This window comes from Acinetobacter sp. UBA6526 (assembly GCF_002434875.1).
GTDB lineage: Bacteria > Pseudomonadota > Gammaproteobacteria > Pseudomonadales > Moraxellaceae > Acinetobacter > Acinetobacter venetianus.
On sequence record NZ_DJLC01000164.1, the window covers coordinates 1 to 44655 of the forward strand.

The 44655-nt window shown below is 40.9% G+C and carries 45 protein-coding genes; 28 read left to right on the plus strand and 17 right to left on the minus strand.

Annotation, left to right across the window (positions count from 1 at the left end; genetic code table 11):
• The 6 genes from B4237_RS11365 to B4237_RS11390 all read left to right on the plus strand — a co-directional run.
• A partial coding sequence (locus tag B4237_RS11365; RefSeq protein WP_286943173.1) for a PadR family transcriptional regulator occupies positions 1-444 on the plus strand: 444 nt, incomplete at its 5' end.
• A 33-nt stretch (positions 445-477) separates the two neighbouring features.
• Entirely contained in the window at positions 478-774 is a 297-nt protein-coding gene (locus tag B4237_RS11370) for a DUF3861 domain-containing protein (protein WP_286943174.1), read from the plus strand.
• A gap of 11 nt (positions 775-785) precedes the next feature.
• Complete coding sequence (locus B4237_RS11375; protein ID WP_286943176.1) at positions 786-1064, plus strand: DUF2798 domain-containing protein; 279 nt, start codon at positions 786-788, stop codon at positions 1062-1064.
• Positions 1065-1250: 186 nt separating this feature from the next.
• Positions 1251-2198 carry a pirin family protein gene (locus B4237_RS11380; RefSeq protein WP_007478338.1) on the plus strand — a complete coding sequence of 316 codons (948 nt, stop codon included), beginning with the start codon at positions 1251-1253 and terminating at the stop codon, positions 2196-2198.
• On the plus strand, positions 2195-2593 hold the full coding sequence (locus B4237_RS11385; protein WP_019385280.1) for an OsmC family protein: 399 nt from the start codon (positions 2195-2197) through the stop codon (positions 2591-2593). Before B4237_RS11380 ends, B4237_RS11385 begins: the two co-directional genes overlap by 4 nt.
• 97 nt (positions 2594-2690) lie before the next feature.
• A complete protein-coding gene (locus B4237_RS11390; protein WP_286943179.1) occupies positions 2691-3347 on the plus strand; it encodes a glutathione S-transferase in 657 nt (218 codons plus the stop codon).
• A 62-nt stretch (positions 3348-3409) separates the two neighbouring features.
• On the opposite strand, the gene B4237_RS11395 is transcribed toward B4237_RS11390, so the two are convergent.
• Both B4237_RS11395 and argS read right to left on the minus strand, forming a co-directional pair.
• Complete coding sequence (locus B4237_RS11395) at positions 3410-4018, minus strand: SPOR domain-containing protein (RefSeq protein WP_004882018.1); 609 nt, start codon at positions 4016-4018, stop codon at positions 3410-3412.
• 327 nt (positions 4019-4345) lie between these two features.
• A complete protein-coding gene (gene argS / locus B4237_RS11400) occupies positions 4346-6145 on the minus strand; it encodes an arginine--tRNA ligase (protein WP_286943181.1) in 1800 nt (599 codons plus the stop codon).
• A 534-nt stretch (positions 6146-6679) separates the two neighbouring features.
• On the opposite strand from argS, the gene B4237_RS11405 reads away from it, so the two are divergent.
• Positions 6680-8377: an NAD-dependent malic enzyme gene (locus tag B4237_RS11405; protein ID WP_130133924.1), complete on the plus strand. Its 1698-nt coding sequence runs from the start codon at positions 6680-6682 to the stop codon at positions 8375-8377.
• A gap of 34 nt (positions 8378-8411) precedes the next feature.
• On the opposite strand, the gene B4237_RS11410 is transcribed toward B4237_RS11405, so the two are convergent.
• Positions 8412-9332 carry a Dyp-type peroxidase gene (locus tag B4237_RS11410; protein ID WP_286943183.1) on the minus strand — a complete coding sequence of 307 codons (921 nt, stop codon included), beginning with the start codon at positions 9330-9332 and terminating at the stop codon, positions 8412-8414.
• Between the two features lie 159 nt (positions 9333-9491).
• Between B4237_RS11410 and B4237_RS11415 the strand changes: the two genes are divergently transcribed.
• Positions 9492-10118 (plus strand): LysE family transporter, encoded by a 627-nt coding sequence (locus tag B4237_RS11415; protein WP_026094177.1) that lies wholly within the window; start codon positions 9492-9494, stop codon positions 10116-10118.
• Here the strand turns inward: B4237_RS11415 and znuB are convergent.
• The 3 genes from znuB to B4237_RS11430 are packed head-to-tail and all read right to left on the minus strand — an operon-like array spanning position 10115 to position 12195.
• Positions 10115-10933 (minus strand): zinc ABC transporter permease subunit ZnuB, encoded by an 819-nt coding sequence (znuB, locus tag B4237_RS11420; protein ID WP_286943185.1) that lies wholly within the window; start codon positions 10931-10933, stop codon positions 10115-10117. The two genes, B4237_RS11415 and znuB, sit on opposite strands and share 4 nt — an antisense overlap.
• A 3-nt stretch (positions 10934-10936) precedes the next feature.
• Positions 10937-11725: a zinc ABC transporter ATP-binding protein ZnuC gene (gene znuC / locus B4237_RS11425; protein WP_286943187.1), complete on the minus strand. Its 789-nt coding sequence runs from the start codon at positions 11723-11725 to the stop codon at positions 10937-10939.
• A complete protein-coding gene (locus B4237_RS11430) occupies positions 11698-12195 on the minus strand; it encodes a transcriptional repressor (protein ID WP_004882003.1) in 498 nt (165 codons plus the stop codon). Before B4237_RS11430 ends, znuC begins: the two co-directional genes overlap by 28 nt.
• A 165-nt stretch (positions 12196-12360) precedes the next feature.
• On the opposite strand from B4237_RS11430, the gene B4237_RS11435 reads away from it, so the two are divergent.
• From B4237_RS11435 to B4237_RS11485, 11 genes are all read left to right on the plus strand, one after another.
• Positions 12361-13200, plus strand: coding sequence for a metal ABC transporter substrate-binding protein (locus B4237_RS11435; protein WP_061393535.1), 840 nt, complete (start codon positions 12361-12363; stop codon positions 13198-13200).
• 170 nt (positions 13201-13370) lie between these two features.
• Positions 13371-13769, plus strand: coding sequence for an ATP synthase subunit I (locus B4237_RS11440; protein ID WP_286943190.1), 399 nt, complete (start codon positions 13371-13373; stop codon positions 13767-13769).
• Positions 13770-13867: 98 nt separating this feature from the next.
• Positions 13868-14743 (plus strand): F0F1 ATP synthase subunit A, encoded by an 876-nt coding sequence (gene atpB / locus B4237_RS11445; RefSeq protein ID WP_004674085.1) that lies wholly within the window; start codon positions 13868-13870, stop codon positions 14741-14743.
• Positions 14744-14825: 82 nt separating this feature from the next.
• On the plus strand, positions 14826-15071 hold the full coding sequence (gene atpE / locus B4237_RS11450) for a F0F1 ATP synthase subunit C (RefSeq protein WP_000424060.1): 246 nt from the start codon (positions 14826-14828) through the stop codon (positions 15069-15071).
• A 39-nt stretch (positions 15072-15110) separates the two neighbouring features.
• Positions 15111-15581: a F0F1 ATP synthase subunit B gene (locus B4237_RS11455; protein WP_004881997.1), complete on the plus strand. Its 471-nt coding sequence runs from the start codon at positions 15111-15113 to the stop codon at positions 15579-15581.
• A gap of 11 nt (positions 15582-15592) precedes the next feature.
• On the plus strand, positions 15593-16129 hold the full coding sequence (locus tag B4237_RS11460; RefSeq protein ID WP_286943193.1) for a F0F1 ATP synthase subunit delta: 537 nt from the start codon (positions 15593-15595) through the stop codon (positions 16127-16129).
• A gap of 42 nt (positions 16130-16171) precedes the next feature.
• Positions 16172-17716 (plus strand): F0F1 ATP synthase subunit alpha, encoded by a 1545-nt coding sequence (atpA, locus tag B4237_RS11465; protein WP_004881993.1) that lies wholly within the window; start codon positions 16172-16174, stop codon positions 17714-17716.
• Positions 17717-17793: 77 nt separating this feature from the next.
• Positions 17794-18663, plus strand: a complete 870-nt coding sequence (gene atpG, locus B4237_RS11470) for a F0F1 ATP synthase subunit gamma (RefSeq protein WP_007478603.1) — start codon at positions 17794-17796, stop codon at positions 18661-18663.
• Positions 18664-18693: 30 nt separating this feature from the next.
• The gene (gene atpD, locus B4237_RS11475; RefSeq protein WP_004680053.1) at positions 18694-20088 is read left to right on the plus strand and encodes a F0F1 ATP synthase subunit beta; all 1395 of its coding nucleotides are present in this window, start codon (positions 18694-18696) and stop codon (positions 20086-20088) included.
• Positions 20089-20105: 17 nt separating this feature from the next.
• Entirely contained in the window at positions 20106-20525 is a 420-nt protein-coding gene (locus B4237_RS11480) for a F0F1 ATP synthase subunit epsilon (RefSeq protein WP_004881989.1), read from the plus strand.
• A gap of 152 nt (positions 20526-20677) precedes the next feature.
• On the plus strand, positions 20678-22858 hold the full coding sequence (locus B4237_RS11485; RefSeq protein WP_286943197.1) for a hypothetical protein: 2181 nt from the start codon (positions 20678-20680) through the stop codon (positions 22856-22858).
• Between the two features lie 27 nt (positions 22859-22885).
• Here the strand turns inward: B4237_RS11485 and B4237_RS11490 are convergent, their stop codons facing one another.
• From B4237_RS11490 to B4237_RS11510, 5 genes are all read right to left on the minus strand, one after another.
• Positions 22886-23485: a hypothetical protein gene (locus B4237_RS11490; protein ID WP_278596000.1), complete on the minus strand. Its 600-nt coding sequence runs from the start codon at positions 23483-23485 to the stop codon at positions 22886-22888.
• 144 nt (positions 23486-23629) lie between these two features.
• The gene (locus B4237_RS11495) at positions 23630-23968 is read right to left on the minus strand and encodes an RcnB family protein (RefSeq protein ID WP_278596001.1); all 339 of its coding nucleotides are present in this window, start codon (positions 23966-23968) and stop codon (positions 23630-23632) included.
• Between the two features lie 168 nt (positions 23969-24136).
• Positions 24137-24682: a glutathione peroxidase gene (locus B4237_RS11500; protein WP_278596002.1), complete on the minus strand. Its 546-nt coding sequence runs from the start codon at positions 24680-24682 to the stop codon at positions 24137-24139.
• Between the two features lie 130 nt (positions 24683-24812).
• Complete coding sequence (locus B4237_RS11505; protein WP_278596003.1) at positions 24813-25586, minus strand: AraC family transcriptional regulator; 774 nt, start codon at positions 25584-25586, stop codon at positions 24813-24815.
• Between the two features lie 15 nt (positions 25587-25601).
• A complete protein-coding gene (locus B4237_RS11510; protein WP_278596004.1) occupies positions 25602-26822 on the minus strand; it encodes an MFS transporter in 1221 nt (406 codons plus the stop codon).
• Positions 26823-26969: 147 nt separating this feature from the next.
• On the opposite strand from B4237_RS11510, the gene B4237_RS11515 reads away from it, so the two are divergent.
• Together B4237_RS11515 and B4237_RS11520 are read left to right on the plus strand one after the other, a co-directional pair.
• Positions 26970-27614 carry a TetR/AcrR family transcriptional regulator gene (locus tag B4237_RS11515; protein ID WP_278596005.1) on the plus strand — a complete coding sequence of 215 codons (645 nt, stop codon included), beginning with the start codon at positions 26970-26972 and terminating at the stop codon, positions 27612-27614.
• Positions 27615-27719: 105 nt separating this feature from the next.
• Positions 27720-28640: a DMT family transporter gene (locus tag B4237_RS11520; protein ID WP_278596012.1), complete on the plus strand. Its 921-nt coding sequence runs from the start codon at positions 27720-27722 to the stop codon at positions 28638-28640.
• Between the two features lie 392 nt (positions 28641-29032).
• Here B4237_RS11520 and B4237_RS11525 read toward each other — a convergent pair whose 3' ends face one another.
• Genes B4237_RS11525 through B4237_RS11535 form a run of 3 tightly spaced genes read right to left on the minus strand, consistent with a single transcriptional unit; the run spans position 29033 to position 31937 of the window.
• Complete coding sequence (locus tag B4237_RS11525; RefSeq protein WP_004881969.1) at positions 29033-29602, minus strand: Sua5/YciO/YrdC/YwlC family protein; 570 nt, start codon at positions 29600-29602, stop codon at positions 29033-29035.
• A 36-nt stretch (positions 29603-29638) separates the two neighbouring features.
• A complete protein-coding gene (gene dprA, locus B4237_RS11530; protein WP_278596006.1) occupies positions 29639-30775 on the minus strand; it encodes a DNA-processing protein DprA in 1137 nt (378 codons plus the stop codon).
• 10 nt (positions 30776-30785) lie between these two features.
• Entirely contained in the window at positions 30786-31937 is a 1152-nt protein-coding gene (locus tag B4237_RS11535) for a LysM peptidoglycan-binding domain-containing protein (protein ID WP_004881966.1), read from the minus strand.
• Positions 31938-32057: 120 nt separating this feature from the next.
• Here B4237_RS11535 and def point away from each other — a divergent pair, with 120 nt between their 5' ends.
• The 3 genes from def to B4237_RS11550 all read left to right on the plus strand — a co-directional run bounded on the left by def (position 32058) and on the right by B4237_RS11550 (position 35208).
• Entirely contained in the window at positions 32058-32588 is a 531-nt protein-coding gene (def, locus tag B4237_RS11540; RefSeq protein ID WP_004881964.1) for a peptide deformylase, read from the plus strand.
• A gap of 21 nt (positions 32589-32609) precedes the next feature.
• Positions 32610-33047: a DUF2946 family protein gene (locus B4237_RS11545; RefSeq protein WP_278596007.1), complete on the plus strand. Its 438-nt coding sequence runs from the start codon at positions 32610-32612 to the stop codon at positions 33045-33047.
• A 73-nt stretch (positions 33048-33120) separates the two neighbouring features.
• On the plus strand, positions 33121-35208 hold the full coding sequence (locus B4237_RS11550; RefSeq protein ID WP_278596008.1) for a TonB-dependent copper receptor: 2088 nt from the start codon (positions 33121-33123) through the stop codon (positions 35206-35208).
• A 48-nt stretch (positions 35209-35256) separates the two neighbouring features.
• Here B4237_RS11550 and B4237_RS11555 read toward each other — a convergent pair whose 3' ends face one another.
• Both B4237_RS11555 and B4237_RS11560 read right to left on the minus strand, forming a co-directional pair.
• Complete coding sequence (locus B4237_RS11555) at positions 35257-36018, minus strand: hypothetical protein (protein WP_019385259.1); 762 nt, start codon at positions 36016-36018, stop codon at positions 35257-35259.
• Positions 36019-36332: 314 nt separating this feature from the next.
• Positions 36333-39827: a PAS domain-containing hybrid sensor histidine kinase/response regulator gene (locus B4237_RS11560; RefSeq protein ID WP_278596009.1), complete on the minus strand. Its 3495-nt coding sequence runs from the start codon at positions 39825-39827 to the stop codon at positions 36333-36335.
• Between the two features lie 185 nt (positions 39828-40012).
• Between B4237_RS11560 and B4237_RS11565 the strand changes: the two genes are divergently transcribed.
• Positions 40013-40345 (plus strand): DUF485 domain-containing protein, encoded by a 333-nt coding sequence (locus tag B4237_RS11565; protein ID WP_004881955.1) that lies wholly within the window; start codon positions 40013-40015, stop codon positions 40343-40345.
• A gap of 1 nt (position 40346) precedes the next feature.
• Positions 40347-42062: a cation acetate symporter gene (locus tag B4237_RS11570; RefSeq protein WP_278596013.1), complete on the plus strand. Its 1716-nt coding sequence runs from the start codon at positions 40347-40349 to the stop codon at positions 42060-42062.
• Between the two features lie 50 nt (positions 42063-42112).
• Here B4237_RS11570 and B4237_RS11575 read toward each other — a convergent pair whose 3' ends face one another.
• Positions 42113-43321, minus strand: coding sequence for an oxygenase MpaB family protein (locus B4237_RS11575; RefSeq protein WP_278596010.1), 1209 nt, complete (start codon positions 43319-43321; stop codon positions 42113-42115).
• Between the two features lie 85 nt (positions 43322-43406).
• On the opposite strand from B4237_RS11575, the gene B4237_RS11580 reads away from it, so the two are divergent.
• Together B4237_RS11580 and B4237_RS11585 are read left to right on the plus strand one after the other, a co-directional pair.
• Positions 43407-44045, plus strand: coding sequence for a TetR/AcrR family transcriptional regulator (locus tag B4237_RS11580; protein ID WP_007478636.1), 639 nt, complete (start codon positions 43407-43409; stop codon positions 44043-44045).
• Between the two features lie 15 nt (positions 44046-44060).
• The coding region (locus B4237_RS11585) for a two pore domain potassium channel family protein (RefSeq protein WP_286943203.1) at positions 44061-44655 on the plus strand (595 nt) is incomplete at its 3' end.

The following is a 44655-nucleotide window of genomic DNA, read 5'->3' on the forward strand; positions in this document are numbered from 1 at the left end:
TTTGAATCAGGTCGCATGAAACTGTTAGTGCTGCATCTCATTCAACAAAGCCCGAAACATGGCTATGAAATTATTAAAGAAATTAGTGATCTAGTGGGGGACGGATATACGCCTAGTGCGGGAACGATTTATCCAACATTAACAAACTTGGAAGAAATGAATTTTATTTCATTGCTAGATGCAGAGCGTAAGCAATACCAAGTCACTCAGCTTGGTGAGGCTTACTTGCAAGAGCAGCAAGATAAGCTTCTAGCATTGCTAGAAAAACTAAGACTTAGACGTGAAATTCATAATAACGATCAGCTCATTGAGATTCATCGAGCAATGGAAAACCTTAAAACAGCATTGCGACTCAAACTCAATATTACTGATTTACAGCAAGAACAGATTTACCAAATTGCTGAAAAGATCGACCAAGCAGCGATAGCAATTGGCCGTTTATAAATACCTTATCCAATATCAATTTAGAGAAAACTTATGAAACAACATCAATACCATGTTACCGTGCAACATTTGAAAGATGCGAAAGGACAGGCTTCAACGTACACCGAGCGCTTAGAGTTTTACACAGGCAATCATGATGATATTTTTCAAATTGTTGAACGCTTAAAAAGAGCTGAATTTTTTGATGATCAAACTACTAAATCTTTTGCTGTGGGCTTAAAGCTTTTTAGTGAAGTCATGTTGGAACATAAAGATCACCCATTATTCGAGGAGTTCTTACCGCAGTTTGGTCAGTTCATGAAAAATCTAAAACAACACGTAAAGAAATAGGCTTAATCAATATGGATGCAAATAGCGTGCAACAAACAAAGAAGTCATTGTTTTCTAAATTACCTGCAAAATACGCTGCTTGGGTTATGCCATTGATATTGTCAGGATTGATGAGTGCCACATTATCATTCATGAACTTACTGATGAATATAGGGTTGATAGATGGTTTTGCAATGAAATGGCTGTCAACTTGGCTATTCTCATGGTTGATTGCCTATCCCGTGGTCTTGATTTTCTTGCCATTCGTAAGACGTTTAACCAGCCTGATTGTAGATATGACACCGCAATAAACTAGTGTTATATAGATCAATGTATTTAAGTTTAAATGTATGAGGAATGAAATGAATTAGTGGAATTTGGATTGTCTCATGGATGGCACTCAGCGTATTACCAAAAGACTATATAGAAGCTAGATTGTGTTGTTAAGATCAATAAAACAACTCATTGCAATAGCATAGGTAAAAGAGAGCGAGATCATGAGCAATAATAATGATTACGATATTTCAGATTCAAAAGACTGCGAAACCTACATCAATCAATTTATTCAAGACTTTAAAATTCGTTCCGCAGAAATTGGCAAGGGGACAGTGATTAAGCGGGCTTTACCTAGCCGCAATAAACGTTTAGTTGGGGCATGGTGTTTCCTTGATCATGCAGGGCCCGTGAGTTTCCCTGCTGGAGATGGCTTGGATGTTGGGCCGCACCCCCATATTGGTTTGCAAACGTTTACATGGATGATTGAAGGCACCATGATGCATACCGATAGTCTTGGTTCTAAACAGTTGATTCGTCCAAAACAGGTCAATCTCATGACCGCGGGGCATGGGATCTCACATACTGAAGTTGCACCAGATACAGAAACCAAGATGCATGCAGCACAGCTTTGGATTGCTTTGCCTGATGATAAACGCAATATGGATCCGAAGTTTGAACACTATCCAGAATTGCCTGTGGTAAGTAAAGATCAAGTTGAATTTACTGTGTTGGTTGGTGATTTCTTAGAGACAGTTTCACCAGTGCAAGTCCATACACCATTGGTTGGTGTGGATCTCACGGCACAAGCTAACACCAAAACTCGTATTCCACTCAACCCAAAATTTGAATATGCCTTCATGGCATTAGAGGGGACAGCACGCGTAAATGGGCATGAATTGGATGCGGATAACATGGTGGTGTTGGAAACAGGCTTAACGGAAATAGAAGTTGAACTGACGCAAGGACATCGTGTGCTATTGATTGGTGGCGAGCCATTTGAATCACCGATCTTACTGTGGTGGAACTTCGTTGGACGCACCATGGAGGATTTGCAACAAGCTCGTGAAGATTGGATTAATCATGATGCACGTTTTGGTGAGATTCCTGATTATCAAGGTAAGCGATTGGAAGCACCTGTATTGCCTGAGCAAATGAGGGCTTCAAAATGAGTATTATCGCAAGTTCAAAAGTCCAAACATTTGCTGAACCTTGGAAAGGTGAAGTCACAAGTGGCAAACATCATTATTTGACAGATAAACCTGAATCTTTTGGTGGCCATGATACTGGGCCAGCACCTTATGATTTTCTAACAGCAAGTTTAGCATCATGTACCATGATCACCTTGCGGATGTATGCACAACATAAGGAAATCGAGTTGGGGGAGTTTGCAGTGGAGGTCGATTTCTATACTAATCGTGAACAGCAAGAGCATATTGAGCGTCGAGTAATATTTGAACAACCTATTTCACAAGACTTAAAAGAAAAACTTCTCAATGTCTGTAGCAAAACCCCTGTTACTAAAACTTTGTTACGTAGTTTAGACATTCAGACCATGATTCTTTAAGTTGATAGTGCTATTGTGCTTTGGCAAAACATAATTCTAAACGCAACTGTTAGAGGGACTAAAAACGGCAGTTGCGTAGCACAAAGCAGGCACAAAAATGATTACCTTACATTATCTACAATGTTCTCGTTCATTCCGAATATTGTGGGCGTTAGAGGAACTTGGTATCGATGATTATCAAGTTGAGCTTTATCAAAGGACCTCAAGTTACGCAGCTCCAGAAGATCTCAAGCAAATTCATCCGCTTGGGAAAGCGCCAATTTTAGTTGATGATGGTGATGTGATTGTTGAATCTGCTGTGATCTTGGATTATTTACAGCAACGATATGATCAGCAACAACAATTTAGACCGCAAGATTTGAAAGATCAGCGCCAATATTATTATTGGATGCATTATGCAGAAGGCTCTCTCATGCCTTTATTGGTCATGACCTTGGTGATGAATAATGTCAGCAAGCATGTGCCTTGGATAGTTCGACCAGTTGCAGAAAAGATTACCGATGGGGTTAAGGCTGGATTTGTCCGTCCTCGTGTCAAAGAACATGTTTTGTATCTTGAGCAATATTTATCAAAGCATGATTACTTTGCAGGTGAATTTTCATTTGCGGATATTCAGATGGCATTTCCTCTGATTGCATTACAAAAGCGTTTACATGGAAAATATCCAAATATTCAAGCCTTTGTACAGCGTATTCAACAGCGTCCAGCCTTCCAAAAAGCTGAGCAAAAAAGCCTTGATTCCGAATGCTCGTAATGTGGTGATCAAAACAAAAAAAGGAACGATTTATCGTTCCTTTTTTATGTTCTATGTTGTGATTAACGCTTAATGACGATTGAATCAATTCCGCTATGTTGTAGTGTTTGTTGTGCGGCTAAAGCAGCATCTTGGCTATCATAAGGCCCTGAAAAAACACGATACCATGTTTGACCATTTTCGACAGTTTTTACCACATCCGCAGACAAGCCATTCAAAATAATCTCCGCGCGTCGAGCATCAGCACTATCAGGATCAGGATAGCTGCGAACCTGTAAAATATAAGTTGCTGCGACGGGTGTAGTCGGCTCAGTTGGTGTTAGTGTTGCTGAATCTTCGGTTGTCGTCGTTTCAGGCTTAGGTGATTCAATAATGACCACGTTGCCTTCTTGCTTGGTTTCAGGAACAGCTTGTTCTGGAATAGGTGTAACTTGTTGCTGTGGAAGCAAATCATAGAAGCGGTAGTCTTTGTTAGTATCTTCTTCTTGATAATGTTCAGAGGTCACTTGTGTTTTTGTTGGGACGGGTTGCCAAGGTTGCCAAAGCATCAGCATGACGGCAACACATAGGATCGCTAGAATTGCCACAAGCATTCCTAGCCACTTGGGAATAAGTGGTTTCTTGGGCTTATTTGGTCGTTCAGATACACCACGTTGCGTTTTTCCAAACACCTGAAATTCCTCTTGATCCTATTATGTTATTTGTAACTTGAATCTTCTGAGAAACAAAGCACTATCTGTAAAAAATAATGCTTTGTTTGTCGTATTTTTATCAATATATCGTCTGGTGAAGCGGTTGAGAAATCAACCGCAAACGAATGACGATATCAAAATGCTGGCGAGCAACATTGTTTTGAGCATAGCTTTTGCTAATTACATCGCTACGCGGGCATAGCCCTTGTCTTGCGACGATGTACAAAGCGTTACTTTGCTGATTACATCACTACGCGAGCATAGCTCTTGTCTTGCAGTCATGTGTGAAGCCCTCGCTTCACTTTATTACATGGCTTCAGGTGCAGACACGCCTAAAAGCTCTAAACCATTGCGTAATACTTGCTGTACGTTAACTGAAAGTAGTAAACGTGCTTGAGACAACGGAATATTTGTTTCATCAACAAATTTTACGCCATCTTGAGCATACCAACCATGAAATAGTGCTGCTAAATCTTTCAAATAATTGCCAATTTGGTGCGGTTCACAAACGTTTGCTGCACGAATAACAATCTCAGGGTAAGCTGCTAATTTCGCTAGAATTTCTGTTTCTGTGTCTAAAGTTAAAAGATCAGCAACTTGGCGTGCAGTTGCGACATCAAATGCAATTTCTTTTTCTTTAGCACGGTTAAGAATACTGTTGACACGCGCATGTGCATATTGGATGTAATACACAGCATTGTCTTTACTTTGCGAAACGGCAAGGTCTAAATCAAAGTCGATGTGTTGTTCAGATTTACGCATCACGTAGTAGAAACGCGCCGCATCGTTGCCGACTTCTTTACGCAAATCACGTAAAGTCACGAACTGACCTGAACGAGATGACATTTGTACCATCTCACCGCCACGCCATAAACTGACGAATTGAACTAAAAGTACAGTCAGTTTTTTTGAGTCATAACCCATTGCGTCGATTGCAGCTTTCACACGTGAAATATAACCGTGGTGATCAGAGCCCCAAATATCAATGAGGTCTGTATAGCCACGTTGTAGTTTATTCAGGTGGTAAGCAATATCAGATGCAAAATAAGTAGTTTGACCATTACGACGTTTAACAACACGGTCTTTCTCATCGCCAAATTCTGTCGATTTGAACCAGATGTTGCCCTCTTTTTCGTAGAGGAAACCACGTTGGTCAAGTGTTGCTAATGCTTCATCAATCTTTTCTGTCAATGATGCTTCGCTAAACCATTTATCAAAGGTCACACCAAAGTCAGCAAGGTCATCTTTGATATCATCTAAGATCGCGTGTAAAGCTGCTTGATGGAAAACACGATAGCCTAAGCCTAACTGCTGTTGCGAGTTTGCGATTAAACCATCGATATGTTTCTCTTTGTCGCCTGAAAGGACAACTTTATTGCCTTCCGCATCAAGTTCTTCGGCGTATTGAACATCTTCAGGAACATCTTTATAGATATCGGCAACAGGGCGTACATGCGCATCGCCATCTTTATCAATAATGCTCTGAGCGATCTCTTTTACATAGTCGCCTTGGTATGCATTTTTAGGAAAGACCAGTGTTTGACCTGTAAGCTCTAAATAACGTAAATAGGTCGATGTTGCCAAAATATCCATTTGGCGACCAGCGTCATTGACATAGTATTCGCGATCAACTTTAGCGCCAGTTGCTTCTAATAAGTTTGCAACGGTCATACCGTATGCTGCGCCACGACCATGACCCACGTGTAGGCTAGAGGTCGGATTTGCAGAGACAAATTCAACTTGGATTTTCTTGGCTGCATTGGCTTGGCTGCGACCGTATTGATCTTTTTGTGCTTGAATTTGATCAAGCACAGCAAAACGTTGGTCTGCATTTAAAAAGAAGTTGATAAAACCAGGACCAGCAATTTCAGCTTTGGTGATATCAGCGACCTCAGGGAGTGCCGCTAAGATTTTTTCAGCAAGATCGCGAGGTTTCATACCTGCTGCTTTTGAGCCGATCATTGCAATATTTGAAGCAAAGTCACCGTGACTTCGGTCTTTGGTACGGGTTAAATGGCTCGTGTTTGTCCAATCTGAAGGAAGTACCCCTTGTTGTTGAAGGGATTGCACCGCATGATCAAGAGCTGCTTGTATTGCCGTATTCATAGTTACCGAAATAAATGTCGCGGAAAAACGCTAAATATAGCAAATTTCGCCCCATTTAGGGGAGACATTTCCGCTGTAAATGCATAAATTTGGTAATTCATTGCCCTTTAGAGTGGAGCGTGCTTTGAAAGTTTTTGTATGCTGATAATGAGAGATTTAATGATTAGATTCTGCTCATTCTCAATTGATAAATGATGAGGAAAGGAAAGAATTGGAAATACGTGAAATATAAAATGAATATTTCGAAAATGGATTTTGGTATTTTTAAATAAAATGATTTAAATACAAATTAAAGATTAAAGAAAAGTGATGGAAGGATAAGGTGTTTATATCGTATTTCTGTAAATGTTTGAAATAAAAGTATTTGCTTGGATTGTTTTTGTAGTATGTTTTTATTGAATACTCAGCAAAATGAGTATCACTTTTTAAAATACCATTTTTATGAGAAATGGCCTTAAGCTTATAGGTACAAAGCATTTTGCAAAGTATGAAAGACATACTTTTCAGATGCTAAGCAGGCAAATGAGATAGGCAATGACATCAGGAAACCCAAATAAACACTCTCTTTACATCCCTTATGCAGGTTATACACTTTTAGAGTTACCACTACTCAACAAGGGTTCTGCTTTTACCCAAGAAGAACGTAGCAATTTTAATTTACACGGTTTACTGCCTCATATTATTGAGACCATAGAAGAACAAAGCCAGCGCTCGTATCAACAGTTCTGTGCATTTAATGACGATATAAATAAACACATCTATTTGCGCAATATTCAAGATACTAACGAAACGTTGTTCTATCATCTGATCGAAAATCATTTAGAAGAAATGATGCCAGTGATTTATACGCCGACGGTGGGTGAAGCATGTCAGCGTTTCTCGGATATCTATCGCCGCCATCGTGGTATTTTCATTTCATATCCAGATCGCGATTTTATTGAAGATATTTTGCAAAATGTGAATAAAAACAATGTAAAAGTCATTGTGATTACGGATGGTGAGCGGATCTTAGGTTTGGGTGACCAAGGGATTGGTGGTATGGGTATCCCAATCGGTAAGTTGTCACTTTATACCGCTTGTGGTGGGATTAGCCCAGCTTATACGCTACCGATTACCATTGATGTTGGAACCAATAATCAACAGCTGCTAAATGACCCGATTTATATGGGATGGCGACAGCCACGTATTAGCGGTGATGAATATTATGATTTTGTCGATAAAGTCATTACTGCAATTAAGCGTCGCTGGCCTAAAGCCCTAATTCAGTTTGAAGATTTTGCGCAAAAAAATGCGATGCCGCTTTTAGAAAAGTATCGTGACAAAATCTGCTGCTTTAATGATGATATTCAAGGCACGGCTGCGGTTTCAGTCGGTAGTTTATTGGCAGCGAGTAAAGCTGCTGGCAAGCAGTTAAAAGATCAGGTTGTAACGTTCTTAGGTGCTGGCTCAGCAGGCTGTGGCATCGCAGAGCAAATTATCCTACAAATGGTGGCAGAAGGTCTGACAGATGCTGAAGCGCGTGCGCGTGTATTTATGGTGGATCGTTTTGGATTAATTACTGAAAATCAGCCAAACTTACTCGATTTCCAACGTAAGTTAGCGCAAAAGGCCGAAGTTGTAGAGCAATGGGCAAATATCGATGAAGTGATTTCATTGATGGATGTTGTACAGAATGCCAAGCCGACGGTATTAATTGGTGTTTCTGGGCAACCGGGACTCTTCACTGAACAAATTATTAAGACAATGGCACAGCATTGTGAACGTCCTATCGTGATGCCTTTGTCTAACCCAACCTCTCGTGTTGAAGCTGTTCCAGCAGATATCGTGCAATGGACGGAAGGGCGAGCCTTAATTGCAACAGGTAGTCCATTTGCTCCAGTGAACTATCACGGTAAGTTGTATCACATTGCACAATGTAATAACTCTTATATTTTCCCGGGTATCGGTTTGGGTGTTGTAGCGAGTGGTGCGACTCGAATCACTGAGAATATGTTGATGGCATCGAGTCGTGCATTGGCAGATTGCTCACCATTGCTTCAAGATCCGCAGGCTGATTTATTACCATCATTAGGTGAGATTCAAAGTGTTTCAAAAGTGATTGCGTTTGATGTTGCAAAAGCTGCAATTCAGGATGGTGTTGCTGTGATGATCAATGATGAGTTGCTGAAACAAAAAATCGAAGAGTCTTTTTGGCATCCAGAATATCGTCGCTATAAGCGAATTCCATTCTAACTAGAACGAAAAAAGGAGCTTAAAGCTCCTTTTTTTATGCCTCTAAAACTTCTTCGAGTAGCTCATCACTAGGTGCAAAATAATACGCGCCATCGATTGCCGTAGTGAAATGTAATAGGCGATCATGGATACCGTCACCGGATGTGCCAAACATGCGCTGTAACATGGCATCGATAATGGTTAAGTCATTGGTATAAGCCACGAAAAATAAACCTTGCTCACCATTACCATCGCCATAAGGCAGGCTGTGGCGTAAGATTTCCATTTCTTCACCTTGTTCATCTTCAACCACGGTTCGAGCAACATGTGCATTTTCAGGTTTTACGTCATCATCTAACTCGATTGATTCAAGTTTGGTGCGACCAAAAACATGCTCTTGTGCATCGACTTTGAGTTTTTGCCATTTCGCTAAATCATGAATATAGCGTTGAGCAAAGATAAAGCTGCCATCTGCAAAAGTATTGGCTTGTTCAGGAAGCAGCGCCGTTTCAGCACGATCATCTGGGAACTGAGGGTTTTCAGTACCATCAATAAAGCCTGTCATATCACGACCATCAAAGAATCGGAAGCAGGCACGCTCATCTAGAACTTCAACTTTATCCTGAATGCCGTGAAAGAAAGCTTGGCTAATTGCAAAACAAATATCTGCTCTTGCACTGGCAATATGAATAAATACATCCGCAGGAACGACAGGCATATTAAAAGCACCTTGCTGAGGATCAAGTTGCTTAAAGCCCTGAGGCGTTTCTGAATAAAGTTTTGCCCAAAGCTCAGGACCAAAAGCGATGGCTGTTTTAATCTGATCATTTGGATGCTGGGTAATTAAACGGTCACGAGTCGATAATAATGCTTCAATTTGTTGTTTTAATTCAGAAACAGTTAAATCTTTTAAACGTAAAACAATAAAACGTGCATGATCAGAAGGTAATGGAAGAATGACAGATTGAGCAGTCATTAATATCTCCTCAGTTATTTTTAGAAAGACGACAAAAAGAAATATTGTGCCTGATGTTGTTGCTGCTTAATAGTTTATTTATTCTTTTTTACTGTATGAAATAGCAGCGAATTGCGGTAATAAAACGGTATAATTCCACTTTTATTTGTCTGTTTAATTATGGCCTTTCAAGTGTGGTTTGCCTTCATGTTGGCGTGTTGGGTGATTAGTCTCTCTCCGGGAGCAGGTGCTATCGCATCGATGTCGAGTGGTTTGAACTATGGTTTTAGGCATGGTTATTGGAATGCTATTGGTCTTCAACTGGCTTTAATCATTCAAATTTTGATTGTTGCAGCAGGGGTGGGGGTGCTTTTTGCCACAACGCCTTGGGCATTCCAAGTCGTGAAATGGTTTGGTGTGATTTATTTGTTGTATTTGGCTTATGCGCAGTGGACTGCACCTGTTCAAACGATTGATATACAAACTGAACAGAAAAATACATCAGCTTCGGTATTGGTCTTCAAAGGCTTTATCGTCAACATGAGTAATCCTAAAGCGATCGTCTTTTTATTGGCGGTACTGCCGCAGTTTTTAGATTTAAGTCGACCACAATGGCTGCAATATCTGATCATGGCAATCACGATGGTGATGATTGATTTGATCGTGATGGCAGCTTATACAGGACTCGCATCAAAAATATTGAGGTTACTTCGCTCACCAAAACAACAAAAATATTTAAATCGTAGTTTTGCTGTAATGTTTAGCTGTGCGGCGGCGTTGCTGAGTGCCATTCAGCAAGCGAGTTAATCACTTACTGACGAAGGTGCGATTGATTTAAATTTTTGCGCTGCAAAAATTGCTGCGAAAGTAAGTGCCATACATAACACAATGCTTAAACCTGTTGCGATATTTAAGGCAGCACTCGACCATAGACCGACAGTTACGCCAAATTGTGCTAAAACAAAAGCCCAAATCACCATTTGTTTGGGGGAATGCGCGAGTAAACGGGCACTTAATGCAGGAATAACCAGTAGTGCGCCCATAAGCAATGAGCCAACGGCACGTAAAGCGAGAACCGTAAATAATGCGAGTAGCAACATAAAGATCAGGCGTTGCCAGTGAGCATTGACCCCTTCACTCATGGCAATATCTGGATCAATCGCAATTTGAATTTGTGCAGACCAAGCGCGGTAGAGTACGACAAGTGCAGCACTGATCACGATTGCAAACATGGGTAAATCAGCCCATTCGATACTTAATAGATCACCAAATAAATAGCTGAGTAATTCAGGACGTAAGCTCGGCACTTGCTGAATCAGTAGTAAACCTGAACACAGGAGTGTGGCTGAACAGAGTGCAAGCAGTGCATCATTGGGTAAGCGTGAATCATGCAAAATCCATAAAATTGCCACTAACAGCGCGGCTAAACAGCCAACCCCTAGCCAAAAGGGTAAATGTAGAATTCCTGCGATTGCCACACCGAGCAAAGTACCGTGTGCCATCGTGTCGGCAAAGAAAGACATTCTTCGCCATAGCATCAGACAGCCGAGAGGGGCGGTGAGAAAAACTAACAGACTCCCCATGATCCAAGCAGGTAAGAGCAGTTGTAACCATTCCATCATGGCTTAGACCTTTGGTTCAGGGTGAATATGTGGGCGAGGGTCATGTGAACAAGGTTCGGCATGGTCGCTATGTCCACAATGATTATGGTGATGCTGATAGAACATTCGTTGTGTACCAAAAATCGCTTGATACTCTGGATGCTGCTGGATGCTCTCAGGTAGACCGCTACAACAAATATGTTTGTTTAGACATACAACACGATGAGTACCTTGCATCACCCATTGTAGATCATGGGAAACCATCAGCACAGCACAACCATAACGTTCAGGTAGGCTACGAACATATTCATAAAGTTCAGCTTCGGACTGAATGTCTAAACCTTGCATGGGCTCATCAAGCACTAAAATGTCAGGTTGGCGGAGTAAAGCACGAGCTAAAAGGACGCGTTGACGTTCACCACCTGAAAGTTGCTGTACCTTGGATTGCTGTAGTTTTTGAATACCTGTATCGCGAACAATTTCTTGACGAAGATTACTTTCGCAAACTTCTAAATCCAGTAGATCTTGCACACGTAAAGGAAGGCTAGCAGAAGGGTTAAACTTCTGCGGTACATAAGCCATTTTTAATTTTTTAGAAAAATGAACCTTTCCTTTATTTGGCGACATAATGCCAAGCAAGATTTTAATTAATGTTGATTTGCCAGCACCATTCGGGCCGATAAGCGTCACAATCTCTTTTGCCTGTAAAGCGAAATCGACATTACGCAAAATTTCTCGTTCATCTCGACGAACAGAAATATTCTCTAATCGAATAATGGGCGGTGTTACTGGTGTGTGCTGCACTGATGACATTTTCCTGAAATCTCAATAATGCTGTGTTGAGCAGAAAATTGGTCTGAGGCAGCAAGTTGATCAAGTTGTTGAATTAAGCCTTGAGCCGAAGCTTCTTTTACAGAATGACATTCAGTACATATTAAGAATGCAGCCTGATGTCCTTCGCGCGGATGACAACATGGAATATAGGCATTAATAGAAGTCAGGCGATGAATTAAGCCTTTTTCTAATAAGAAATCCAATGTTCGATAAACTGTAGGTGGGGCAGCAGGGCGATCTGCTTGACCTTTTATTTTTGCCAATAAGTCATAAGCACCCATTGGTGCAGAGGCATTTAAAATGAGTTCAAGCACTTCTTTACGTAAAGGTGTGAGGCGTGCGCCAACCGCAGTACAAAGAATCTCTGCTTCAGCAAGTCGAGCTTTGATATCATGATGGCCGTGAACACCGTGTAAAGCATTATCATGTTCATGTGAACAAGAACTCATAAGTTGTCCTCATTGTTTTGCAGCTATCATACCATGCAAATCATTTATAACTATCTATATATAGTAGACATCACGATAGGTAGCTGGGTGTAGCAAAAAATAGACGTAGGCAATCATCTACTTTTGTTATATTATAACATGCTTCGCTTTTTGAGTAATACTGTGATGTCCCGCCTTCTCATTTTTGTTTTCGTTTCGATGTTCAGTACATGGGGGTGGACGCAAAGTTTAGTTGTGTCAACACATCCAATTTACTTGATTGCGAAAGAAGTGACCAAAGATGTAGAAGAGCCTGTGTTGCTATTGGGTGATCAAAGTGGTCATGATGTACAACTTACACCAGCACATCGTAAGGCAATTCAAGATGCTTCTTTGGTGATTTGGTTGGGCAAGGTTCATGAAGCACCCTTAGAAAAACTACTTGGGCAGAACAAAAAAGCGATTGCACTTTTAGACTCAGGCATTTTAACAATTTTACCGCTACGTAGTTTGCGTGGTAATGCTTTACCGAATACGATTGATAGTCATGTGTGGCTAGAGCCAAATAATGCCGTTCGTATTGCGTTCTTCATCGCGACTTTACGTGGGCAACAGTATCCAGAAAATAAGGCAAAATATCTTGCCAATGCCAAAGACTTTGCTCAGCAGATGTTACAAGCATCACAACAATTCGATAGTTCGAATAAAGCCAAGCCATATTGGTCTTATCACGATGCTTATCAATATCTTGAAAGAGCCTTAAATCTAAAATTTTCAGGTGCGCTTACGGATGACCCTCATATTGCGCCAACAGCTGCTCAAATAAAATACTTAAAAGATAACCGTCCGAAGACACAAATGTGTTTATTGGCTGAAATTTCAGCAACACCAAGTCAATATCAGAAACTGAACCCATTAGTTTTCGAGTCAGTCGATGAAAGTATGCGTGGAGAAGACAATTTCGTGACTGCTTGGAAAAAATTGGCTTCAAAAACCGATAAGTGCGTATTAAGTGCGCAAAAATGATGAAAAAAATAAAAATGAGTTGACTCTATCGTCAGAAAATATGGTAACGAAAAAAGCAGACTTAAGTCGAGAAAAGATTGCATGTTCAGGGGTGTAACTCTATAATGCCTGCGATTCGAAACGATCATCAACAAAACTTGTCAAGCAGTTACGCTGTAAGTGGGTAAAAAATGAGCCGAACTAGTCGCATGATTGACCGACGATTAGCAAAAGCTTTGGTCTTCTTACAAGCATGTATGATTCCTGTTGCAGCATTACTTGCATGGGCGATTAAAGATACAACTGCCGCGTTAAGTGCTGCGCTTGGAGCTTTGGTATGTTGGTTGGCACATTGTTATTTTGCTTGGCAGTCGTTTAGAACGGCAGGCGCTAGAGCATCAAAACAAGTCATGCTGAACATGTATCGAGGGATGCTTGGTAAGTTTACGATTGTGATCGTGGGTTTTATATTAATTTTGAGCAATGTTAAACCGCTGTCACCGGTTGCATTGTTTAGTGGATTTATTCTCGTACAAGCGATGTCGTGGGTCGCGCCATTTTGGGTGTCGCGACTACAAAAACGAGGGTAAAACACATTTGAGATTTTTGGGTGTAGAAGCGGGGTCATTGCAGTCCGCAAGATTCGTTTCTCTCCTTTTTAATGATTGACATTGACCAGGTGTGATTTATGGCTGCTGAAGAACATGCCCTGACTTCGACCGAGTATATCAAGCATCACTTGACCAATATGACCTATGGCAAAATGCCTGATGGTACATGGAAGTTAGCTGAGACTGCTGAAGAAGCTCAATCGATGGGGTTCACTGCAATTCACTTGGATTCAATGGGTTGGTCTATCGGACTTGGTGTGATTTTCTGTTTGTTGTTCTGGACAGTTGCGAAAGCTGCAAATGCAGGTGTTCCAACTAAATTCCAGTCTGCAATTGAAATGATTATCGAGTTTGTAGACTCAAGTGTACGTGATACTTTCCACGGCAAATCACGCTTAATTGCTCCTTTATCATTGACCATTTTCGTGTGGATTTTCCTCATGAACGCAATGGACTTGATTCCTGTTGACTGGATTCCTTATCTAGCTCAACAAATTGGTGCAAGCGTATTTGGTATGGACCCTCACCACGTTTACTTCAAGGTTGTTCCATCTACTGACCCTAACATTACTTTAGGTATGTCATTGTCAGTATTTGCGTTAATTTTGTTCTATAGTATTCGTGAAAAAGGGATCGGCGGTTTCGTCGGTGAATTGGCACTTAACCCATTTAACCCAAGTAACCCAGTTGCAAAAGCGTTATTGATTCCAGTGAACTTAATTTTGGAATTAGTAACTTTCCTTGCTCGTCCAGTTTCGTTGGCTCTACGACTGTTCGGTAACATGTATGCGGGTGAGTTGATCTTCATCTTGATCGCATTATTGCCGTTCTGGATCCAGTGGGCGTTATCTGTGCCTTGGGCTATCTTCCACATTCTTGTAATCACGCTGCAAGCATTTATTTTTATGATGCTGACCATCGTTTACTTGAGCATGGCAAGCGAAAAGCATTAATGGTATTGCCTAACTATCACCTGATGGTTGGGCTTAAATTTTAGTTTAATTTGGTAATAACCTAACCTCTGAGGAATTTTTCATGGAACTCACTTTAGGTCTAGTTGCAATTGCATCTGCTATCTTGATCGCTTTCGGTGCTTTAGGTACTGCGATTGGTTTCGGTCTTTTAGGTGGTCGCTTCTTAGAAGCTGTTGCTCGTCAACCAGAATTGGCTCCACAACTTCAAACTCGTATGTTCTTAATCGCGGGTCTTCTTGATGCTGTGCCTATGATCGGTGTTGGTATTGGCTTGTTCTTCATCTTCGCTAATCCATTTGTAGGTTAATAGCTTAATTCCTAAATCCACATATTGAGGAATAGCGAAATGAATATCAACCTCACATTGATTGGTCAAGCAATTGCATTTGCGATGTTCGTCGCATTCTGCATGAAGTTTGTTTGGCCACCACTAATCAATGCGATTAGTGAGCGTCAGCGTAAAATTGCTGATGGCTTAAATGCTGCTGAAAAAGCAAAAGCTGACCTTGCTGATGCGCAAGCACAAGTTAAGGCAGAATTAGACGCAGCAAAAGCACAAGCGGCTCAATTGATCGAACAAGCGAACCGTCGTGCAGCACAATTGGTAGAAGAAGCTCGTACCCAAGCATCAGCTGAAGGTGAGCGTATTCGTCAACAGGCGAAAGAAACTGTTGATCAAGATATCAATGCTGCTCGCGAAGAATTACGTCAACAAGTTGCTGCTTTGGCAGTTGCTGGCGCAGAAAAAATTCTGAACCAACAAGTTGACGCAGAAGCTCATAATGCCATGCTGACTCAGCTGGCTGCTAAACTTTAAGCGAGGCGAATATGGCTGAACTCTTGACGTTAGCACGCCCTTACGCCAAAGCAGCATTTGCTTATGCATCTGAGCAGAATGCAACTGACGCTTGGTCAAATGCGTTACAACTGCTCAGTGCTGCGGTGCAAGATGAAGCATTTTCCGCTTATTTAAATCGCCCTGAGCTGACTCCTGCGGAACAAGTAGGTCTTTTTGCTAAGGTTTTAGGTGAAGATCAATCTCAATCAGTGTCGAACTTTTTGACACTTCTTGCAGACAATGATCGTTTAACTTTATTGCCTGAAATCGAAGTAGAATACGAATTACTTAAATCGCAGAACAACAACACATTGGAAGTAGAAGTTGAATCTGCTTTCCCAATTGATGCGACACAAGAGCACATTTTGGCTCATGCGCTTGAAAAACGTTTCAACAGAACAGTTCATGTTACTGTTAGCGTTAATCCAGCGTTAATCGCAGGTGTTGTGATTCGTGCAGGCGACCAAGTGATAGATGACTCTGCGCTTAACAAGCTTGAAAAAATGCGGACTCGTCTTCTTGCGTAATTGCAAAAAGACTGAACTTAAAAAAGATTGAGGAATAGCGCAATGCAACAACTGAATCCATCCGAGATCAGTGCGCTCATTAAACAGCGTATCGGCGATCTGGACACCAGCGCGACCGCTAAGAACGAAGGTACCATCGTCATGGTATCTGACGGTATCGTGCGTATTCACGGTCTTGCGGATGCAATGTACGGTGAAATGATCGAATTCGACGGCGGCTTATTTGGTATGGCACTGAACCTAGAACAGGATTCAGTGGGTGCCGTTGTTTTAGGTAACTACCTAAGCCTGCAAGAAGGTCAAAAAGCTCGTTGTACAGGACGTGTATTAGAAGTTCCAGTTGGTCCTGAACTTCTTGGCCGTGTCGTAGATGCTTTGGGTAATCCAATTGATGGTAAAGGCCCTATTGATGCAAAACTTACTGATGCTGTTGAAAAAGTAGCACCAGGCGTAATTTGGCGTCAGTCTGTCGACGAACCTGTTCAAACTGGTTATAAATCAGTTGATACCATGATCCCTGTAGGTCGTGGTCAGCGTGAGTTGATTATTGGTGACCGTCAAACTGGTAAAACAGCAATGGCGATCGATGCGATCATCGCTCAGAAAAACTCTGGCATTAAATGTGTATACGTTGCGATTGGTCAAAAACAATCAACAATTGCAAACGTTGTACGTAAGCTAGAAGAAACTGGCGCTATGGCGTATACAACTGTTGTCGCAGCTGCGGCAGCTGATCCTGCAGCAATGCAGTATTTAGCTCCGTACTCTGGTTGTACAATGGGTGAATACTTCCGTGATCGTGGTGAAGATGCGTTAATCATTTATGATGATTTGTCTAAGCAAGCTGTTGCTTACCGTCAAATTTCATTATTGTTACGTCGTCCACCAGGTCGTGAAGCGTATCCAGGTGACGTATTCTATCTTCACTCTCGTCTTCTTGAACGTGCTTCTCGTGTTTCTGCTGACTATGTTGAGAAATTCACTAACGGCGAAGTTAAAGGTCAAACTGGTTCTTTAACTGCATTACCGATTATTGAAACTCAAGCTGGTGACGTATCTGCATTCGTACCTACAAACGTAATTTCGATTACTGACGGTCAGATCTTCTTAGAAACATCATTATTCAACGCAGGTATCCGTCCTGCTGTGAACGCGGGTATCTCTGTATCTCGTGTTGGTGGTTCTGCTCAAACTAAGATCATCAAAAAATTGTCTGGTGGTATCCGTACCGCTTTAGCGCAATACCGTGAATTGGCTGCGTTTGCTCAGTTTGCTTCTGATCTTGACGAAGCAACTCGTAAGCAACTTGAACATGGTCAACGCGTAACTGAGTTAATGAAGCAGAAACAATATGCTCCTTACTCTATCGCTGACCAAGCTGTTTCTGTATATGCATCTAACGAAGGCTACATGGCTGACGTTGAAGTGAAGAAAATCGTAGACTTTGATACTGCGTTAATCTCTTACTTCCGTTCTGAACATGCTGCGTTAATGCAACAGATCGATGAAACTGGTGATTACAACAAAGACATCGAAGCAGCGATCAAATCAGGTATTGAGAGCTTCAAAGCGACTCAAACTTACTAAGTTTATCTTTAGTTAAGTTTGGTTCACGGATCAACCTTCGAAGGCTCGAAAGAGCTTTCGAATACTAGGTTAAGCGTATGGCAAATTTAAAAGAAATTCGCGCCAAAGTAGCTAGTATCAAGAGCACGCAAAAGATTACTCGCGCGATGCAAATGGTAGCTGCTTCGAAAATGCGTCGTGCGCAAGAGCGCATGGCTCAGGGCCGTCCGTATGCCGATAATATGCGCCGTGTAATTGCTCACTTGGTACAAGCAAACCCTGAATATAAACACCGTTATATGGTTGACCGCCCTGTTAAGCGTGTTGGCTATATCGTCGTGTCTTCAGATCGTGGTTTGGCAGGTGGCTTGAACATTAACTTGTTCAAGAAAGTTGTGCAGCATGTCAAAGCACAACAAGAGCAGTCAATTGAAGTTGAATTTGCTTTGATTGGTCAAAAAGCGGTTTCGTTTTTTAAAAGCTACGGCGGTAAAGTGCTTGGTGCAACTACCCAACTTGGCGATGCGCCAAGCTTGGAACAGTTAACTGGCTCAGTACAAGTCATGCTTGATGCATTTGATAAGGGCGAATTAGATCGTATCTACCTCGTATCAAATGGCTTCGTTAATGCAATGACTCAGCAGCCTAAAGTAGAACAACTTGTTCCTTTAGCACCAGCAGAAGAAGGCGATGATCTCAACCGTACTTATGGTTGGGACTATATCTACGAACCAGAAGCAGAAGAATTGTTAAATGGTTTGTTGGTTCGCTATATCGAGTCTATGGTTTATCAAGGTGTGATTGAAAACGTTGCATGTGAGCAGTCAGCTCGTATGGTCGCGATGAAAGCAGCGACAGACAACGCAGGACAATTGATTAAAGACCTACAACTCATTTACAACAAGCTGCGTCAAGCCGCGATTACTCAGGAAATTTCCGAGATCGTTGGCGGTGCCGCTGCCGTTTAACATTATTAAGTTTGAATTGAGGAGACAGCAATGAGTAGCGGTCGTATCATTCAGATCATCGGCGCGGTTATCGACGTCGAGTTTGAGCGCAATAGCGTTCCTAAGATCTATGACGCTCTCCAAGTTGACGGTACTGAAACTACTTTAGAAGTTCAGCAACAGCTTGGCGATGGTGTTGTTCGTACCATCGCAATGGGTTCTACAGAAGGTCTTAAACGTGGCCTTAATGTAACTAGCACAAATGCACCGATTTCTGTTCCTGTAGGTCCTGCTACGCTTGGTCGTATCATGGACGTATTGGGTCGCCCAATCGATGAAGCAGGTCCTGTAGCGACTGAAGCGCGTTTACCGATTCACCGTCAAGCACCTTCTTATGCTGAACAAGCAGCTTCTACTGATCTTTTAGAAACTGGTATTAAAGTCATCGACTTACTTTGCCCGTTCGCGAAAGGTGGTAAAGTTGGTTTATTCGGTGGTGCGGGTGTTGGTAAAACCGTTAACATGATGGAGTTGATCAACAACATCGCTAAAGCGCACTCAGGTTTATCTGTATTCGCTGGTGTTGGTGAGCGTACTCGTGAAGGTAACGACTTCTATCACGAAATGAAAGATTCTAACGTTCTTGACAAAGTAGCAATGGTCTACGGTCAGATGAACGAGCCACCAGGTAACCGTTTACGCGTAGCGTTAACTGGTTTGACTATGGCTGAATACTTCCGTGATGAAAAAGACGAAAATGGTAAAGGTCGTGACGTATTATTATTCGTCGACAACATCTACCGTTATACACTTGCAGGTACTGAAGTATCAGCATTGTTAGGTCGTATGCCATCTGCGGTAGGTTACCAACCAACACTTGCAGAAGAAATGGGTGTTCTTCAAGAGCGTATTACGTCTACTAAATCTGGTTCGATCACATCGATCCAAGCAGTATACGTACCTGCCGATGACTTAACTGACCCATCACCTGCAACAACGTTTGCTCACTTAGATGCAACAGTAGTATTGAGCCGTGACATCGCATCTTCTGGTATTTATCCAGCGATCGATCCACTAGACTCTACTTCACGTCAGTTAGACCCATTAGTTGTTGGTCAAGAGCACTATGAAATTGCACGTTCTGTACAGAACGTATTGCAACGTTATAAAGAGCTTAAAGACATCATCGCAATCTTGGGTATGGATGAGTTAGCTGAAGAAGATAAATTGGTTGTTTACCGTGCGCGTAAAATCCAACGTTTCTTCTCTCAACCATTCCACGTAGCTGAAGTATTTACTGGTGCTCCTGGTAAATTAGTACCGCTTAAAGAAACGATTCGTGGCTTTAAAGGTCTATTAGCTGGTGAATACGATCACATCCCAGAACAAGCGTTCTATATGGTTGGTGGTATTGACGAAGTGATTGCTAAAGCTGAGAAACTCTAATTTAAGGAGATCATCTCATGGCGACTATGCAATGTGATGTCGTAAGTGTTAAAGAGTCGATTTACTCTGGACAAGTTACGATGTTAATCGCAAAAGGTGCGGGCGGTGAATTAGGTATTTTACCTGGACATGCGCCACTCGTAACTTTACTCCAACCGGGCCCGATTCGTGTTCAGTTGGAAAATGGTACAGAAGAAATCGTTTATGTATCAGGCGGTGTGTTAGAAGTTCAACCTCATGTTGTTACGGTGCTTGCAGATACTGCAATCCGTGCTGACAACTTAGATGAAGCAGCAATTTTAGAAGCTCGTAAACAAGCTGAACAATTGCTTGCAAATCAAAAGAGTGATTTGGATTCTGCCGCTGCACTTGCTTCGCTTGCAGAAACTGCAGCTCAGCTCGAAACGATTCGTAAAATCAAGAATCGCGCACTTTAATCAGTGTTGATTTAAGATTGAGAAAGCCACCGTAAGGTGGCTTTTTTATTCGCCAAAAACATAATAAGATGGTGCTTTAGAGAAATTATTAAGTTGTCGATCTCAGTTTTTATTTAATAAATAGCGCTTATAAAAATTCGATTAGGAAGTGTATGTTAGCAAGCAATGTCTTAAAGTTGCGTTTAGATCGCATTGAACAACAAGGGCATCATTTATCCGTAAAAGATCAATTGAAGCTCGTGACATTGGCTCAACCTGAATTAACAGCAAGTTTTTATACTCAAATCTTTCATCAGATATTACCGAAGCATTGGTCTTTTCAACATCATACAGCCGAAGATATTCAATGTTCGTTAAGACTCATCCGTCTTATTGATCAAGTCTTTATTCCTCATTATTCAAAACATGCGTATCGTTATGGATGGTTTGAGCAAGGATTACTGTTTAGATTGCAATATGCCAAGCAAGCATTTAGCGCCAGTGAGAGAGCTGAGATCATTACACATTTAGATCAATGTAAAGATAGCGCATTGAAGTTGAGTATCTTGAAACAGATCAAGGATGAATATGACGATATTCAGCTGACGCTTGCTTTGGCTGAGTTGTCCTATCGTTTAGCAGATTGGTCAACGGCAATAGAAAACTATCATGCGCTGTTACAACAGCAACCTGTGCAGCCTGAACAGGTTTATTACAACTTTATTCATTGTCTTTTAAGTCGAAATCATTATGTGAATGAGCAAGGGCACAGTGATGTGGTTGAGGCCTTAGAACATTTAGGAAACTTAGATCAAATTCAACAACAAGCACGCTATCAGCAGCTCACTCATTGGGCAGTGTCATTGATCTTGCCTGAAACTTTACAAGCTGAAGCAATTAATGAGGAAAATCCTTTTTCTGATATTCAACAAAAGCTAAAAGAGATTGGTTATTCACTCAATCATTGGCTATCAGCAGATGAATTTCGTATTCCATATTATAAAAACATTGTAGAAATAGCACCTAAATTGCTTAACAATCAAGAAATTGTGATGCATTTAGATCGCCACAAAGTTGCAAATCATGCGTTGCAGACCATCTTTTCAGATCGTGATTTGAAATTAGTGAGTGGTGTTAACGCTTCGAGTCATAGTCTTGGATTCATTTGGAATTATTTACAGATTAACCCATTAGTTTTAGATGCTCTAGTTACAGCCTCAAATGGTGAACCAGAAGCATTTTATAATTTAAAACAAATTCCAGCGCCAAATTTCGATCATCAAGCTGCTCTGTTACAACTTTCATCCTATCTCGCAAAACAGCAAGTGGCTTATAACTTAACGCAACAAGGGCATAGCATTGAGTTTGTAGAACATGCTCATTTAGCTGGTTTTGATCTGATTGTTGATGGAACGCCAATGCAGGTGAAATGTAGTTTGGAGCGGGAGAGCATTGAGAATTTTGCAAAAAGTCATCCACATATTGCGATCATTGTGAATATTGAGTTGGCAGATTTACAAGAACATTATCCATCCGTCTTTGCTGATTTAGCGCTGAGTTATGAGTCTGTACAACGCACGGCACAAAATAGTCTGCAAGGTTCAGGACATGTAGATGACTATCTGCCTGTTCCTTTGATGAATACTGGTTTTGCAGTTTATCGAAATTTTCATACAACTCGGCATCAAGCATCGATCAGCCCTGATTGGCAGTATAAGCAGAATCAATCTTTGGTAAAAAATAGTTTGGCTATTGGTGCTGCAATTGGTGGCATTGTTTCAGGTTCGATTGGCGCTTTTGTGGTAGGTGGTTTTGCAGTTTATCGAACATGGCGAATTCAAAAAATAGAGCAGCGTAAGCCCTTACAAGAAAAGCAGCAGTTGTTAATGCAACGTGATCATTTGATGTACTTGCTCGTCGATTTTGCAGAGTGGTTCAATCACAATTTATTGAAATACCGTGTTGATTTATATGCTTATCAACTAAGACAAATTGAAATGAAGTTAATGGGTAAAATCCCTGAACTTGTACTTTCTACGACGTTATTTGCTTATAAATTTGAAGCACATCAGCGTGCTGAAAAATTGTATCAATGGATTGAAAAACAACTGGCACACGACAATCCAAAATATAGGATTCAAGCGGGTTGGGTGGCATTGGCACAATCCAGTCAATTTATATCGATCGAACTAAAACAACGTGTTCAAGAACTTAATCTTGAGTTGGAAAAATATAAAAAAATGACTCAGTATGGCCTGACACTCTCGTCTTTAGAGCAATCGGATGCTCATAGAAGATTACATCAGCAAATGACCGCGATGGATAGGCGATTTAAAGTTCCATCGCAATCTTAGTATTCTTATTAGTTTGAAAATGAAAGTTTATGCTGCTGAGTTTTGAGTGTTATTGGTACTCTTCAAAACTAAGCTTGCTAACTTCACCGTATCCATTTGGATAGTATTCAATTGTTTCTCAATCTGCTCAAAGTTGATTTTAGCAAGATCAAATTGACCATGAAGCAACGGCATGTTGAGTAACTGTTGATTGGCAACGAGAAGATTTTGGCGAATTTGATCAATTTCATTACTTTTTAAATTAAGTGAAAGCAACGTATCGTGTAGACCATGCAATTCTTGATTTAGATCGCCTGACGTTGCTTTCAGTTGTTGCACATTTTTATTTTGAATTGCTTGTTCTAAGCTATTTTGAGATTGTTTTAGCAAAGCAATATAGTCATCAGTTTCGAGCTGTAATTTTGCAATATCACGAGCAATATTCAACATATTCCCTCTGCTTAGATTTTGCGTGTCTTGAGCAGAACTCGATTGAATAATTTCATCACTCATATTTTGTTCAGTACTCTGCTCTGATTGGATATTTGTATGATCTTCTTGTGGTGCTTGATCACAACCAGTCAAGACAAATGCTGATAGCAGTGTAATGCTTGAAAGAAGGGCTTTGATAGAGAATTTATCCATCATGGCTAAACGAACACCAGATCATAAAAAGGACGCTCACTATAATAAAAAAGTGTGGAGAGGGAATGGGTTTTTGCAAAGAGCAAACAATTTGTAAATAAAAAGGACAGTCACGATGAACTGTCCCTTGTGTACTACTTTAGATCATTAACCATTTAAAATTTTGATAATCGAATGGTTTAAGACATTAATTAAAATATAGTCACCATTCACCTTGATCCATTGCTGGTTTTTAGCAGGTTTATGCAGGTGTTTGTATTGGGCGTAGTTAATTTTATAACCATGTCCGCGATATGCACTTGGAACTTTCTGTCCTACTTTCCAGTCTTTAGACGGATGAACTTTATTCTTTTGTGCATTTGAATGTTGAGGTGCTTGAGAGTGTTTAACGACTTTTTGTGGTGTATGGTCATGTGGTGCAGCAAAAGCAGGAACAGCGATTGCTGTAGATAACGATAAGATTAGAATTTTAGCAATATTTTTCATGGTTCACCTATATGTGAAGGAAGTGCCGATGAAATGATTTAAACCTAAAGTTGCTAAAATAATGTGGATGCGGTGTTCGAAAATGATAAAACTATGCATAAATAATGGATATAAAAAAAAGCATGTTAAACATGCTTTTCTTGGGTATGGAAAATATAAGGGATTGATTTATTTTGTTAATTCAGCCTCGATTGCATTCACAATACGTTCGTCATCCGCAGTGATATCTGGTGCAAAACGAGCAATAATTTCACCCTTTTTATTCACGAGGAATTTTTCAAAGTTCCACAGTACTTCAGGTGGATTGTTTGGTGTTAAGCCGTAATCAACGAGGTCTTTCCACCAAGGACCTTCACCGATACGCTCAGGAATCGCTTGTGTTAAGGTTTGGTAAAGAGGGTGCTTGTCATCGCCAGCAACTGAGATTTTTGCGAAAAGTGGGAAATGTACATCATAGTTCAGCGAGCAGAATTGCTGAATTTCATCATTTGTACCTGGTTCTTGTTCTAAGAAGTTATTTGCAGGAAAACCGAGAATCTCTAAACCTTGATCTTTCTTTGCTTGATATAGCTTCTCTAAACCTTCGTATTGAGGCGTTAAACCGCACTTTGATGCAACGTTCACGATCAGTAGCACTTTACCTTGGTATTGATCTAGATCAACATCTTGACCTTTGATGTCCTTAACTGGAATGTGATAAACCGATTGGCTCATGAGATATGTCCTAATTTGTTGTTGTAGCAAAACATCATTGTTTTAACTGCTATTCAAGCTAAGTGCAATGCCCATATTCGGAATGTATACAAATAAAGAATAGTGTTTGTGATTTCAAATTGAAGGTGATTTAAATGGATGCATTTTTTAGTTGAATTGGCGTTTGCCCTGTATAGCGTTTAAAGAATTCGATAAAACTGGAACTATGGTGATAACCCAAAGCAAATGCGAGTTGTTTAATGGTCATACCTTGACGGATTTGATTGATCGCAAAGATGATTTTTGCTCGATTACGCCACTCAGAGAGAGACAGTTGTAATTCTTGCTGGCTAAGACGAAGGATATGCCGTTCACTGACTGAAAACTGCTGCAACACTTGTTGGAGACTTTGAGGAAAGGAGTCTGGTGCAGATAGTTTTTCTAAAATTGGCGCGAGAATGGGATGTGTACTTTGCGGTAAATAATGTGAATAGGCTGGCGCTTGTTTCAACTGATCAAATAAAACTTGTAATAGGTGTTCGAGATATTCAGGTGAAGTTTGTTGTTTTTGTTGTTCCAAAATTTGTACCACTAAAGCGCGAAAAAAAGGCTCAATGCTAAAACAGCGGCAACTCAACCCCAACGCTTGACCATATCTAGGATGTAGCCGAATACAGATATAGTGAATTTCATGTTCTACAGGCAGTGACTGATGCTCTGTACGAGGTGGTAACCAAAGTCCATAGCTCGGTGGGGATAGGTAGTATTGTCCTTCGATATCAAATTCTAAAGTGCCATTTAAACTAAAATTGAAATCACCCCAAATTGAAGAATGTGGACTGACAACATCATCCTTTTGGTAGAGAAATTCATGCACTTCTATACCATTCAAAAAGGGAAATTGTTCAGTCTCAGCACGCTTCATTTGAGGTCTCAACGTTTAATTTTCACAGGTAATTTTTGGGTTATTTAAACCTTTGGCTAAGGTGAAAATACTGAGTAATGCTAATGCGACAAAGCTAATCACACCATAAATTAAGATATTTTCATTGAAATGATCAACGACATAACCACCTAGAAGTGAACCTGTTGCGATCATGACTTGGAACAATCCCACAAATAAAGGCATACCTTTTTCTACGGCATTTGGTGCGTGTACAAACATCCAGATATTGGCTGAGGTTGGGAATGCACCGAATGCAAAGCCCCATAATGCTGTTAAAACAATAGCACCAAACTCATGTATTGCAAAAACTGGGAAACCAAAGAATACGATGGTAAAACAAATGCCGACAAAGGCGAGGGTATAGCGCACATTTAAATTACCACTATAACCTGCAAAAGCATTACCAAAAATACCTGCAATCCCGTACAGCAATAACAGTGAACTGATCGTCGTACCATCAAATCCTGCAATATTTTTAAAGAAGGGTGCGAGATAACTATAGGCACAGAAATGGGCTAAACCAATTAGCAGCACGATCAGCATCCCGCTACGTGCTTTAGGTTCGCGGAGCAATGCAGGTAAATCACGGAGATGAATGGCTGAATCTGGTTTAAGTTTTGGTAAGAAAATCAGTTGTAACACTAGGACCACTAAGCCAATCGCCGCCGTGATACCAAATGCACTTCGCCAACCATAAAATTCACTTAACCATGTTCCAATCGGCACACCAAGTACTGTAGCGAAGGTTACACCAGCCATCACGATCGCTGTTGCTTTGGCAATTGGTAAATGTGCGGGTGCGAGTTTTCCACTTAAAGCAATCGCCGTTGCCCAAAAGCCACCAATTGAAATACCAAGAACCAGTCGACTCAAGAGTAAGACGTGGAAGCTATCTGCAAAAGCAGTAATGGTGTTGGCAATGACCATGATCGCCGTGAGTAAAATGAGTACATAACGACGATCAAGTTGTTTGACGGCGATCGGGAGTAATGGTGCTGCAAGCGCTGCCATAACTCCAGGTAAGGTAATAATCAAACCTGCCGTACCGACTGAAATGTTGAGATCAGTTGCAACACTGTTTAATACACCAACGGGCAGAAATTCACTGGTCACAAGAGCAAAAACTGCGATTGCGACAGCCAAGATCGCGAACCAACTACCTTGAGTTTGAGTTACCGTTGTGGGGTGAGCTTCGGGAGAGGGAGTATGTTCCATAAAAGTTTCCTTTATTATCAGTGTTTTGATAATAAAATTAGGCAATAGGGATATTTTTATAACAATTGTTATAAAATAAAATAGTTGATAAAAATTGATGCGTCAATTAATTTAATAATGATCGTTATAAAATAATGTGTAACCCTTATGACAAATAACAATGTATCTGAACAAGAACCTTGTGATCATCCAGCAAAAAAGAAGCGTGGACGTCCAAAGTGCTTTGATGAGCAACAGGCCTTAGAAAAAGCGATGTTGTTATTTTGGGAGCATGGCTATGAAGCAACGTCGATTAGTGATCTCACACAAACTTTGGCACTGACTGCGCCGAGTTTATATAGTAGTTTTGGAGATAAAACGACGCTGTTTTATAAATGTATCGATTATTATCTTGCACACGAAGCCTGTCCAATTGAAGCCATTTTTTTAGAAGCTAAAACTGCCAAAGTTGCTTTTGAGTTGTTTCTTTACGATAACGTGCAACGTTTGGCACAGCCAGATAAACCTTCGGGCTGTATGTTAGTTGTGGCGACGATGAACTGTTCGGATCATGCTCAAGAGGTGCAACACAATATTTTAGAAAAAAGGCTCAAGACCAAACAAAAATTACTTGAGCGTTTACAACAAGCCGTCGCAGAGGGCGATGTTGCAGAAACCGCACCATTACAAGAAATAGCAGATTTCTATGCCACTGTTTTACAGGGACTCACCATACAAGCAAGAGATGGCGCAAATGTAGAGCAACTGCATAAAGTGGTTGAGCATGCGATGCGAACATGGGATCTGTTCTAAAATTCACATGTCGTAACTGCGATATAAATGTCTGAAATACGATATTTCAATTAAATTAGACATCTTTCACAATACACACATCACGTAAATGTGCTGAGATTGATGATGGTTCAGTTGAGTAAATATCAAAAGTGGGCATTTGTTTTGCCACTCATTGCAGTGTTAATTTGGTCGCTTAATATCGCTGTAACGCGTTATGTTGCTGATTATATTTCGCCTGTGAGTATCAGCTTCTATCGTTGGTTTGTCGCTTTTCTGATTTTAACGCCTTTCATGCTGCCAAAAGTGTGGAAGCAACGCGCGGTGATTGGAAAAGATTTAGGTAAACTGGCCGTGTTGAGTGCGTTTGGGATGGTGTTATATCAAGGGCTGTCTTATACCGCTGCCCACTATACGACGGCGACCAACATGGGAATTGTGAATGCCTTTGTTCCAGTCTTTACCATTTTTATTTCCTATCTGATCTTAAAAGATGTGCCAAATCGCTTTGCAATGTTTGGCAGCTTACTGTCATTTGCAGGTCTGATCTATGTGATGAGTCAGGGGCATATCTCAAGCTTATTTGAGCAGGGTGGACACTGGGGCGATGCTGTTATGGTGGTTGCGGTTGGTTTCTACGCATTCTATGGCGTATTCCTCAAAAAATGGCAATTAAAGCTGCCGCTGTTGACCAGCCTTTATGTACAAATTGGCTTTGCGTTGTTGTATCACGTACCATTTTTACTTTGGTTTGGCTTAGATGGGATTAATGCTGACAACGCTGCAAGCGTGCTATATGCAGGTGTTTTTCCATCATTGATTGCGCCTTTATTGTGGATGGTGGCTGTTCAAGCAATTGGTCCTAACCGTACCAGTATTTTTATGAATCTGATGCCAGTATTTACCGCAATCATTGCCAGTCTTTGGTTATCTGAGCATTGGACAATCTACCATACGATTGGTGGAGTAATGATTTTAGTCGGCATCATTATGGCGCAGAAGAAAACAATAAAAGTGCCTTCACGATTGGTTGAAACGGCTTCTTAAATATGAAATGCTGGGGTGTGTTTGTCTAAAATAACAACAAACACACCAAATTATTTATTAGGCGTTCATTCTTTCTATATGATTTACAAATATATTTTAATTAATGTCGAAATTTGCGATCAAAAAAAAGCTGAATAAAAATATAAATATAATTTTATTGAAATTTGAAAACTGACAAAAATGGTGCGCTTTTCACATTTTTTGTTAGATAAATAATATATTTGTATAAATTGAACGATTGATCCATAATACTTTCCATAGCGAGCTGATTCGTTTTTAGAATGAAGAAGTTGCTAACCAAATTGATGAACCCTCTGGATGTGATTTACACATCCTTTTTATGCTCAGTTATCCCTATATAACTGAGCTTTTTTTTGTGTGAAATTCACTGATTATGCCCGAATGACTTCACCAGTGAGTGCATTGAGAATACGACTTGGTTGCTGGCTAAGCCCTAACTCACCCTCTAGATAATTGAGCGAATTACCAAAATAGTTTTCTGTTTCGTGCAGACTTTGGGCTGGATTAAGACCCGCAGGATTGGCACTCGTCGAGACAATAAAACCACCAAAATGATTGCATAGCTCGACGCATAAAGGATGAGTCGTAACACGTACAGCCACTAAAGGATGTTGTCCTTTAATCCATGTTGGGATCTGTTCATCCGCTGGTAATAACCATGTGGTTGCACGCTCGGTTGGTTGACGATTTGACCAGCTTGCAATGACTTGCTGACGGATTTCAGCGCTGAGACGATGTAGTAAGTGCTCTACTTGATTTAAATGACCCGCTAATAAAATAACGCCTTTCTCTATTGGACGATGCTTCAGTTCGAGAATATTTTGGAATGCCTGTTCGTTGAATGGATCACAACCCAAGCCCCAAACTGCTTCTGTTGGGTAGGCGAGCACCTGACCCTGTTTTAAAAGTTGTGCTGCTTCAGATGTTGAGGATGTGATCATAGGATGAGGGTAAGTAAAAGATAGGGAGTTACTAGTTTAAAGCATTGGTCGACAACGTAAATAGCGACCACCTTGCTGCATACATAATCCTAATAACTCAAGTTCCATTAACTGGGCAGTGAGCTCTGCGGGAGAAGTTGGAGAGTTTTGTGCGAGTTGATCTAAATCTTGTCCTACCCAATCAAGTTGTTGATACAGCGGGAGTAACTTTGTTGGAATGTGTGCAGAAGCTTCGACTATTTCTTTTTCTTTGCTTGGTTGTTGCTGTGTTTGCCACTGGGTTGGAAGTGCCAAATCTTCAATAATTTGTTCAGGATGATCGATGAGAATAGCACCTTCACGAATTAGTTGATGGCAGCCTTGGTGGAATTCACTGTAGATATGTCCAGGTATCGCAAATACTAGTTTACCTTGTTCGGCCGCTTTATTCGCAGTAATAAGTGACCCGCTTTGTAGTGCGGCCTCAATCACAACCACACCGAGACTCAGACCACTCACAATCCGATTTCTTCGCGGAAAGTGTTGCTGTAAAGGCATTGTGGTTGGAAGAAACTCAGTCACGATAGCACCTGATTGAACAATCTGTTGTGCAAGCGTCTTATTTTGAGAAGGATAAACAGTATCTAAGCCTGTTCCCACAACTGCAATGGTTCGATGATGGCTTAAGCCACCACGATGTGCTGCTTCATCAATTCCATGAGCTAAACCACTGCTAATATAAAAACCTTTTTCACTTAAATAATAAGCAAAATCATACGCAACTTGGCGACCATGTGGACTCGGTTTCCGACTCCCAACCATTGCAATTTGCGGTTGTAATAAAGCTTGTGCTTGTCCCTGACCGAAGAGAATCGGTGGATGATCTGAATAGGGTAGGAGTTGGGTTGGGTAACCAATATCTTGTGGTGTCAGAATGAAGTCTGTGTGTTTCTGAATCAGCTGTACAATCTGTTCGAATTTCTGTTGGCCCTCAGGGCTGAGAAACTCGTCCAAACGTTTTAAATGATTAGCATGTAAACCAAGTTGTTTCCATTCTGGGAAACGATGTGATTGTGTTGCTTGTTCACAGCTTCCAAAATGTTGAATAATTTTTTGGAAACTTGAGAGAGAATGTTGAACCAAATACCACACCAACACGGTTTGGTAGTGATGGGGTGATAGTTGACTCAACATCGTTTAGAATTTAGTCATCAAGACGAGGTGGTTTGATGTCTGAACCCACTTTAATTGGGAGTTCACTTTCCAATACGTAAGCATAGCTAATACGATCAAAACTCTTAAAGATCATAACACTACCCACATATTGCCCCGGTAATTTTACTTTCTCTTTGGTTTTTGGATCACGTACCGTTTCACCCTCTTGGTATGTGCTGAACACTTGACCGATTTCAACACCATCAGCTGTACCACGGTCTACCGTAACAACGCCATTTTTCGCAGCAGTACCGATTGATCCCATCACACGGATGACTTTACCGCCGTCACGGACTTGGTTTGCATCAGTCGGATAGAATAATGTTGGTAACATCGCATCTTGTTCAAGCATCACGCGGTCGCCACGACGAACTTCGCCGTTATAACTATCTGTGAGTTCAACCGTGGTAATGTCATTTTCACTGGTAATTGCAACGCCAGATGCCACTTGCGTAAGTTCAACACCTAAGTTTTGCTTTTTACCATTTTGATCTAACACGATATAAGGTTGACCTTCACGGAATACGCCATAACGCTGACCATTTTCGAGACCTTGTCCACGAACATAGACGCTTTGACCTTTACCAGCCAAGACACGGTTATCTGCTGTACCCAGAATATAAGGCGTATTGGCAATTGCCTCAGCAGGAAGTACAGATGTACGTTCTAGCCATTGTTGAATATGCGCCAGTGGAATAACAGGAACACTATTATTTAACGCTTCAATACGTACTTGTGGGCGTAAGTTAGATGTATTCCCAGAATAACGACGGATGATACCATCACAGCCATCGCCTTCATCTTTACCGATTAAAGGTTTACCGTTCAGGCTACAAAGAAGCAATTTGTCACCTGGATAAATCCAATGAGGATTTTTCACATGTTTATTGCTTGCCCAGATTTCAGGCCAACGCCATGGCTTGCTTAAGAATTTTCCAGAAATATCCCAAAGCGTATCGCCTTTTTTCACCACATAAACGTTTGGTGCACCCGCTTTAACAGAAGGAGGGCTGACATTTGGACTTGCTGCATGAGCCAGATTTACGCTCATACCTAATCCCGCACAAATCGCAACCGCAATCAGTTGTTTTTTTAACCCCAAGGCATGAAATGATTGTATGCCGTTTAAAACCTTTTTCATTATCATAATTCCTAAAAATTATGTGTGTAGTTGCGCTATAATAACGACTTTACACACAATTTTTTGATCAAGCATTCCCTTCAGTTGGTTTTCTGATCAATGGCATAAATGAGGAACAGTATGGCCTTATTACCTATTTTAAGTTTTCCTGATTCCCGTCTTCGTACCATTGCTAAGCCAGTCGAAGAAGTCACTGATGATATTCGTCAGCTTGCAGCAGATATGTTAGAAACCATGTACGAGGCACCGGGTATAGGTTTAGCGGCAACTCAGGTTGATCATCATATTCAGCTTATTGTCATGGACCTTTCTGAAGAGAAAAATCAACCGATGGTGTTCATCAACCCCAAAGTCACTCCACTGACTCAAGAAACGCAACCTTATGAAGAAGGCTGTCTCTCTGTGCCTCAAATATACGATAAAGTTGAGCGTCCGTCACGCGTAAAAATCGAGGCAATTAACCTTGAAGGTCAAGCATTTGAGTTAGAAGCTGACGAACTTCTCGCTGTTTGTATTCAACATGAAATGGATCACTTAAATGGCAAACTTTTTGTTGATTATTTATCGCCGTTAAAACGTCAACGTGCACGTGAAAAAGTCGAAAAAGTGGTTCGCCAACGTGAAAAAGAGAAAGTTACGGTTAAACGTTAAGTTGTACTGTCTTTAATTGAGATGTTTTCTTTGTTTCGTTGTGGTTTGTTGCTTGCATTTGCCGCGGTCTGTTTACAGATTGCGGTATTTTTGCAGCCGCTACTTCCGAAGCAGTATCAAATCGCACCAGTCTGTGAAACGATTACCAAAGCTTTATTGCTACCCAAAGTACAAGCTGAGCAGAGCCAATCACAGCATCATGCCCATCATCATTCACATCAACTTGAACAAACATCCGCATCTACATCGTCGCATGATCATCATGATCCAAGCCATCAGTGCCAGTATTGTACAGTCTATGCCAATCTGATATTGCCGCCTGAGTTGGGTGTAAAAGAAGTTCTAGTTCGGATCCAAGTTCGTTTAGTTGCGTATCAGCAAGCGTTTCGCCACGTTTTCTTCTTACTGCAACGACTATTCTTATTACCTCAAGGGCGAGCTCCGCCACTCTTTGCATAAATTAAAACGTCAATTTCATTAGGGTTTTCAAAACTCTAGCCTAGTTTTACTTATGTTTTAAGAGAGACCGATCATGGCTCAACCTAAATTTTTATTACAACCACTGACGGTTGCGATTCTTGCTGCTTCAAATACAACAGTTTTATGGGCAAATACCGACGTACAGTCAGAACAACCAGCTCCTGTTGTTTTAGCGCCAATTGTTGTTACAGCAGTACAGCCGAATGATGCAAATGGATTGATTATCCATGCTGATCCTAAACAACCGATTCAACCCGTTCCTGCAACGGATGGGGCGGATTATTTACAAAGTATCATGGGTTTTAATGCCATTAAGAACGGTGGAACCAATGGTGATGTGACTTTCCGTGGGATGTTTGGTTCACGGATTAAGATGCTTGTTGATGGTAGTGAAAATCTGGGTGCATGTCCGAATCGTATGGACGCGCCGACTTCTTATATTCAGCCAGAAAGTTTCGATAAAATTACTGTGATTAAAGGACCACAAACGGTGCAATATGCAACGCCTGGTTCTGCTGCAACGGTAATATTTGAGCGTCAGCCTGAAAACCTGAGTAAAGATCAGCCTTATCGTGGGCAAGCCAGTGTTTTAATCGGTTCGTATGGCCGATTAGATCATAATGTAGAAGCTGCAATTGGTGATGAAACTAAATATGCACGTTTAAATGTGAATCGCTCTGTCGCAGATGACTATAAAGATGGGGATGATAAAAGCATTCACTCAAATTGGGAGCGTTGGAATGCAGACCTTGCCGTGGGCTGGAAACCAACCGAGGATTCGTGGTTGGAACTACGTGCAGGCAAGGGTGATGGAGAAGCTGCTTATGCAGGGCGCACTATGGATGGCTCGCAGTTTAAGCGTGAAAGTTTAGGTTTACATGCTGAACAGAAAAATATCACAGAGGTGATTAAGAAAATTGAAGCCCAAGTGGACTACAGTTATAACGATCATTTGATGGATAATTATAGTTTACGCACGCCGCCGATGACGACGATGAATATGCACGGTATGGAGATGACTGTACCGAATAAGATGTCGATGCGCGTTGATCGTCGTACTTTAAATACACGTCTTGCAGTAACAACGGATTGGGATAAATTTAGCGTCGTTTCTGGTGTTGATACACAGCAGAATAAACATGGCGGTGACATGATTATGTATGCGATGCCATCCATGAACTCGCCGTATGCTGAAGACTTAAAATTCCAATCTTATGGTGCATTTAGCGAGTGGACTTACGCCTTTAATCCAGATCAAAAATTAGTTGCTGGCGCACGTGTTGATCAGGTCAAGATTGATAATCTGGAAAATGGTAAAGACCGTAAAGATACTTTGCCAAGCGGTTTTATCCGTATTGAGAAGAATCTACCCGAGCATGGATTAAAAACTTATGTAGGTTTGGGCTATGTGGAACGTACACCAGATTTTTGGGAGTTATATAGCACGATAACGGATCATGGCGTGCCTGAAAAGAAAGATCCTACAAAATTTCTGATGGTGAATAACCTAAATAACTTGAAAGCTGAACGTACGGCACAACTTGACCTTGGCTTCCAAGCTGAACATGGCGCTTGGAACGCATGGGCATCAGCTTATGCTGGTTTGATTAAAGACTTCATTTTAATGGAATACAATACTCCTGATAAACGCAAAGCATTGGCACGTAATGTTGATGCCACAATTGCAGGCGCAGAAGCTGGTGTTGGCTATCAATTTACGGATCGTCTCCAAGCCGATGTTTCCACCATGTATGCTTGGGGTGAAAATACATCTGATGATCGAGCTTTACCACAAATTGCACCTTTGGAAGGACGACTCAATCTTCGTTATGTCGATGAAAAATATAGTTTAGGTCTATTATGGCGTGCGGTTGCTAAGCAAAGTCGTGTGAGTTTGAATGAAGGTAATGTTGTTGGTTATGACATGAATGAAAGCAAAGCATTCAATACATTGGCGGTGAATGGAACTTATAAACTGACTGATGCTGTAGATGTTTCGGTAGGCATTGATAACGTTTTAGACAAGGCTTACACCGAGCATTTAAATAAAGCAGGTGCATCTATGTTTGGTTACGCAGCTACTGAGCAGTTCAATAATATTGGACGTAATTACTGGATGCGTATGAGCATGAAGTTCTAAGTGATGAAAAAACAAGGTGGATGATTCCACCTTGTTTTATTTGCACTTTTAAGCCAAGCAATCTTGTTTTGGCATCAAACTATCACAATACAAGGGATTAAGAGCACATTGTAAATCATCGATTTGTTCTTGAGTCACATAACCTTTTGCTTTGAGATATTCAGCAACACGGTCATCTCTTAAGCTCAAGAACGCTGCATCATAAACCCCTAAATCCACGAACATTGCAGCAGTTTCTAAACTATTAAAATGATCGAGAAATACATCATTTTCATGCATCAAGAAAATATGCGTCAGTGTGGCTTGAGAATCTACTTTCAAACGTTGAGCCAATTGTTCTGGACGCGTTTTAATAAATAACAGATCAGAAAGTTCATCAAATTGAGTTTTATCTAATTCGCTGTTACCTGATTTGACATGCCCTAGCCATGCTTTAAAGACCAATACAGCACCACCACGTAACAACATACTCCACATTTGATGGCGTGTTTCATGGTCGAGATGTGCTGATTCATTTTCTAAGACTTGAAGAAACTGTTCTTCTTGCTGCGCTAACTTATCAAATAAGCCCAGTCCTTGAGGATGGTAAGCCGCAGGTGCAAAAACATCAAAATTTAATTCGTGAAAAACTTTTAACGCCAATGGAACAGCTGCTTGATACAGTGTGTTGAGTGCGCGAAGGTGAACATCATTAAGTTCACTTTGTCCAAAAACTTTTTGCCAGTCTAACTCAGGTAATAATGCGTTAGCACTGTATTGACGATAAAATTGTAGAGCGTTCTGTTCTGAAATGGCTGAATTGCTATTCATAATCATTGTCCTTTATGACGGTCTTGTTAGAAACCCAAAAAAGGAAAAGCCTAGGTTTCTATCAGTTTGATCAATTTATGAGGGATTCAGAATGCAAGTAGAATACGACTAAAGTTGTAGATGTCGGTTTTTATAATAATAAATAATTTAAAAACAATATCTTGTATAATTGTAAGTAAGTGTACAAACGTTCACTAATGTAAGTGATAATTTTTGCCATAGGCAAAGGTCATTTGAGCACTTTGGTCAATTTTATATCAAACAAAGTGCTTTTTTCTGAACAGTTTTGCCTATGTAACAAAATAATTTGCTACTTAAGACATTGGCATGATTTTTAAGCCTGACAACCATGCACGCAAGCCAGCTGGTTTCAGTGGTTTTCTCAGTAAAACGATATTCTGCTGCTTCAAACGTTGCGGCAACTCAGGATCAGAATCAGCTGTAATTAAAGCCACAGGAATATTGGCAGTTCGATATTGCTCAATAAAATCGAGACCACGTTGTTCATTATTCAAATGCTGGTCAATGAGCCAGACTTGAATATCATTTTCTTGAATCAATTTGAGGGCTTCATCTGGCTCTGTTGCCGTGAAAATTTGGTATCCCCATTTACTCAGTAGTGTACGCATACCTTCCAAAATCGTTTCGTCATTATCCAAACACAACACTTTATATGCCGTATGTTGCAGTGCGGTCATGGTTGGTGTATTAGTTTCAATTTGAGGTGCTGCTGCGAGAGGTACTTCAATCATGAAGCATGAGCCTTTGCCAAGTTCAGAATAAACATGCACAGGAAAATCAAGCAGACTGGTCATACGCTGCACGATGGCAAGACCCAAACCAAGCCCTTGTTCGCCCCAAGGTGATGTATGTCCACAACGTTCAAATTCTTGGAAGAGTTTGACGCGTTGTTGTTCATTGATTCCTGGCCCTGTATCCCAGACACCGATTCGAATATGATTTGGACGTTGTGCTGAGCGAAGGACTCCAACGACGACACGTCCCTGAGCGGTATAACGCAATGCATTGCTAACAAAGTTCTGGATAATCCGTCGCATCCATTGAGGATCGGTATCTACCCAAAATTGAGTGTCATGGACTTTAAGTTGTATATCGCGTTGAGCTGCAATGGATTTGAATTGTAGTTCAAGATCACTGAGTAGATCATGTAGTGAATAAGGCTGACGTTTCGGTTGAATCGTACCGCCTTCTAAGCGTGCAATATCGAGCAGGGCCGAGAGCATACTTTCTGCACCATATAAGGCACGATCTAATTGCTGTAAAGTTTGTTGATCTTCGGGACTTTCAACACTTTGTTCCAATGCCGTACTAAACAAGCGAGCAGCATGCATGGGTTGAAGTAGATCGTGGCTGGCTGCGGCCAAAAAGCGACTTTTTGATTGATTGGCTTTGTCTGCTTGTTCCAAGGCAAGTTGCTGTTCAGTCAATGCATCGGCTAACTGGCGTGTACGATCACTCACTCTTTCTTCGAGAATGGCTTCATTTTCACGGAAAGCCGTAATATCAGCAAATGTAGTGACAAAGCCACCGCCTTCAATGGGATTTCCGCGCATTTGAATCACTAGACCATCTTTACGAATACGTTCGAATTCATGGGCACTTCCTACTTTCATCCAATGAATACGTTTACGCACATGCTCTTCAACAGGGCCAGGGCCACATTCTCCACGTTCCGCGTTATAGCGAATCAAATCAGCAATTGGACAGCCGACATAAACCAAATCCTTTGGATAATCAAAAAGTTTAAGGTATTGATTATTCCACGCGACCAAACACATATTTTTATCGACCACACTCACCCCTTGGGTCATATGGTCAATCATGGTCATCAATAAATTTTGATTAAAGCGCTGCCATTGAGATGCTTGATCTAGGATGTTGGCGACTTGTCCTAAAGCAAGTCCATTATTGATCAAGGCCGTGGTCAGTAAGGTACGTGCTGAAGCTGCACCGATAATCCCCGCGAGATATTGTTCTGTAAAACGCCACCACATCCCATTCGCCACATGGTTCTCGTTGAGCACCACATGATTTTGTTCACAAAATTGTTGGAACGCTTGAGTCGTTGGTCGATCACCTGTAATTCGCTTCGCCAGCGCCAATAAATCACCTACTTTGAGACGCGCTGCGTTATGGTGTAAATCGGTCAAATCTGTTGAGGTTTTGGCAGAAGGAAGGGGTTTGCTTTCATAATAGAAAAAGCTTTCAGCCTGTATCTGCTCTGCCACACTTGGGCGATAAAGCCGAGAAACCCAAATATAGGATGCGATATTTAATCCAAGTGACCATAAAACTCCATGAGTTAGTGGTGCAAAAGACTCAAAGCCGAGTATAGCTTCAGGGCGTAAGCCATTAATATCAAATGGGCCAAATAACAAAATATGCTGAGCAAAGTCTTGGTAATGATCAGGTAGGCTACGCAATACAGTTGGGAATAAAAGTGTATAGCTCCACATCAAAAAGCCAATGATTAAACCCGCATAAACTCCCTGACGACTTGCCCCACGCCAATATAAACCACCGATTAACGCAGGAGAAAATTGTGCAACGGCACTAAAGGCCAATAAACCAAATACAGAAAGTTGGTTGATATCATTGAAGAAATGGAAAAATAAGAATCCTAACAGCATCACGCTGACAATACTGATGCGTCGAGTTAGTTTTAGTACTCTTGGTAAATGTTGATCTTGGCGTGAAATGATTTTAAACCGCCAAAGTGCAGGCATGATCAAGTCATTACTGAGCATGATTGATAAGGCAACCGAGGCCACCAATAGCATCCCTGTCGATGCTGAAAATCCGCCTAAAAATGCCAATAAAGCTAACCACTCTTGTTCGTAGCTCAGCGGTAGGGCAAGTACTGCAATGTCAGGTGTACCAAGGGATTCAGGTAAAGAATGCAGTGCCCAACTCGCGATTGGGATAATGGCAATAATGGTTAAAATCAAATAAACCGCAAACCAGCGACGTGCACCACGAATATGTTTTTCATCTCTTAATTCCACCACAGCCACATGGAACTGGCGTGGTAAACAAATCATGGCTAATGCGGCTAAAAGCGTTTGAATCCAGAAAGTTTCGGGTACGCCAAGCTCTTGTAAATCATGGAAATGCTGGCTGACATCGGTGCTGACTTGTTTAATATTTTCAGGTGATTGTAATAAGAAAAAACCAGCAACACAGAGCAAAGCAAATAACTTAACAAAGGATTCAAATGCCACAGCAAGCATTAAGCCGCCATGTTGTTCGGTGTGGGCAATATGACGTGTTCCGAAAATCATTGCCAAAATCGCGAGCAGAGCAGTGAGCAGTAATACGCTATTTGTGGTTGTCGTCACATGCGCATTTTGTTCGAGAATGACGGATGCACTGAGCGCAATCGCACGCAACTGCAAAGCAAGATAAGGAATAATGGCGATGACGGCCAAAATTGTGACCAACGCAGCGAGGCTACCACTTTTGCCATAGCGGGCAGCGACAAAATCTGCAATTGAGGAAATTGCATGATATTGCCGAATACGCCCGAGACGTTTCCAAATATCATAACCAAACCAAATAAAAAGTAATGGACCGAGATAAATTGGCAGAAAAATCACGCCTTCACGAACTGCTGCGCCTGTTGCGCCGTAAAAAGTCCATGATGAGCAATATACGCCTAAAGTTAAACTGAACAGCAGCATTCGACCGCGCATACTCAAACGACTTGCATGTTTTTCTCCAAAAAATGCACAGCCGAATAGCACCACGATATATATGGCAAGAACCCCAATAATAAGCCAGCTATTCATATTGCCCACGTGATCAAATTCCATTTTTTATCATACCCGATGCACAGGTACTGAGATGAGTAGAGATTTGCATTTAGAGACCAAAGTCTAAGTTACGAGTCAAGCTAATTCTTGTTAATTTGGATAATGAAAAATCCCATTTGAAAAAGGGGTCCATGGTTGGACACAAAAATAAGGAGTTGGTTATGGATGATTCACAGGTAGATCGAATTCTACATAATCCAAAGTTTCAAGAGATGGTTAGCAAGAAGCGTACATTAAGTTGGACATTAACAGCAATTATGTTGGTTATCTACGTCGGCTTCATGCTTTTGGTTGGCTATAACAAAGAGTTTTTAGCAAGTTCATTTAGCGGTGGTGTGACAACATGGGGTATGCCTCTTGGTTTAGGTATTATCGTGTTGTCTTTCGTGTTGTGTGGTGTGTATTCATATATCGCTAACAATAAACTCGATCAGCTAAATGAAGATGCCCTCAAGGAAGTTGAGGCGATCACACATGAAAAAGGGATGCACTGAGATGAAAGGGACATCATTTAAAGCGACATTACTCGCGCTCGTAGGCCTACTCAGTTCTAGTCTTGCTTTTGCTGGCCCAGATTTAGGTGCAGCAGAACAGCAAGCAACCAACTGGCATGCGATTATCATGTTTACGATCTTTGTCGGTTTCACATTGTTCATTACTAAATGGGCAGCGAAACAAACGCAATCGACTCAAGATTTCTATACTGCTGGTGGTGGTATCAGTGGTTTCCAAAATGGTTTGGCGATTGCGGGTGACTATATGTCAGCGGCATCCTTCCTTGGTATTTCTGCATTGGTGTTTAGCTCAGGCTTTGATGGCTTGCTCTATTCACTTGGTTTCATGGTGGGTTGGCCGATCGTTCTATTCTTAGTCGCAGAGCGTTTACGTAACCTAGGTAAATACAACCTTTCAGATGTTGTGTCTTTCCGCTTAGAGGAAAAACCTGTTCGTACACTTGCTGCATTAAGTTCATTAGTTGTTGTTGCATTCTATTTGATCGCTCAAATGGTAGGTGCAGGTCAGCTAATCAAACTATTGTTTGGTTTGAACTATAACATCGCTGTCGTAATCGTGGGCTTACTCATGATGGCTTATGTGATGTTCGGCGGTATGTTAGCGACAACTTGGGTGCAAATTATTAAAGCTGTGCTATTACTCAGTGGCGCAACTTTCATGGCATTCATGGTGATGAAAGCAGTTGGCTTTAGCTTTACTAATATGTTCAACCAAGCCATTGGTGCTTATGGTCAAGCGCATAGCTTAAGCTGGGAAGAGGCGGCTCATATCATGGGGCCAGGTAAATTGGCAGCCAATCCAATTGATGCATTATCGCTTGGTCTTGCATTGATGTTCGGTACAGCAGGTTTACCACATATCTTAATGCGTTTCTTTACTGTTAAAGATGCAAAAGAAGCACGTAAATCAGTTGTTGTAGCAACAGGTTTCATTGGTTACTTCTATCTTTTAACGTTCATTATCGGTTTTGGTGCGATCTTATTCGTTGCAAACAACCCTCAATTCCTTGATGTAGCAAAAGCTGCTATGACAGGTAAGTTAGAGTTGGTGGGTGGTAACAACATGGCTGCGGTTCACTTAAGTGATGCTGTTGGTGGCGACCTGTTTATGGGCTTCATTTCAGCAGTTGCTTTCGCGACGATCCTTGCCGTTGTTGCTGGTTTAACACTTTCAGGTGCTTCTGCGATTTCACATGACCTTTATGCAAACGTATTCAAGAAAGGGAAAACGACACCTGAATCTGAATTACGTATGTCTAAAATTGCAACTTTAGGTTTGGCGGTTTTTGCAATGATCCTCGGGATCTTGTTTGAAAAGCAAAACGTTGCGTTCATGGTTGGTTTAGCATTCTCAGTGGCTTGTTGTGCAAACTTCCCAGTTCTTGTGTTATCAATGTTCTGGAAAGGTTTAACGACTCGCGGTGCAGTGATTGGCGGTGTGGTTGGTTTAGTTGGCGCGGTTGTATTAATTATCCTTTCTAAAGCAGTTTGGGTAGATACATTAGCGATTTCTGAATCTGCACCTAACCCATTCAATGGCCCAGCATTATTTGCAATGCCATTATCATTCTTCTGCTGTTGGTTCTTCTCTGTGACTGATAAATCAGCACGTGCAGAAAAAGAACGTAAAGCATTTGACGCTCAGTTCGTGCGTTCAATGACAGGTATCGGCGCTTCTGGTGCATCTGATCACTAAGCTCAACGATTCCAAAAAAAGCCCTCAGTTCATGAGGGCTTTTTTATGCTTTATTGATGCATACTGGCAAGTTGTTGGCCTTGATTGCGATACAAAGACAATCCCATTTTCTGTAAATTGCGACCTTTCTCTTCAAGGAAATGATTTAATTTCGGAAGATATTTGGCACCGCTATATAGAGTTAAATTCCGACAAATCAGATAATATGCAAACCATGACGCTGATTGTGGTGCCAAGCCTAAGTTTTTCATTTTCTTACGACCTATAAAAAACTGGGTAATTTCTAAATGCTGTCGATAAGCCAATTGCTGCTGAAAGCCTCTTAAATAACGATATTTACGTTCAAAAGGTTCTTTCGATAAGCTAGAACCCAATGAAATACTGCTTTCATCCGATTTAGGATGGGCAAACTGCATCCAGTAAATCAGCTTCCAGCCTTCAGACTCTTTATCGACGAGCCATTTTTCTTCAACGCCCATCAGCCAACCCGCATATTTCCAAAAGTGTAGGAAACTTTCGACTTCTTGTTGTGTTGGAAAAATACCTAGTGCACGAATGCCAAGTAACACGACTCCACTAAATGCAATATTGGTCATGGCTTGATCATATTGATTGATCGGCAAACCCCAAGTCTCAGCATCCCATTTTTCAGATTTTTTAAGTTGATGGCGGACTAGAGAATGAATAAAGCGAACAAAAATAGTTGAAGTAAAACCTTTACTGAAACGTTCGAAGCCATCTGGTTCAGTAATATCAACCCACCATTTGGTTGTTTCAGCGAGACGTGTTCCTGCTTGCTTTTTTAAGGCACCTGTTAATACCAAAGGTTGGTTAAAACCTGGATACATGTAACCCGTCATGAGTGACAAGTCTCGAAGGATAAAACCATTATTTGCGCCTAAGCGATAAGTAAATTTAATGGCCTCATCGATTTTACTCTGTTCATACCAGTGTGGTTTTTCTTCAATCATCGTGAAAAACCGAGCAAGCTCTGGAATCTCATGAGGAAGTTTATCAATACCTTCATAAAGAGCTATTTCAAAATATTTACGATGCTCTCGAGGATTCTGCATGACCCATTGCATGACCTGATCCATGGGTTCATCACCACTTTGTAAAGCATTATTCAATGCTAAATATTCGTCATAGCTGGGCTGCACATCTTGATCAATCATATAGCGCAAGATTTTGGTTTTGAGATTGGATTGAATCATTTTTTCAAATGAGGCTAAACGTGTCGGTTTGTTGATGCTTTGCATTGCATAACACCTTTGCTTGTTATTTAATCAAAGCTTAATATGAATAAATATTCGCATTCAATTCGCATTTATTTTGAGGTTGGAAATGAGAAAAAGACCGCAACAACAGCGTGCAAAAATGATTGTAGAAAGTATTTTAGAGGGAACACAAAAATGTATTTCTGAATATGGGGTATTACAACTGACCACACCAAAAATTTCAGAAAAATCAGGTGTTAGTGTGGGTTCTATTTACCAGTATTTCGAAAATAAAGAGCAAATTGTTGCTGAACTATTACTAAGAAAAAGTGAAGATTTGGGGCAGGCACTTAAACAGTTGGTCATGCTACAACAACATGCAACTATTCAAGACATTATCACATTGAGTATTGCGTTTGGCTTTGAATCGTTAAAGTCAGATCATGGTTTCTTTATCGAAATCTTAAAGAATTGGCATGCTTATAGTGATTCTGAGGCAGCCCAAGTTCTAGAAAGACATTTTTTAGAAATAGGCATGTATTTATTTGGTCGTTATTATCCGCAATGGGACTTTGAAACACTAAAACATAAATCTTTTGTGATCATTAATAGTACTTTATTTACCATGATGCGCTATGCCAGTAAAAATACTTTTTTGATCGAAGAACAACGATTACAACAAGAACTTTCCACGATGATTGTGACATTTTTAGATGCAGCATCATTGAGTAGATCAGAAACAGATGTGATGCGCCGTGATAAATAAATAAAGGACAATAATATGCAAACTTTACGACAATTTTGGAATACTTTTCGTTTGCTACCATCCGCTTGGCTGCTTATGGTTCAATTGGCCTTACTCATTTTTAGCACCGTGACGTATGACGATAATCAATATAAAGCGTTGACGTGGTCACTGGGTGTTTTAGCCTTATTAATTATTGCAAAAGTTATTCGCCAGTCGCCAGTTTTTACTTTTTGGGGACTGTTTTTTGTGAGTGGGGCATTTGTATTTTCGATTCTTATTTTTATTGGTTTTGATAGTCAAATTGTTCAAATTACAGCACATAGTTTTGAAGCACTTGCTTATTTCTATGCGGCTTATGGGTTGATTCGTTATATGTTTGCAGATCGTTATCTGACAAAGGATGAGTTGTTTGCTGCTGGTGCGGTCTTTACTTTGATCGCATGGGCATTTGCCTTTCTTTATAGTATTTGCCAGATTGTTATTCCCAATAGTTTTCAAAATCCAAATCAGCCACAAGAACTACAGCGATGGTTAGATTTATTATTTCTCAGCTTTAGTTTGCAGTCAGCGACAGGACTTTCTGATGTCATGCCAATTAGTCCTGCGGCTCGCGGGATTACCATGCTGC

Bases quoted from the DNA above. Each gene is read 5' to 3' on its own strand.
- B4237_RS11370 (WP_286943174.1), top strand. From the start codon at position 478: ATGAAACAACATCAATACCATGTTACCGTGCAACATTTGAAAGATGCG.
- B4237_RS11375 (WP_286943176.1), top strand. From the start codon at position 786: ATGGATGCAAATAGCGTGCAACAAACAAAGAAGTCATTGTTTTCTAAA.
- B4237_RS11380 (WP_007478338.1), top strand. From the start codon at position 1,251: ATGAGCAATAATAATGATTACGATATTTCAGATTCAAAAGACTGCGAA.
- B4237_RS11385 (WP_019385280.1), top strand. From the start codon at position 2,195: ATGAGTATTATCGCAAGTTCAAAAGTCCAAACATTTGCTGAACCTTGG.
- B4237_RS11390 (WP_286943179.1), top strand. From the start codon at position 2,691: ATGATTACCTTACATTATCTACAATGTTCTCGTTCATTCCGAATATTG.
- argS (WP_286943181.1), bottom strand. From the start codon at position 6,145: ATGAATACGGCAATACAAGCAGCTCTTGATCATGCGGTGCAATCCCTT.
- B4237_RS11405 (WP_130133924.1), top strand. From the start codon at position 6,680: ATGACATCAGGAAACCCAAATAAACACTCTCTTTACATCCCTTATGCA.
- B4237_RS11410 (WP_286943183.1), bottom strand. From the start codon at position 9,332: ATGACTGCTCAATCTGTCATTCTTCCATTACCTTCTGATCATGCACGT.
- B4237_RS11415 (WP_026094177.1), top strand. From the start codon at position 9,492: ATGGCCTTTCAAGTGTGGTTTGCCTTCATGTTGGCGTGTTGGGTGATT.
- znuB (WP_286943185.1), bottom strand. From the start codon at position 10,933: ATGATGGAATGGTTACAACTGCTCTTACCTGCTTGGATCATGGGGAGT.
- znuC (WP_286943187.1), bottom strand. From the start codon at position 11,725: ATGTCATCAGTGCAGCACACACCAGTAACACCGCCCATTATTCGATTA.
- B4237_RS11430 (WP_004882003.1), bottom strand. From the start codon at position 12,195: ATGAGTTCTTGTTCACATGAACATGATAATGCTTTACACGGTGTTCAC.
- B4237_RS11435 (WP_061393535.1), top strand. From the start codon at position 12,361: ATGTCCCGCCTTCTCATTTTTGTTTTCGTTTCGATGTTCAGTACATGG.
- B4237_RS11440 (WP_286943190.1), top strand. From the start codon at position 13,371: ATGAGCCGAACTAGTCGCATGATTGACCGACGATTAGCAAAAGCTTTG.
- atpB (WP_004674085.1), top strand. From the start codon at position 13,868: ATGGCTGCTGAAGAACATGCCCTGACTTCGACCGAGTATATCAAGCAT.
- atpE (WP_000424060.1), top strand. From the start codon at position 14,826: ATGGAACTCACTTTAGGTCTAGTTGCAATTGCATCTGCTATCTTGATC.
- B4237_RS11455 (WP_004881997.1), top strand. From the start codon at position 15,111: ATGAATATCAACCTCACATTGATTGGTCAAGCAATTGCATTTGCGATG.
- B4237_RS11460 (WP_286943193.1), top strand. From the start codon at position 15,593: ATGGCTGAACTCTTGACGTTAGCACGCCCTTACGCCAAAGCAGCATTT.
- atpA (WP_004881993.1), top strand. From the start codon at position 16,172: ATGCAACAACTGAATCCATCCGAGATCAGTGCGCTCATTAAACAGCGT.
- atpG (WP_007478603.1), top strand. From the start codon at position 17,794: ATGGCAAATTTAAAAGAAATTCGCGCCAAAGTAGCTAGTATCAAGAGC.
- atpD (WP_004680053.1), top strand. From the start codon at position 18,694: ATGAGTAGCGGTCGTATCATTCAGATCATCGGCGCGGTTATCGACGTC.
- B4237_RS11480 (WP_004881989.1), top strand. From the start codon at position 20,106: ATGGCGACTATGCAATGTGATGTCGTAAGTGTTAAAGAGTCGATTTAC.
- B4237_RS11485 (WP_286943197.1), top strand. From the start codon at position 20,678: ATGTTAGCAAGCAATGTCTTAAAGTTGCGTTTAGATCGCATTGAACAA.
- B4237_RS11490 (WP_278596000.1), bottom strand. From the start codon at position 23,485: ATGATGGATAAATTCTCTATCAAAGCCCTTCTTTCAAGCATTACACTG.
- B4237_RS11495 (WP_278596001.1), bottom strand. From the start codon at position 23,968: ATGAAAAATATTGCTAAAATTCTAATCTTATCGTTATCTACAGCAATC.
- B4237_RS11500 (WP_278596002.1), bottom strand. From the start codon at position 24,682: ATGAGCCAATCGGTTTATCACATTCCAGTTAAGGACATCAAAGGTCAA.
- B4237_RS11505 (WP_278596003.1), bottom strand. From the start codon at position 25,586: ATGAAGCGTGCTGAGACTGAACAATTTCCCTTTTTGAATGGTATAGAA.
- B4237_RS11510 (WP_278596004.1), bottom strand. From the start codon at position 26,822: ATGGAACATACTCCCTCTCCCGAAGCTCACCCCACAACGGTAACTCAA.
- B4237_RS11515 (WP_278596005.1), top strand. From the start codon at position 26,970: ATGACAAATAACAATGTATCTGAACAAGAACCTTGTGATCATCCAGCA.
- B4237_RS11520 (WP_278596012.1), top strand. From the start codon at position 27,720: ATGGTTCAGTTGAGTAAATATCAAAAGTGGGCATTTGTTTTGCCACTC.
- B4237_RS11525 (WP_004881969.1), bottom strand. From the start codon at position 29,602: ATGATCACATCCTCAACATCTGAAGCAGCACAACTTTTAAAACAGGGT.
- dprA (WP_278596006.1), bottom strand. From the start codon at position 30,775: ATGTTGAGTCAACTATCACCCCATCACTACCAAACCGTGTTGGTGTGG.
- B4237_RS11535 (WP_004881966.1), bottom strand. From the start codon at position 31,937: ATGAAAAAGGTTTTAAACGGCATACAATCATTTCATGCCTTGGGGTTA.
- def (WP_004881964.1), top strand. From the start codon at position 32,058: ATGGCCTTATTACCTATTTTAAGTTTTCCTGATTCCCGTCTTCGTACC.
- B4237_RS11545 (WP_278596007.1), top strand. From the start codon at position 32,610: ATGTTTTCTTTGTTTCGTTGTGGTTTGTTGCTTGCATTTGCCGCGGTC.
- B4237_RS11550 (WP_278596008.1), top strand. From the start codon at position 33,121: ATGGCTCAACCTAAATTTTTATTACAACCACTGACGGTTGCGATTCTT.
- B4237_RS11555 (WP_019385259.1), bottom strand. From the start codon at position 36,018: ATGAATAGCAATTCAGCCATTTCAGAACAGAACGCTCTACAATTTTAT.
- B4237_RS11560 (WP_278596009.1), bottom strand. From the start codon at position 39,827: ATGAATAGCTGGCTTATTATTGGGGTTCTTGCCATATATATCGTGGTG.
- B4237_RS11565 (WP_004881955.1), top strand. From the start codon at position 40,013: ATGGATGATTCACAGGTAGATCGAATTCTACATAATCCAAAGTTTCAA.
- B4237_RS11570 (WP_278596013.1), top strand. From the start codon at position 40,347: ATGAAAGGGACATCATTTAAAGCGACATTACTCGCGCTCGTAGGCCTA.
- B4237_RS11575 (WP_278596010.1), bottom strand. From the start codon at position 43,321: ATGCAAAGCATCAACAAACCGACACGTTTAGCCTCATTTGAAAAAATG.
- B4237_RS11580 (WP_007478636.1), top strand. From the start codon at position 43,407: ATGAGAAAAAGACCGCAACAACAGCGTGCAAAAATGATTGTAGAAAGT.